The organism is Caballeronia sp. GAFFF1, from assembly GCF_023630705.1.
In the GTDB taxonomy this organism is placed as follows: Bacteria; Pseudomonadota; Gammaproteobacteria; order Burkholderiales; family Burkholderiaceae; genus Caballeronia.
Genome location: NZ_JALQEM010000006.1, coordinates 1 through 55400, shown reverse-complemented (window position 1 = coordinate 55400; position 55400 = coordinate 1). Strand labels below are relative to the sequence as shown.

General features: G+C 64.8%; 54 protein-coding genes and 1 tRNA gene (1 of these 55 running past the window's edge). 29 read left to right on the top strand and 26 right to left on the bottom strand.

The annotated features are described in order from the left end of the window. Window positions 1-893, top strand: partial view of a ParB N-terminal domain-containing protein gene (locus NCR37_RS04130; RefSeq protein ID WP_250471891.1) — the 3' portion only. The gene continues 55 nt to the left of window position 1, outside the view; the window shows 893 of its 948 coding nt (coding positions 56-948); the start codon falls outside the window, past its left edge; the stop codon is at window positions 891-893. Window positions 894-918: 25 nt separating this feature from the next. On the opposite strand, the gene NCR37_RS04125 is transcribed toward NCR37_RS04130, so the two are convergent. Both NCR37_RS04125 and NCR37_RS04120 read right to left on the bottom strand, forming a co-directional pair. Next, on the bottom strand, window positions 919-2355 hold the full coding sequence (locus NCR37_RS04125) for a site-specific integrase (protein WP_250471890.1): 1437 nt from the start codon (window positions 2353-2355) through the stop codon (window positions 919-921). Window positions 2356-2446: 91 nt separating this feature from the next. Next, window positions 2447-2521, bottom strand: a tRNA-Arg gene (locus tag NCR37_RS04120). A gap of 127 nt (window positions 2522-2648) precedes the next feature. Between NCR37_RS04120 and NCR37_RS04115 the strand changes: the two genes are divergently transcribed. Beyond that, window positions 2649-3035, top strand: coding sequence for a hypothetical protein (locus NCR37_RS04115; protein WP_250471889.1), 387 nt, complete (start codon window positions 2649-2651; stop codon window positions 3033-3035). Between the two features lie 12 nt (window positions 3036-3047). Here NCR37_RS04115 and NCR37_RS04110 read toward each other — a convergent pair whose 3' ends face one another. Together NCR37_RS04110 and NCR37_RS04105 are read right to left on the bottom strand one after the other, a co-directional pair. Then, window positions 3048-3230, bottom strand: coding sequence for a hypothetical protein (locus tag NCR37_RS04110; RefSeq protein WP_250471888.1), 183 nt, complete (start codon window positions 3228-3230; stop codon window positions 3048-3050). Between the two features lie 97 nt (window positions 3231-3327). Further along, window positions 3328-5220: a bifunctional sugar phosphate isomerase/epimerase/4-hydroxyphenylpyruvate dioxygenase family protein gene (locus NCR37_RS04105; protein ID WP_250471940.1), complete on the bottom strand. Its 1893-nt coding sequence runs from the start codon at window positions 5218-5220 to the stop codon at window positions 3328-3330. Window positions 5221-5479: 259 nt separating this feature from the next. Here NCR37_RS04105 and NCR37_RS04100 point away from each other — a divergent pair, with 259 nt between their 5' ends. Then, on the top strand, window positions 5480-6346 hold the full coding sequence (locus NCR37_RS04100; protein ID WP_250471887.1) for a shikimate dehydrogenase: 867 nt from the start codon (window positions 5480-5482) through the stop codon (window positions 6344-6346). 51 nt (window positions 6347-6397) lie between these two features. Here the strand turns inward: NCR37_RS04100 and NCR37_RS04095 are convergent, their stop codons facing one another. Beyond that, window positions 6398-7099, bottom strand: coding sequence for a TetR/AcrR family transcriptional regulator (locus NCR37_RS04095; protein ID WP_250471886.1), 702 nt, complete (start codon window positions 7097-7099; stop codon window positions 6398-6400). Window positions 7100-7368: 269 nt separating this feature from the next. On the opposite strand from NCR37_RS04095, the gene NCR37_RS04090 reads away from it, so the two are divergent. From NCR37_RS04090 to NCR37_RS04060, 7 genes are all read left to right on the top strand, one after another. Then, window positions 7369-7638 carry a hypothetical protein gene (locus NCR37_RS04090; RefSeq protein WP_250471885.1) on the top strand — a complete coding sequence of 90 codons (270 nt, stop codon included), beginning with the start codon at window positions 7369-7371 and terminating at the stop codon, window positions 7636-7638. Between the two features lie 260 nt (window positions 7639-7898). Next, window positions 7899-8402, top strand: a complete 504-nt coding sequence (locus tag NCR37_RS04085; RefSeq protein WP_175939842.1) for a YbhB/YbcL family Raf kinase inhibitor-like protein — start codon at window positions 7899-7901, stop codon at window positions 8400-8402. 111 nt (window positions 8403-8513) lie between these two features. Continuing rightward, the gene (locus NCR37_RS04080) at window positions 8514-9881 is read left to right on the top strand and encodes an MFS transporter (RefSeq protein WP_250471884.1); all 1368 of its coding nucleotides are present in this window, start codon (window positions 8514-8516) and stop codon (window positions 9879-9881) included. A 723-nt stretch (window positions 9882-10604) separates the two neighbouring features. Further along, entirely contained in the window at window positions 10605-11156 is a 552-nt protein-coding gene (locus tag NCR37_RS04075) for a type 1 glutamine amidotransferase domain-containing protein (RefSeq protein ID WP_250471883.1), read from the top strand. Between the two features lie 36 nt (window positions 11157-11192). Beyond that, window positions 11193-11756 carry a DUF4142 domain-containing protein gene (locus tag NCR37_RS04070; RefSeq protein ID WP_250471882.1) on the top strand — a complete coding sequence of 188 codons (564 nt, stop codon included), beginning with the start codon at window positions 11193-11195 and terminating at the stop codon, window positions 11754-11756. An 83-nt stretch (window positions 11757-11839) separates the two neighbouring features. Then, a complete protein-coding gene (locus NCR37_RS04065) occupies window positions 11840-12127 on the top strand; it encodes a DUF1488 family protein (protein ID WP_250471881.1) in 288 nt (95 codons plus the stop codon). Window positions 12128-12203: 76 nt separating this feature from the next. Continuing rightward, complete coding sequence (locus NCR37_RS04060; protein ID WP_250471880.1) at window positions 12204-12758, top strand: glycine zipper 2TM domain-containing protein; 555 nt, start codon at window positions 12204-12206, stop codon at window positions 12756-12758. Between the two features lie 107 nt (window positions 12759-12865). Here NCR37_RS04060 and NCR37_RS04055 read toward each other — a convergent pair whose 3' ends face one another. Continuing rightward, window positions 12866-13123 (bottom strand): hypothetical protein, encoded by a 258-nt coding sequence (locus NCR37_RS04055; protein ID WP_250471879.1) that lies wholly within the window; start codon window positions 13121-13123, stop codon window positions 12866-12868. 191 nt (window positions 13124-13314) lie between these two features. On the opposite strand from NCR37_RS04055, the gene NCR37_RS04050 reads away from it, so the two are divergent. Then, on the top strand, window positions 13315-13767 hold the full coding sequence (locus NCR37_RS04050; protein WP_250471878.1) for a PA2169 family four-helix-bundle protein: 453 nt from the start codon (window positions 13315-13317) through the stop codon (window positions 13765-13767). Window positions 13768-13868: 101 nt separating this feature from the next. Here NCR37_RS04050 and NCR37_RS04045 read toward each other — a convergent pair whose 3' ends face one another. Both NCR37_RS04045 and NCR37_RS04040 read right to left on the bottom strand, forming a co-directional pair. After that, window positions 13869-14099, bottom strand: coding sequence for a hypothetical protein (locus tag NCR37_RS04045; RefSeq protein WP_244848233.1), 231 nt, complete (start codon window positions 14097-14099; stop codon window positions 13869-13871). A gap of 287 nt (window positions 14100-14386) precedes the next feature. Beyond that, window positions 14387-14749, bottom strand: coding sequence for a BON domain-containing protein (locus tag NCR37_RS04040; protein WP_175939833.1), 363 nt, complete (start codon window positions 14747-14749; stop codon window positions 14387-14389). 495 nt (window positions 14750-15244) lie between these two features. Here NCR37_RS04040 and NCR37_RS04035 point away from each other — a divergent pair, with 495 nt between their 5' ends. Further along, window positions 15245-16732: an RNA polymerase factor sigma-54 gene (locus NCR37_RS04035; RefSeq protein ID WP_250471877.1), complete on the top strand. Its 1488-nt coding sequence runs from the start codon at window positions 15245-15247 to the stop codon at window positions 16730-16732. Window positions 16733-16857: 125 nt separating this feature from the next. Here NCR37_RS04035 and NCR37_RS04030 read toward each other — a convergent pair whose 3' ends face one another. From NCR37_RS04030 to NCR37_RS03990, 9 genes are all read right to left on the bottom strand, one after another. Then, window positions 16858-17766, bottom strand: coding sequence for a YihY/virulence factor BrkB family protein (locus NCR37_RS04030; protein WP_250471876.1), 909 nt, complete (start codon window positions 17764-17766; stop codon window positions 16858-16860). A 130-nt stretch (window positions 17767-17896) separates the two neighbouring features. Next, entirely contained in the window at window positions 17897-18259 is a 363-nt protein-coding gene (locus NCR37_RS04025; RefSeq protein WP_250471875.1) for a chemotaxis protein, read from the bottom strand. A gap of 124 nt (window positions 18260-18383) precedes the next feature. Then, the gene (gene otsA / locus NCR37_RS04020) at window positions 18384-19832 is read right to left on the bottom strand and encodes an alpha,alpha-trehalose-phosphate synthase (UDP-forming) (RefSeq protein WP_175939829.1); all 1449 of its coding nucleotides are present in this window, start codon (window positions 19830-19832) and stop codon (window positions 18384-18386) included. A gap of 187 nt (window positions 19833-20019) precedes the next feature. Next, window positions 20020-20256: a hypothetical protein gene (locus NCR37_RS04015; RefSeq protein WP_244848227.1), complete on the bottom strand. Its 237-nt coding sequence runs from the start codon at window positions 20254-20256 to the stop codon at window positions 20020-20022. 229 nt (window positions 20257-20485) lie between these two features. Beyond that, window positions 20486-20692 (bottom strand): hypothetical protein, encoded by a 207-nt coding sequence (locus tag NCR37_RS04010; protein ID WP_159835633.1) that lies wholly within the window; start codon window positions 20690-20692, stop codon window positions 20486-20488. A gap of 233 nt (window positions 20693-20925) precedes the next feature. Next, complete coding sequence (locus NCR37_RS04005) at window positions 20926-22329, bottom strand: sigma-54-dependent transcriptional regulator (protein WP_250471874.1); 1404 nt, start codon at window positions 22327-22329, stop codon at window positions 20926-20928. Window positions 22330-22685: 356 nt separating this feature from the next. Further along, window positions 22686-22883, bottom strand: coding sequence for a hypothetical protein (locus NCR37_RS04000; RefSeq protein WP_250471873.1), 198 nt, complete (start codon window positions 22881-22883; stop codon window positions 22686-22688). Window positions 22884-22954: 71 nt separating this feature from the next. Then, on the bottom strand, window positions 22955-23272 hold the full coding sequence (locus NCR37_RS03995; RefSeq protein WP_250471872.1) for an ElaB/YgaM/YqjD family protein: 318 nt from the start codon (window positions 23270-23272) through the stop codon (window positions 22955-22957). Between the two features lie 70 nt (window positions 23273-23342). Then, window positions 23343-23705 carry a hypothetical protein gene (locus tag NCR37_RS03990; RefSeq protein ID WP_250471871.1) on the bottom strand — a complete coding sequence of 121 codons (363 nt, stop codon included), beginning with the start codon at window positions 23703-23705 and terminating at the stop codon, window positions 23343-23345. Between the two features lie 581 nt (window positions 23706-24286). Between NCR37_RS03990 and NCR37_RS03985 the strand changes: the two genes are divergently transcribed. From NCR37_RS03985 to NCR37_RS03975, 3 genes are all read left to right on the top strand, one after another. Further along, window positions 24287-25351 carry a sigma-54 interaction domain-containing protein gene (locus NCR37_RS03985; protein ID WP_250471870.1) on the top strand — a complete coding sequence of 355 codons (1065 nt, stop codon included), beginning with the start codon at window positions 24287-24289 and terminating at the stop codon, window positions 25349-25351. A gap of 259 nt (window positions 25352-25610) precedes the next feature. After that, a complete protein-coding gene (locus NCR37_RS03980; protein ID WP_250471869.1) occupies window positions 25611-26165 on the top strand; it encodes a hypothetical protein in 555 nt (184 codons plus the stop codon). Then, window positions 26162-26686: a hypothetical protein gene (locus NCR37_RS03975; protein WP_175940621.1), complete on the top strand. Its 525-nt coding sequence runs from the start codon at window positions 26162-26164 to the stop codon at window positions 26684-26686. The genes NCR37_RS03980 and NCR37_RS03975 overlap by 4 nt, the downstream gene beginning before the upstream one ends. Before the next feature lie 205 nt (window positions 26687-26891). On the opposite strand, the gene NCR37_RS03970 is transcribed toward NCR37_RS03975, so the two are convergent. Further along, window positions 26892-28277, bottom strand: coding sequence for an ABC transporter ATP-binding protein (locus NCR37_RS03970; RefSeq protein ID WP_250471868.1), 1386 nt, complete (start codon window positions 28275-28277; stop codon window positions 26892-26894). A gap of 12 nt (window positions 28278-28289) precedes the next feature. Further along, a complete protein-coding gene (locus tag NCR37_RS03965) occupies window positions 28290-30041 on the bottom strand; it encodes an ABC transporter permease (RefSeq protein WP_250471867.1) in 1752 nt (583 codons plus the stop codon). A gap of 498 nt (window positions 30042-30539) precedes the next feature. On the opposite strand from NCR37_RS03965, the gene NCR37_RS03960 reads away from it, so the two are divergent. The 3 genes from NCR37_RS03960 (at window position 30540) to NCR37_RS03950 (ending at window position 32899) form a co-directional block, all read left to right on the top strand. Continuing rightward, a complete protein-coding gene (locus NCR37_RS03960) occupies window positions 30540-30836 on the top strand; it encodes a hypothetical protein (RefSeq protein ID WP_250471866.1) in 297 nt (98 codons plus the stop codon). A gap of 22 nt (window positions 30837-30858) precedes the next feature. After that, entirely contained in the window at window positions 30859-32541 is a 1683-nt protein-coding gene (locus NCR37_RS03955) for a sensor domain-containing diguanylate cyclase (protein ID WP_250471865.1), read from the top strand. A gap of 94 nt (window positions 32542-32635) precedes the next feature. After that, window positions 32636-32899, top strand: a complete 264-nt coding sequence (locus NCR37_RS03950) for a double-stranded DNA-specific endonuclease (protein ID WP_175939818.1) — start codon at window positions 32636-32638, stop codon at window positions 32897-32899. 25 nt (window positions 32900-32924) lie between these two features. Here NCR37_RS03950 and NCR37_RS03945 read toward each other — a convergent pair whose 3' ends face one another. Continuing rightward, window positions 32925-34268 (bottom strand): ATP-binding protein, encoded by a 1344-nt coding sequence (locus tag NCR37_RS03945; protein ID WP_250471864.1) that lies wholly within the window; start codon window positions 34266-34268, stop codon window positions 32925-32927. Further along, window positions 34252-34974 (bottom strand): response regulator, encoded by a 723-nt coding sequence (locus tag NCR37_RS03940; RefSeq protein ID WP_175939816.1) that lies wholly within the window; start codon window positions 34972-34974, stop codon window positions 34252-34254. Before NCR37_RS03940 ends, NCR37_RS03945 begins: the two co-directional genes overlap by 17 nt. Window positions 34975-35197: 223 nt before the next feature. Between NCR37_RS03940 and NCR37_RS03935 the strand changes: the two genes are divergently transcribed. Next, on the top strand, window positions 35198-35782 hold the full coding sequence (locus NCR37_RS03935; protein WP_250471863.1) for a Spy/CpxP family protein refolding chaperone: 585 nt from the start codon (window positions 35198-35200) through the stop codon (window positions 35780-35782). Window positions 35783-35845: 63 nt separating this feature from the next. On the opposite strand, the gene NCR37_RS03930 is transcribed toward NCR37_RS03935, so the two are convergent. Beyond that, complete coding sequence (locus NCR37_RS03930; RefSeq protein WP_250471862.1) at window positions 35846-36544, bottom strand: pirin family protein; 699 nt, start codon at window positions 36542-36544, stop codon at window positions 35846-35848. Between the two features lie 493 nt (window positions 36545-37037). Between NCR37_RS03930 and NCR37_RS03925 the strand changes: the two genes are divergently transcribed. The 5 genes from NCR37_RS03925 (at window position 37038) to NCR37_RS03905 (ending at window position 42406) form a co-directional block, all read left to right on the top strand. After that, window positions 37038-37724, top strand: a complete 687-nt coding sequence (locus NCR37_RS03925) for an ABC transporter permease (RefSeq protein WP_175939813.1) — start codon at window positions 37038-37040, stop codon at window positions 37722-37724. A gap of 54 nt (window positions 37725-37778) precedes the next feature. Then, window positions 37779-38492, top strand: coding sequence for an ABC transporter permease (locus NCR37_RS03920; protein ID WP_248321668.1), 714 nt, complete (start codon window positions 37779-37781; stop codon window positions 38490-38492). 28 nt (window positions 38493-38520) lie between these two features. Then, window positions 38521-39300 carry an ABC transporter ATP-binding protein gene (locus tag NCR37_RS03915; protein WP_250471861.1) on the top strand — a complete coding sequence of 260 codons (780 nt, stop codon included), beginning with the start codon at window positions 38521-38523 and terminating at the stop codon, window positions 39298-39300. A 529-nt stretch (window positions 39301-39829) separates the two neighbouring features. After that, a complete protein-coding gene (locus NCR37_RS03910) occupies window positions 39830-40999 on the top strand; it encodes a porin (protein WP_248321667.1) in 1170 nt (389 codons plus the stop codon). A gap of 249 nt (window positions 41000-41248) precedes the next feature. Continuing rightward, window positions 41249-42406, top strand: coding sequence for a porin (locus NCR37_RS03905; protein ID WP_250471939.1), 1158 nt, complete (start codon window positions 41249-41251; stop codon window positions 42404-42406). 122 nt (window positions 42407-42528) lie between these two features. Here the strand turns inward: NCR37_RS03905 and NCR37_RS03900 are convergent, their stop codons facing one another. The 3 genes from NCR37_RS03900 to zwf all read right to left on the bottom strand — a co-directional run bounded on the left by NCR37_RS03900 (window position 42529) and on the right by zwf (window position 46741). After that, a complete protein-coding gene (locus tag NCR37_RS03900; protein ID WP_206467803.1) occupies window positions 42529-44445 on the bottom strand; it encodes a bifunctional transcriptional regulator/glucokinase in 1917 nt (638 codons plus the stop codon). Continuing rightward, a complete protein-coding gene (gene pgl, locus NCR37_RS03895) occupies window positions 44426-45148 on the bottom strand; it encodes a 6-phosphogluconolactonase (protein WP_250471860.1) in 723 nt (240 codons plus the stop codon). The genes NCR37_RS03900 and pgl overlap by 20 nt, the downstream gene beginning before the upstream one ends. A 132-nt stretch (window positions 45149-45280) precedes the next feature. After that, on the bottom strand, window positions 45281-46741 hold the full coding sequence (gene zwf / locus NCR37_RS03890) for a glucose-6-phosphate dehydrogenase (protein WP_250471859.1): 1461 nt from the start codon (window positions 46739-46741) through the stop codon (window positions 45281-45283). A 605-nt stretch (window positions 46742-47346) separates the two neighbouring features. Between zwf and NCR37_RS03885 the strand changes: the two genes are divergently transcribed. The 5 genes from NCR37_RS03885 to NCR37_RS03865 all read left to right on the top strand — a co-directional run bounded on the left by NCR37_RS03885 (window position 47347) and on the right by NCR37_RS03865 (window position 54007). Continuing rightward, window positions 47347-48600 (top strand): ABC transporter substrate-binding protein, encoded by a 1254-nt coding sequence (locus tag NCR37_RS03885; protein ID WP_248321664.1) that lies wholly within the window; start codon window positions 47347-47349, stop codon window positions 48598-48600. A 209-nt stretch (window positions 48601-48809) separates the two neighbouring features. Continuing rightward, window positions 48810-49751: a carbohydrate ABC transporter permease gene (locus NCR37_RS03880; RefSeq protein ID WP_248321663.1), complete on the top strand. Its 942-nt coding sequence runs from the start codon at window positions 48810-48812 to the stop codon at window positions 49749-49751. Further along, the gene (locus NCR37_RS03875; RefSeq protein WP_250471858.1) at window positions 49741-50598 is read left to right on the top strand and encodes a carbohydrate ABC transporter permease; all 858 of its coding nucleotides are present in this window, start codon (window positions 49741-49743) and stop codon (window positions 50596-50598) included. The genes NCR37_RS03880 and NCR37_RS03875 overlap by 11 nt, the downstream gene beginning before the upstream one ends. Before the next feature lie 49 nt (window positions 50599-50647). After that, window positions 50648-51766 carry an ABC transporter ATP-binding protein gene (locus tag NCR37_RS03870; RefSeq protein ID WP_250471857.1) on the top strand — a complete coding sequence of 373 codons (1119 nt, stop codon included), beginning with the start codon at window positions 50648-50650 and terminating at the stop codon, window positions 51764-51766. A gap of 114 nt (window positions 51767-51880) precedes the next feature. Continuing rightward, window positions 51881-54007 (top strand): prolyl oligopeptidase family serine peptidase, encoded by a 2127-nt coding sequence (locus NCR37_RS03865; protein ID WP_250471856.1) that lies wholly within the window; start codon window positions 51881-51883, stop codon window positions 54005-54007. A 433-nt stretch (window positions 54008-54440) separates the two neighbouring features. Here NCR37_RS03865 and NCR37_RS03860 read toward each other — a convergent pair. Then, the coding region (locus NCR37_RS03860) for an MFS transporter (RefSeq protein ID WP_250471855.1) at window positions 54441-55400 on the bottom strand (960 nt) is incomplete at its 5' end.

Here is a 55400-nt window from a genome sequence, read left to right as displayed (position 1 = left end):
ACATCGAAAATTCGCAAATTCAATGGAAAAAAGGCTCATGCACGGATCTCGTCGTGCCGCTCAGGAAGGTCTTGGTTTGCCCCAAGGTGTTCCAGGTGCGCGACCTCCACACCAAGTCCAAAGCCGGGATCACGAACGGCGACCACGTCACCAAATTGGTGGAGCGCCTGGACAAAGAGACCGACCTCGACCCGATTCTTGTCCTCCCGATCAGCGCCAACCGTTTCGTGGTCGTTGACGGCACGCACCGCAGGGCCGCGTATGCCCAACGAGATCGTCAGACCATCCCCGTACGCATCTTCACCGGAACCTTATCCGAGGCGCGTATCGCGGCAGGTCGGAGCGAGAACGCAAAGCGCAAGCTGGAATGGACGCACCAGGAAAAATCACAGTACCTTTATCAACTCATCCTGGAGCGCCCCAGGCACCCCAACGGTAAGCCGTGGACGCACAAGGAATGCGCCGAGGCGGCAGACCGAAGTGAGCGGATGGCCCGCCACATGGAGCGGTTCATTCGACGCTGCAAGGACGAAGGCAAGCCGATCCCGGAGAAGTGGACCGGCGGCGCGTGGTCGTCCGACGAGGACGAGACAGAGAGCGCCGAGGAGCGCCTGGCGCGACAATTTGCCGAGAAGCTGCGAGCCGCCCTGGGACCGCTCACCTCCCCCGGGAAAGCGCGGGCGCTGGGAATCGCGCTGGGCCAGTACACCGAGCGTGCCGACCAAGTAGCTCTGGCACTCGTCGAGGCGGGAGGGCTGCGGGACGTGATCGTGGAAGGTGTCGACGAGATGATCGCGGAGCAGGCCGAGGAGCACGCGGAGGCCATGCAGGCCCAAGCAGCCACGAGGCAGTATCTGTCTGGGTTGTCCGCAGCGGTGGGCGCGGGGTTTTAGCCGTACCGCGCCGCCGTCCTATGTGCTATCCGTGTACCGGCGCGACCGCCTTGGTCATCCACTCTGCCAACTGCTCGAGCTTGTACCCTTCTCCGTAGTTCGCCCCCATTCCTGGGCTCTTGTGACCAGTGATCCGGTCTCGGACTGAGTCCGGGCAACCGACCGCCCGCAGAAGGTCTTCCATGCCATGGCGCAGGGAGTGATTGCCGAGCTTTGTCCCGACGAGTCCTTCGCGAGTCCGGACCCACTGCACCAGAGATGCACTGGCGGCGTTCGCCCTGCATTTGGTGTCGTTGGTGTACCTGGGGAACAGAAACGGCGAGTGGTCCGCGAGCCGCAGCGCGGCCTTTGCCGCCTCGAGGGCCTTTGGCGTCAACGGGACCTTCCGTGCGGACCCAAGCCCGGTCTTGAGCGACCGCCAGGGATGCTCCTTCAGGTCCAGATACGGCACGGCGGCGCGAAGGTGCACGTCAGCAGCCGCCAGGCCGACAATTTCCCCGAGCCGCGCACCGGTTTCCGCGACCAAGGTCAGGATGCAGCGCAGTTGATCCGGACCCTCCTTCGCGAAATGCCGCTCAATAGCACTGTGCAGGTAACGGTACTGGTCGACGGTGAACGTCTCGCGCTTGACCGCATCCTTACCGGCCTTTGGAATCTCCACCTGGGCGAACACGTTAGCGATGGGCAGTTCGTTCTCCCGGATCGCACGGGCGAATGCGGCCCTTACATTTGTGAGGTATCGACTGACTGTGGTTGTACTTACGGCTTTGCCGCCTTTCCCGTGCTTGCCAGCCAGCAGCCATCTAACGAACTCGTTCACGTCCGGGCGCTTCACGCTCTGTAAGTCCCGGTCTTTCCCTGGGACCGGAGAGCGACCCTCGAGAAAGGCGAACAGATAGCCGAAGACCATACGCGCATCCTTTTCGGTCTCGGGCCGCGCTGCCACGTACTGCTCGAGGCAGTCTTCCAGTGTGAACTTGACCCGCCGCTGGACCATCTGAAACGCTGCGGCCTGAACGGGCGTCAAGTAGCGGTCCAATTGCCGCCCTTCCGTGATGTCCTCGTTCTCGACCACGGACCGGGGAAGTTGATGCTCTAAGAAGGTGTGGAAGTGGTCGACCGCCTCCGGGGTGGTCTCCGGGGCCGAGGGATCGACGCCGTTCAGAAGAAGAAGCTCATGGGCTTCGCGGAGGACACCCTGCCGCGTAGGGTTCCGCAACTGCGCCCAATCCCTGTCAGTCTGCTCTACCAGTGCAGGGATTAGCTTGGACGCCACTCGAGGGTCGGTCGTCTGCAGGGAGACCACGTAATGCACTTTACCCGCGTACTTGGAGCCTGCGGGAGGGAGTGGCTTGATGTCGTCCGGAACTCGGCGCTTGAAGAACAGCAGCGAGCCCTTGGACTTCTGCCAAACGTATTTCAGCTTTACGGACACGATTGAAGAGAGCTGCAGGAATGCCATGGGGTACCCATTGTAGTACTGGATGTAGTACCCATGCTTACCCTTGAGAAGCCCGCCGGGCAAGCCTGTTAAGGCTTTGAGCGGTGCTCGATGGTCCCCCCGGCAGGAATCGAACCTGCATCTAGCGCTTAGGAGGCACTCGTTCTATCCATTGAACTACGGGGAGCGGACCGCACGTCCCGCCGAGGGCCGAATCGACCAAAGCGGGCGTCCGGCCTGGCGGGAGCGCAGAGTATAGCAAACGCATTCGACGGCCATGCGCACGCCGAACGAAAAAGCACCGGCGCAAAGGTTTGGCGACCGAACCGCGGGTTTGTCCCTATCAAGTTCCGCGCGAGCGCGCCGCCATCGGACACATGGACCCCACATCGAATATCAAGCCCCAGGGCGCGTTTTCGGCGTTGCTGGCAGACCAGGACCTCGCGCATCTTCAGAAGGTGCTGGGACGTTCGTTGTCTTGCGATTTCGGTGGTCCATTGCTGCCGCCCTCGTATTGGCGCGGGCGGCTGGCTGCCATCACACGGCAGGCACACCTGTCGCATACGCAGATTCAGGCCGTCCACCGGCTGTATCTGGTTATCGATGCGTTCGAAGCCGCGTCGGCCAAGAGCGATGCCGATGCCGATGCGAATGCCGAACGCCCCGCGCCCGACGATCCGCTCGCCGCGTCAGGCGCTTGAGCGGTGCTTCGGTCAGTGCCGGTGCCTGAGCCACCACTCGCGCAGCGAATGGCCCGGCGCGGCTGGCTGAATGGCTGCCTTTGCGCGATGCGCCCGCCTTTCGCGATATTCGTCGCGCCAGTCATGCGCGAGCAACACGAGGCCGATGGCGGCGAGCGCCGCGACGCCGATAAGTATGTCGGAGAAATCGAGCATGGCGCCCTCCTGCTTGCGGCTGCCGTCATGTTTCCATGATAGGCGGCGCGCGGCGCAAGTCGGGGTCATTCGAGGCGCTATTTGGGCCGGATGTGCCCTATGCCGCCTGGCGAGCGCGCTGCTGCTGCGCGTGCGCCGCGAGCCGCACCGCCGCGTTCGCCGCGCCGTAGCCGTCATAGCCGCCACGCCGCTCGATCACTTCGAGAAAGAAGCGCTGGTCGAGCTGCTCCGTGTAGGCGTGGAAGAACTCGCCGCCGCGCTCGTCGCGGTCGTAAAGGATGTTGTGCTCGCGCATTGCGTCGATCTGCTCGTCGGGCAGGCCGTAGCGCGCCACGAGATCGTCGTAGTAATTGCGCGGAATGCGCAGGAATTGCACGCCGTCCGCCTCCAGGCGCGGAATCGCGTCGAAAATGTCGGGCGTGCTGAACGCGACGTGATTCAACCCCGAGCCGCGATACGTCGAGAGCGACTCGGACACGGCCGTGAAGCGATCCATCGACGCGTTGAGCGCAATGCGCACCGAGCCATCGCGGCTTCGCACCGCGCGGCTGCGCACGAGCCCGTACGGATCGGGCACGAGCACGCTCGCTTCGGTCTCGAAGCCGAACGCGCTGCGGAAAAAGAGCACCCACGTATCGAGCGCCTCGGCTGGCAGCGAGAGGCACACGTGATCGATGCGCGCGAGCGGCCCGACTTCGTAGGGGCCGTCGATATCCGTCAGGACGAAATCCGATTCCCATAACGTCGGCGCGCCGGGCGCTTCATCCACGAAATAGTCGAGGCTGCCGTCCGGCGACTGCACGCCCGGCACCACGCGCTCGTTCGGTCCCACGCGGCCCGAGAACGGCTTCGAGCCGTAAGCGGCGGCGCGCTCGAACGCGCACTTCGCGTCATCGACATGAAACGCCGACGCGCACAGCGACAAGCCGTGCTGCTGAAAGAACGCGCTCGCGAAAGAATCGGCCTCCGCGTTCAGCACGATCGATCCCGCGCCGTGCCGATACAGCGTCACGTCCTTCGACCGATGCGTGCCCGCAAGCCGGAAGCCGAGCTTGCGCAGCCAGTCCGCGACGTGCTCGCGCGTCGTGTCGTCCACGGCGAATTCGAGGAACTGAAAGCCGATGTGCGCGGGCGGCGCGGGCGGATCGAAGAGTTCCGCGGGCGCGCGCTCGCCCATGAGCGCGCGCGTCTGCTCTTCGAGAAAGCGCAAGGAGCGATGCCCGTCCGCCGCGGTAATGGCGGTCGGCGCGGCGCGGAAGCCGTCGTTGAAGATTTCGAGCGAGAGCGGCCCCGTGTAGCCCGCCTCTAGCACGCGCGCGGTGAAACCGGCGACATCGAATGCGCCCTGCCCCGGAAAACAGCGATAGTGACGGCTCCATTCGAGCACGTCCATCGACAGCACGGGCGCATCGGCGATCTGCACGAAGGCGATGCGATCGCCGGGAATGGCCGCGATCTCATCGACGGAATCGGCAATGGAGAGCGTATGGAAGCTGTCGAGCACGAGCCCGAGGCTCGGATGATTCACGGCATCCACCAGCCGCCACGCGTGCTTGTATGAGTTGACGTGCCGGCCCCACGCGAGCGCCTCATAACCGACAATCACGCCGGCGTCCTCGGCGAGGCGCGCGAGCACGCCGAGCTGATCGACGATGAGCGCGTCGTCGGCGACGGTGTCCGGCGACACGTTGCTGCACGCGAGCATGCGGTCCGCGCCCAGTTCGTGCATCAAGTCGAACTTGCGTTTCGCGCGCTCGACGTTTTTAGCGAGCCGCTCGCCGCTCACGCCCTCGAAGTCGCGAAACGGCTGGAACAAATAGATGGCAAGGCCCAGGTCGTCGCAAAGACGCCGGACGTCGGCGGGCGTGCCGTCGAAGTAGAGCAGATCGTTTTCGAAGATCTCGACGCCGTCGAAGCCCGCCGCGCGAATGGCCTTCAGCTTTTCGACGAGCGTCCCGCTGATGGATACCGTCGCGATGGATGTCGGAATGGAACGCGGCATCGCTGCCTCCTCTGCATGTCGTTGCGGGGTGAACCGTTAGAGTGTAGGCGCTCTGCACGCAGTCCACGTCATTGTGTGCGAGCATAACAAACTAACTAGATGGTACAAAATACGTGAAAATACCGAAGGACAGGATGCGCGCGCACGCGCACACTGCGCTTGCAATCGCCGCACTGCACCATCGCGCCCTCTTTTACTGCTGTACGCTACGTGCGAGCGTCTAGCCTCTTCTCGCGGGAGCACTCGCATGACCAGCAAAACTTCGTATCTGATCGGACTGATCGGCTCGGGCATCGCCGGATCGCTGACGCCCGCCATGCACGAGCAGGAAGGCCGCGTGCTCGGGCTGAACTACGTGTATCGGCGCATCGACCTGCAAGCGCTGAAGCTCGAGCCGTCCGCGCTGCCCGACTTGTTGATCGCGGCCGAGCGCATGGGCTACGACGGCCTCAACATCACGTATCCGTGCAAGCAAAGCGTGATCCCATTGCTCGACGAGCTCGACTCCGACGCCCGCGCGCTCGGCGCGGTGAATACCGTCGTGCTCAGGGACGGCAAGCGCATCGGCTACAACACGGACTGGTCCGGCTTCGCGCGCGCGTTCCAGCGCGGCCTGCCGAATGCGCCGCTTGGCCGCGTCGTGCAACTGGGCGCGGGCGGCGCGGGCGCGGCGGTAGCGCATGCGGCGCTCGTCATGGGCGCAAACGCGCTCACGCTGTTCGACTCGGATGAGGCGCGCGCATCGTCGCTCGCGGCGGAACTGGCGGCGCGCTTTCCGAACCGCGAAGTGACGAGCGGCGGCGACCTGCGCGAGACATTGCGTCCGGCCAACGGCCTGATTCACGCGACGCCGACCGGCATGGCGAAGCTGCCCGGCATGCCGCTGCCCGCGGACTATTTGCACAAGGACTTGTGGGTGGCGGAGATCGTCTACTTTCCGCTCGAAACCGAGCTGCTCAAGACGGCGAAGGCGCTCGGCTGCCCCACGGTGAGCGGCGGCGGCATGGCGGTGTGTCAGGCGGTGGATGCGCTGCGCATCTTCACGGGACGCGAGCCGGACGCCGAGCGCATGTTCGCGCACTTCCAGACTTTGCTGCCCGCCGACGCGCAGTAATCGCGGCGCCCAGAATCGAACGGCGGCCTAGTAAGAGAGCCGCCGCTTGTTTTAGTCTTCGCGCCGCATGTAGCACAGCACCGCCTCGACGACCATCTCGCGATGCCGCGCCCGGGAGCGCGGCCCGGACGGATCGCGCCCGAATGCGGCGCTCCACGTATGGCGGTTCGCCACGCGATGAAAGCAGAACGAGCTGATCATCAGATGCAGGTCGAGCGGCTCGACATCATCGCGAAAACGCCCAGCCGCGACGCCTCGCGCGATGAGGTCTTCGAGTGTCTTCACGACCGTGGCGTTGCGCGATTTGAAGGTCTTCGACTGCTCGACATACTTCGCGCCGTGCACGTTCTCGATCGTCACGAGGCGCACGAAGTCGCGATGTTTGTCGTGGTAGTCGAACGTGAAGCCGATGAGCTCGCGCAGCGCCTCTTCAGGGTCCATCTCCGCGAGTTCGAGTTCCTGTTCCAGCGCGCGGATATCGCCATAGACCTGTTCAAGCACCGCCTCGTACAACCCTTCCTTGCTGCCGAAGTAGTAGTACAGCATGCGCTTGGTGGTGTTGGTGCGCTCCGCGATGGCATCGACGCGCGCGCCCGTGAGGCCCATCGCCGAAAATTCCTGCGTGGCGATGTCGAGAATATTGCGCTTTGTCTCCTCTGGATCGTACTTGCGTCGCCCCTCCGATCCGGCCGGCGTGGACGCAGCACTGGCGGCCTTGCTCACCTCGGTGGCGGCCTTGCTTGCTTTTTTCATGTTTGCGTCTGAGAACGGCATTGGGAAACGATTCTAGCATGGGGGTCATAGCGTTCCTTGCCAAGGAAAGCCCTTCTTTTCAAGGCTTCATCTATACTTTTTCGATGCCCGATTCCCTCATCCGATCTCTTTCATTCCGCACGCCGCGTCCCGCAGTTTTCGCCGCATGCTTCGCCTTCGTTTGCACGCTCTGCGCGACTGCTTCGGCGCAAACGCAGCTTCCGCCGGGGCATCCATCGCGGCCGCAACTGCTCGCGGCCGAAGGCGTGATGACGAGCGCGAACATCGCGCGCGGCGCGGCCGATATCTGCCACATCGATGCAGCGAAAGTCGCGCGCTTTAAGGACGCTGCGCGCGCCAACTTCGTGGACGCGCCCGACTTCGACGCCGAATGGACGCTCGGCTATCGCCAGGCGCAAGCGACGGTGGACCGCTTCGACAAGCTGAAGACGAGCAATCCGGCCGAATACAAGAAGGAAATCGACGAGGCGTGTCCCGCGCTCAACCGCGGTATCGACGAAGTCACGCAGCCGCAATAGCGGCAAGCGCCTGTGTCGAGCATCGGGGCCTCGCGCTTACGCGTGCGCTTCGGGATTCGGGTCATCGACGGCCATCGCCTTTCAATTCACGCATAACGACTAGAGCCAGCCGCGGAAATTCGGGGGCGGATGCTACACTCGACGCGCTCCCCCGGCGCTCGCTCCATTGCGGGCACATTCGCTGCGTGGCTTCGCGCAATCGAAGAAGCGCCACGCGCTGCGGGGCACGCTTCTATCGCTCATCAGGAGGCACGACTCTCATGGCTGATTTCCGCATCTGGTCCGACGAATTTCCAGCGAACGGTTTCATGACCCGCGCGCAGGAACTCGACATGCAAGCGTTCGGCACGTCGGGCGAGAACATCTCTCCCGCGCTCCAGTGGGAAGACCCGCCCGCCGACACGAAAAGTTTCGCGCTCACCGTGTACGACCCGGACGCGCCCACGGGCAGCGGCTTCTGGCACTGGGTCGTCGTCAACATTCCGGCCGATGCCCGCTCGCTGCCGCGCAATGCCGGCAAGGCCGACGGCAGTCTGCTTCCTGCGGGCGCGCTGCAACTGCGCAACGACTACGGCACGGTCGGCTTCGGCGGGGCCGCGCCGCCGCGCGGTGACAAGCCGCATCGCTACATTTTCCGCATTCACGCGCTGCAAGCGGAGAAGCTGCCGCTCGACCTCAACGCGACCAACGCCGTCGCGCGCTTCATGACGCATCTGAATGAAATCGATTCGGCGACCTACACGGGTCTCTACGAACTCAAGTAACGCGTGACCCACGCAGGCCGGGCCGCATGATCGAACACGCGGCCCGACGCCACAAGCGATTTGAAAACGGCGCGTCGTACAATGCGCCGCCTTGCCACTGAAAATCCGTCGATGGATTCCGATCAAGGCCTGCCCCTTCCCCAACGCTATTGGGCGATTGTCGTCGTCGCGCTCGGCATCACGCTCGCGGTGCTCGACGGCGCCATCGCCAACGTCGCGCTGCCGACCATCGCGCGCAATCTGTCGGCGACACCGGCCTCGTCCATCTGGGTCGTCAACGCGTATCAGCTCGCCGTCACCATCTCGCTCTTGCCGCTCGCCTCGCTCGGCGACCGGATCGGCTACCGGCGCGTGTATCTCGGCGGCCTCGCGCTCTTCACCCTCTCGTCGCTCGGCTGCGCGCTTTCCGGATCGCTCGTCGCGCTCACCCTCACGCGCGTCGTTCAGGGCTTCGGCGCGGCCGGGATCATGAGCGTGAACACGGCCATCGTGCGCATCATCTATCCGCAGAAGCAACTGGGGCGCGGCGTCAGCATCAACGCCACGGTGGTCGCGATCTCGTCGGTGATCGGTCCGACCGTCGCGTCGGGCGTGCTATCGGTGGCGTCGTGGCCGTGGCTCTTCGCGATCAACGTGCCGATCGGGCTCGCGGCGCTCGCCATCGGCATGAAGTCGCTGCCGCGCACACCGGGCCACCGGCAGCCGTACGATTACGTGAGCGCCGTGCTGAACGCGCTGTTCTTCGGCCTTGCGATCGTCGCGGTCGATGGACTCGGGCACGGCGAGCATCGCCCGTTCGTGATCGGCGAATTCATCGCGACCGGCGTAATCGGCACGATCTTCGTGCGGCGGCAACTGAACCAGAGCGCCCCGCTTCTGCCGGTCGATTTGCTGCGTATTCCGGTGTTCGCGCTGTCGATCGGCACGTCGGTATGTTCGTTCTGCGCGCAGATGCTTGCGTTCGTCTCGCTGCCGTTTCTGCTGCAGGACAGCTTCGGCATGAGTCAGGTCCAGACCGGCTTTCTGATGACGCCGTGGCCTTTCGTGATCGTGTTCGTCGCGCCGCTCGCGGGCGTGCTCTCCGACCGCTATCCCGCGGGATTGCTCGGCGGCATCGGGCTGGCGGTGCTGACCGTGGGACTGGTTCTGCTCGCGACCGTCGGCGGGCATCCGGGCGCGTTCGACATCAGCTGGCGCATGGCCATCTGCGGGCTCGGCTTCGGCCTCTTTCAGTCGCCGAACAATCGCCAGATGCTGTCGTCTGCGCCGCGTCACCGCAGCGGCGGCGCGAGCGGCATGCTCGGCACCGCGCGGTTGACCGGGCAGACGCTCGGAGCCGCGCTCGTCGCGCTGATTTTTGGTCTGGAGCCGCATCGCGGGCCGTTGATCGCGCTCGGCGTCGCGGCAGCGTTCTCGGCGGCGGCGGCCGTCGTCAGCGTGCTGCGGCTTGCCAGCAAGCAGAGCGTGGAAGCGGCTTGAACCGCGCCGCGCTTGTCTTTTGACTGAAACCGCATGGCGGGCCGCTGATCGCGCTCGGCGTCGCGGCGGCATTCTCGGCGGCGGCCATCATCGACAAGCTGCGTCTCGCCGGCAAGCATAGCGTCGAATCGGCGTGAACCGCGCCGCGCTCGTCTTCGACTGGAAGTGCATCGCGGGCCGTTGATCGCGCTCGGGGTCGCGGCCGCGTTTTTGGCGGCGGCGGCTGTCGTCAGCGTGCTGCGGCTCGCCAGCAAGCAGAGCGTGGAAGCGGCGTGAACCGTGCCGCGCTTGTTTTTGACTGGGGCCGCATCAAGGGTCGCTGATCGCTCGGCGTGGCAGCGGCATTCTCGGCGGCGGCGGCGGCCGTCGTCAGCATGCTGCCTCTCGGCAGCTAGCACAGCGTCGAAGCGGAGTGACGCGTGCGGCGCTCGTCTTTGACTGGAACTGCATCGCGTGCCGCTGATCGCGCTCCGCGTCGCGGCAGCATTCTCGGCGGCGCCGTCCGTCATCAACAAGCTACGTCTTGCCAGCAAGCACAGCGTCGAAGCGGCGTGACCCGCGATCCGGCGGCAGTTTGCCCGCCATCCATCACGCCGGCTTCTGCATCCATCCGATGCAATAACGCGATCATTTGGGCACAACCCTTGCTCCTGTTTCAAGCGTGAATCCGCGCGTGAATCCGCCGCGCGACCATCCGAAACGAGCAATGACAGGAGTGTGTTCATGGCGATTTCCCTCAACGGCTACAAGGTAGCGATCCTAGCGGTCGACGGCTTCGAGCAGGCCGAACTCGTCGAACCGCAGCGCGCGCTGAAGGAAGCCGGCGCGCAGGTCGACGTCATCTCGCAGAAGCCCGGCGAGATCCAGGGTTTCGAGCACGTCGACAAGGGCGACACCGTGAAGGTGGATCGCACGCTGGACGAAGCAACCGCCGCAGATTACGACGCCGTGGTGTTGCCGGGCGGCGTCGTGAATGGCGACGCCATCCGCCTCGACGCGAAAGCGCAAGCCTTCGTCAAGGAAGCCGATGCGGCGAAGAAACCGCTTGCCGTCATCTGCCACGGCGGCTGGCTGCCGATCTCGGCGGGCATCGTCGCGGGCCGCACGATGACGAGCTGGCCGAGCCTGCAGGACGACGTGCGCAACGCGGGCGGCACGTGGGTCGACCAGGAAGTGCAGATCGACGGCAATCTCATCACGAGCCGCAAGCCCGACGACCTGCCCGCCTTCAATCAGGCGCTGATCGAGGCGCTCAGCAAAGCGCGCGCTGCCTGAATGCGCCGGCTCGATCCACGAAGCGGAGCCACGCCGATGCCACGCCAGAGCCGTCTCATCGCCCGTCTCAGCGGCCTTTTGCTCGCGGCCTGCGCGACCTTCGCCCAGGCGCAGACCGAAGACACCGCGAGCGCCAGCACGCCTGCGAACGCGCCGCCATCGCAGAAGCTCTCGGCGACCGACCAGCAGTTCATCCAGGACGCAGGCACCGCGGGCGCGACCGAGATCGCGGCGAGCAAGCTCGCGCTCACGCGCTCGGGCGACAAAGACGTGAAGGAGTTCGCACAGCGAATGATCGCGGATCACGCCAAGCTCGCGCGCAACCTCGATGTCATCGCGAAGCGCCACGGCATAACGTCGCCGCCGAGCGCGGATTCGTCCGTCACCGGCAGTCTGCAAAATCTCAAGGGGGCCGAGTTCGACAAGGCCTATATTGAGAAAGTCGCGCTCGCCGCGCATCAGAAGGCGGTCGAGCTGTTCGCGAAGGAGAGCGAGAAAGGCAACGATGCCGCGTTGAAGGCGGCGGCGGCGAAGGCACTGCCGATTCTCCGTCATCACTACGCGATGGCACAGCAACTAGCCAAGGCGAAGGCGTCATGAGCGCCGGGCACCTTCTCGACCGTGCGGACGCCCTATGCGTTCGCGCGTCCGCCGGCCCTCGTCCGGCTTATGAGGACTCGACCATGCACATCACGTTTTCCGACGATCCCCCCGTCTTCAACGGCGACGATCTCGCCATCCACTTCACGGCGCTCGTCGATGGCGAAGCGGTCGTCTGCTCGATCAGCGCCGAGGCGCTGGAAGACCACTTCGGCGCGAAGTCGCCGCGCGAGGAAGACCTGCTGCCCGCATTCGAAAGCGGTTCGGCGCGCATTCGCGCGGTGTGCGCGGAAGCGCTCGACGACAACGGCGGCCAGTCGGTCGTGCTGCGCAGCGGGCTCTTTCGCGTGGCCGGCATGGAGCCGGACTGATCCCGCGCGCGTCTCTCTGAACGGCTCCGCGCTGCGCGAGCCGCATTCGACCAACCGATACTAAAAAGGAGGAAACATGTCCCTGATCATCGCGGGCCGGTTCCAGACTTTTCCTGACGCCGAAACGGCTGCCCAGCGGCTCTTCGCGAACGGCTTCGTGGAAGAGGACGTCACGCTGTTCTTCGTCACGCCGAGCGGGCAGCACGCGCGCTTTCCGATAGGCGGCGACGTCCATACGGATAGAGGCGCGAGCGCCGCGCCCAAAGGCGCCGGCAAGGGCGTGACCATTGGCGCGGTGATCGGCGCGGTCATCGGCGCGGCGATCTTCGCGGTGTTCAAGGCGCCGCTGCTTGTCTCGGTCGTCGCGGCGGGCGTCGGCGCGTATATCGGCTCGCTCGCGGGCGCCATGTCGCACACGAAGAAGAAGCCGGGCGCGCCCGCGCAGGCCGAGGAGGAGCCGACGCGTCACTCCGGCGTGCTGGTGGCCGTGCATGTGTCGCCCGAGACATATGATCGCGCCGCGAACATTCTGCGGGAGGCCGGCGGGCTGGATATCGAACGCGCGTCGGGCCGCTGGAAGCAAGGCCGCTGGAGCGACTTCGATCCGCTCAAGCCGCCGCAACCGGTTTGATCGTTACCGTCCGACAATCACACGCTACAAAAGCCGAAGCGCCCGGTTTCCGCCGGGCGCTTCTTCCTGCTTCTTCTGCTTCTTCGTCCCGCCAGCAATGCGCCGCATCAAACCCACAACCGCTCGGTTGGCGTCGGCTCCACATGCGCGCGCGCGCGGCAATCGGCGGGGCGCGGGCGCGCTCGCGCCGAGCCATGCGGCGACGGCTCGCATAGCTGCGAATAAGCCGCGCGCATCGCCGCGGAAGCCGCCGAAGCAGCGGACCGGTCGATTGCTTCTGCACGAATATGTAGCGCGATCGCCGACGCGACGATCGCAACGAATACGAAAAGCTCGCGATTCGCGAGCGCGCGGGACCATTTCATCGTTTCTCCTGTTGCCTTGTCGCTGCGCGCCTGCGTGGGACGCGCCGTGATATTTGCGGCAGACGTTGAGCAATGCCTGTGCCGCGCATTCCGACCGTCCGGGCACGCGACGTGCAACGGGTAACCGGCAAGCGCGCGCCTCGGCATCGGGGCTGCGTCGAACGCAACTTCGTCACTAAAAGGAGGTGTATATGAGCACGAACGTCGTATCGGTACTGAATGACCTTATTGAGACGTCGAAGGACGGCGAGAAGGGCTTCCTCAAGGCCGCTGAAGACACGCGTGACCCGAGCCTCAAGCTGCTGTTCCAGAACCGCGCGGAAGCCTGCGCACAAGGCGCCATCGAACTGCAGGGTCTCGTGCAGCGCCTGGGCGGCAAGCCGGAAACGGGCGGCTCGATCTCCGGCGCGCTGCATCGCGGCTGGGTGGATGTGAAGTCGGCGGTGACGAGCCAGAGCGATCACGCCGTTCTCGCCGAGTGCGAGCGCGGCGAGGACGCCGCCAAGAAGAATTACCGCCAGGCGCTCGACAAGGACCTGCCGGCCGATATCCGCGCCGTGGTCGAGCGGCAGTATCAGGGCGTCGTCGAGAACCACGACCGCATCCGCGACCTGCGCGATCAGTACGCAGCCGCGAAGTCCTAAGGCGCGAACCGCAGGCTCGGGCCATCGCCGCTTTCATGCGGCGATGCAAAAACAAAACGGCCACTCACGTGGCCGTTTTGTCGAGCGCGAACCGCGGCGGCTTAGTGCGGCTGGCCCTTGTCGTTCGTGCCGAGCGACGAAGCGGCAGCCGCCGCCGACGCGCCCTTCAGCTTGTGGCTCTTGTTCTGCTGATGCAGATACGTGCCCTTCTTCTTCGCATGCGCGCCGGAAGCCGCGTCCGTCGTCGCGGCGCTGTCCGATGCCTGCGCGAACGCCGTCGTCGTGAATGCGAGCGCCAGCGCGCCGATCAATGCCATCTTCTTCGTCTTCATCAAGAGCTCCTTTTGCCGGGGCTTCCAGCGCCGCAGTACGGCGCTTCTCGCCGCCTCTAGTGACGCCTGAACGGGCCGTCTGTTTTTAGGGTGTCAACGATGCTGCGAGGTGATGCATCTTCTGCTTCGAGCCGCGAGCGGCATGACCGCCTGATGCGCGAACCCGCGCCCGGAGCCCGGTACGCAGCCTTCTTCGGCCACATCACGGACTCCTGCGCGGGTTCGTTTGCTCGCGCCCTGACCCGCCGAGGCAGGCCGGGCATACGAACTATGCCATCACTTTCGTGTTAGTCGGCAGCAATTTTAAGATGGTTCTTCACGGATGCAACACCCGAGACTTCCTTGACAACCTGCTCGGCATTCGTCTTGTCTTCTGCCGACGGCACGGTGCCGGTCAGCGATACGACGCCGCCGCGCGTCTTCACGTGGATGTGCGTCGACTTCACGTTCTTCGCGCTGAGCAGTTCGGCCTTGACCTTGGTCGTGACCGCGCCGTCATCCACTTTCTTGCCCACCTGATCCATCTTTTGGCCGACGGACGATTCCGAGCCCGAGGAGGACGACGTCGAGTTGGTCTGGGCGCCTGCGTTGAGCGCGAACACGACGCACGCGATACCGCCGGCTGCTTTGAGGAATTGAGTCGTCTTCATAGTAATACTCCTTGTTTTCAGTTTTGGTCTTGCGCCCCGGTCTTACCCGCTCTCTTGCGGGACATGGATGGAGCGCCCCGTTTGTGTTGCTGGTCTGGTGCGTATTGCTTCCTGCGTCATCCGGCCGGCGTCGCCGCGCCGACCGGAAAGCGCTGATGCAACTCGCGTGCCGGGTCGTAGCGAAACGGGTCTGCGTTCGAGGGCGCACAAGCGCGCGGCGCTGCCGTCTGCGGGCTGCCAGCGGTTTCGACGCCCTCGCGCGCCATGCCGCCGAGGGCGCCGAAAACCTTGCGCGCCAAGCCTCGCCCGGCGCGGTGCTTTTGTCTGAGCCCGTGTAAAAACTGCGCGAAAGTGGCCTTCCGCACGCATCAATGCGGCGCTTGACGAGAGAAAAAACTCAAGCTGAGTATGACTTTAGCAATCGATGGCATAGCTGTTGCTTTAAGTGGTCGACACACACATCGACCCCGTCAAGACATCGAGGATTAGCAAGCAATGCCGCCTTCACTCGAACTCCGCACCAAGCAAAGCCTTGCGCTCACCCCGCGCTTACAGCAGTCCGTGCGCCTGCTGCAACTTTCGTCGCTCGAATTTCAGCAAGAGCTGCGTAACGCGCTGGATACCAACCCGTTTCTCGAATACGACGAGTCGCAAACCGAGGACAACGCTCTCGGCGCGGACAACGGCAACTCGATGAGCGACACCGCGCTCCCGCCCGCCGCCGACAGCCCCGCCGAGGCGCCGCTCGCCTCGGAAACCAGCATGGACGGCGATTCCGGCGCGGACAGCGGTTCGCGCGACGACGCCATCAGCGAATTCTCGTCCGACCCGTTCGGACGCAACGGATCGCGCAACAACGGCGACGGCGAAGGCTCCGATCCGGCGGACTGGGTGCGCATCGAACCGTCGCTGCACGAAACGCTGCACGACGCGCTGCGTCTCTATCAGCTCAACGAACGCGATCGCGCAGTGGCGCAGCTCATCATCGAGGCGCTCGACGACGACGGCTATCTGCGTCAGGAACTGAGCGAACTGGCCGATGTGGTCGACATCGAGCCGGCGATCAACGAGGACGAACTCAATATCGCACTGAAGCTCGTGCAGTCGCTCGACAAACCGGGCGTCGGCGCGCGCAACCTGTCCGAATGCCTGACGCTGCAACTCGACGCGATGCCCGAAGACACGCCGGGCCGCGACGTCGCGCGAGCAATCGTCGCGCATCATCTGGAGCGGCTCGCGCGCCGCGAGCAGGCCGAATTGCAGAAGAAGATCGGCTGCAGCGCCGAGGAACTGCGCATCGCGTGCGCGCTCGTGCGCCGTCTCGACCCGAAGCCGGGCGAGAACTACGGCCAGAGCGAAGACAACTACGTGGTGCCGGACGTGATCGTGCGCCAGGTCAAGAAGCAGTGGGTCGTGACGATCAACCCGGCGGTGCTGCCGCGCGCGCGCATCCATCGCATGTACGCGGAACTGTTCGCGCAGTCGGCCGGCGCGAGCCGTTCGCCGCTCGCGCAGCAGTTGCAGGAAGCGCGCTGGCTGATCCGCAACGCGCAGCAGCGCTTCACCACGATTCAGCGCGTGGCCGAATGCATCGTCTCGCATCAGAAGGCGTTCTTCGACTACGGCGAGATTGCGCTGAAGCCGCTCGTCCTGCGCGATGTCGCCGATGAGCTCGGCCTGCACGAATCCACCATTTCGCGTGCGACGGGCAACAAGTACATGTCGACGCCGCGCGGCATTTTCGAGTTCAAGCACTTCTTCCCGCGCGAACTCAGCACGGAAAGCGGCGGCACGTGTTCGGCCGCCGCCGTGCGCGCGCTACTCAAGGAAATGATCGCGAAGGAAAACTCGCGCGATCCGCTTTCGGACGTCAGTCTCGCGAAGATGCTCGCCGATCAGGGCGTGATCGTCGCGCGCCGCACGGTGGCGAAATACCGGCATCTGATGAAGGTGCCGCCTGCGGAACTGCGCAGGCAGGCTTGACGGCAGAACGCCGCAAGCAGTTTCCGCGCTCCCTGCACTCAGCGAAGACCCGGTCAAGCGAATCGCAGAGCAGCACAGCAGGAAGCGCCATGTCGGGCCGCCCACATCGGGCGGCCTTTTTTTCGTCAGCGCCAGCCGGACTCGCGATGCGTGCGCTTGCGGGCCGCCGTCGCGGAAAGCTCGGCGCCCAGCAGAAAAACCGCCGCCGAGTAGTAGAGCCATAAGAGGATGACGGCGAGCGACCCCGCCGCGCCGAACATGTTCGCCGTGCCCGCGTGTTGCACGTAGAGCGCGAAAAGCCGCTTGCCGCCTTCGAACAGAAGCGCGGCGGCGGCCGCGCCGAGGGCGGCGTCGCGCCAGCGCATGCGCGTCGTCGGCAGATATTTGAGCAGAACGGAGAACGCGAGCATCAGCATCGCCAGCGAAATGGCATGGCGCGTGAGGCTCGATAGCACGACGAACGGATTGCCGTCGCCGAGCGCCCAATGACCGAGCACTTCGACGGCGGCATCGAGCAGCAGCAGCGCGACGACGAGCAGCCCCGCGCCGACCACGAGCGCGAACGACATCAGCCGCACGCGCAACAGGCCGACGATGCTCTCGCGCGTGCTGACGAGAGGCGTGGGCCAGATCACGTTCAGCGCGCTGTGCAGCGACGAAAACGTGGCCGACGCGCCGATCAGCACGCCCGCGATGGATAGCACCGCCGTGCTGCGCGCCATGTCCGCGTGCCACGCATTGGCGACGATGGCCTCCAGCGTGTGCGCGGCGTCCGCGCCGACGATGCCGCTGATTTCATCGAACAGGCGCCCCTGCACGGCGTCCGCGCCGAAGAAGATGCTCGCCACCGCGATCACGATGACGAGCGTCGGCGCAAGCGAGAACGCAGCGAAGAACGAGATGGCCGCCGAGAACATCAGGCAGTGGTCCTGAATCCACTGCGTAACGGGATCGGCGACCCAGGAAAGCCAGCCGAAGCGCGTCGTGCGGCCTTCGGCGAGCGGTGTCATCGGGTCGGGAACGTCGCGGTTCATCGGCAAGGGCGGCGCGGGCGTGCGCTTTCGTGGTTCGACCGCCGATGTTAGCGTTCCCGGGCGATGCGCGTAAAAAAGGCGCGCACGGAAGGATCCGCGCGCGCCTCTTTCTTGCGGCCGGCCGCAACCGTCAGACGTCTTCCTCGTCGGCGTCGGGATCGACGGCTTCGTCGTCGGCCAGATCGGTGATCTCGCTTTCATCCTCCACGCCGTCGGGCAGGATGTCCGCGTTCGCGAAGAGATTGTTGTCGCCGTCAGCGGATGCGTCTTCGCCGGTGCCGGAGCGGTCGCTGTCGCTGTCGAGCTGCGCATCGGACAGGCCGAGCGCGTGGGCGTCGAGTTCGTCTTCGATGTCGCCCGGACGACGCATTTCGCCCTGCACGTCAGAGCCGGAGTCGGAAGAATCGCTCGGGCCGAGCGCGCCGGTGCCGTGCCCCTTGCCCCATTCCGTGCCGCCTTCTTCCGGCGGATTCAGTGTGCTTCCAGTCATCATCGATCTCCTTCGAGTGTGTCGCAGGTAGGAACGCAAGGACTGTTCCGCGCTTGGCATCGCCCAAGTGAAAAGCCCCGCGCTTCTCTCGATGCGCGGGGCTGGCGGCAAAGCGGCAGGCGGACGATCAGGCCCGCGCCGCCCGCTTCGCCTCGGATGCGCCTTGCTTCACCGTTTTGACCGTTTTGGCCGTCACGGACGTCGCAGTGGCGACGCTGCGCAGATCCGACAGGAAGGAATCGCGCCAGACGGAGAGGTTGTTCTTGCGCAAAGGCGCCATCATGTCGGCGTGGCGCGCCTGGCGTTCGGCGAGCGGCATCGAGAGCGCGCGCTCCAGGGCCTCAGACATCTGCGAGAGATCGAACGGATTGACGACGAGCGCGCCCGGCAATTGATCCGCCGCGCCCGCGAACTGCGAGAGCACCAGCGCGCCCGGATCTTCCGGGTCCTGCGATGCGACGTACTCCTTCGCGACCAGGTTCATGCCGTCGCGCAACGGCGTCACATAGCCGACCTGAGACAGCCGGAACAGCGCCATCAGCAGGTTGCGTTCGTATTTGCGATTGAGGTACTGAATCGGCGTCCAGTCGAGTTGCGCGAAACGCCCGTTGATGCGCCCCGCCTCGCCTTCCAGATTCTGGCGGATGCGCTGATAAGTTTGCACGTCGGCGCGCGTCGGCGGCGCGATCTGCACGAGCGACACGCGGCCGTGCCAGCCCGGCGCGTTCAGCAGAAGCCGTTCGAACGCCTGAAAGCGCTCGACGAGACCCTTCGAATAGTCCAGCCGGTCCACGCTCATGATGAGCTTGCGGCCGCGCATGGAGTCGCGCAGGCTCTTGACCTGCTTGCGCGTGGAGTACTGCTCGGCGGCTTTCGCGATCGCGTCCGGATAGATGCCGATCGGATACGCGCCCACCTTCAGCATGCGCCCGAACGCCTGCAACATGCCGTCGTCGCTAAAGTGCCCGCGGCCGCTGCGCTCGATGTAGTCGATGAACGACTGCTTGTCGCTCTCCGTCTGGAAGCCGACGACATCGAACTGGCATAGCGCCGTCATCAGTTCCTCATGCGGCGGAACCGTGCGCATGACTTCGGGCACCGGAAACGGAATGTGCAGGAAGAAGCCGATCGGGTTCGTCACGCCGATCTTGCGCAACTCCTGCGCGAACGGCAGCAGATGGTAGTCGTGGACCCAGATGATGTCGTCCGGTTGCAGCAGCGTCTTGAGCTTCGCGGCAAGCGTCGCGTTCACGCGCATGTAGCCCGCGTACTCTTCGCGGTCGAATCGCGAGAGGTCGTTGCGATAGTGGAAGGTCGGCCAGAGCGTCGCGTTGGAGAAGCCGCGGTAGTACTGGTCGTAGTCGCGCCGCGTCAGACCGACAGTGGCGTATGTCACGTTGCCGTTTTTCTCGACAACGGGCGCTGCCGCCTCGCCGACAATCTCGCCGCTCCAGCCGAACCACACGCCGCCCGTCTCCTTGAGTGCGTCCAGCACGCCGATCGCGAGCCCGCCCGCGCTGGGCTTGCCTTCCTGGACCGGCGCGACGCGATTCGATACCACGATCAATCTGCTCATTACGGCGTCACTCCATCAGTTATCGTTGCTGCTCAGTTGGCGACGAGAAACATGCAAGTCCTATGCCGTTTTGCCCCTTATGGAGTGGGAAATTCGTATCTAGATGTTACGGGCGAACCAAATCACGCGGCCAACGACAGCCGCGTAGAACTTTATGCTTGTGATGGTTGGCCCGAGCGGACGGCGCTCACGCGTCCTGTTCGGAGCCGAGGTCGCGCTGATAGTCGATGCCTTCGGAGCGCACGCCGCCCTGGTTATGTTCGCCGTCGGGCGGAACGCCAGGCGCGGGGCGGTTCTGCCCGGCCGGGTCATGATGCGCGGGCGGCGTGACCGACGCGGGCGCGGCGCCGTTTTTCGCGGCTTCGGCGCGGGCTTCGCGTTTGGACGAATGACGCGCGGAGCGTCGCAGTGCGGGATGCCTCATTGATGCCTCCAGATAGAAGGCCGTCGCGAATGGACCTCGGCGGCGTCGGACCGATGCGCTGCTGGCGTTGCTGTCGAGTGCCGGCAGTGCGGCTTCAGAAGAAACGACCGGCGATTCTAGGCGGCGCCGGTCATTCGTACTTTGTCTGTTGTAATCCCTACGCTCGGGATGGAAGATTGTTCAAGGCTTGCACGACTTCGGTGAATCGGTCCGGCGAGGCCCGCGCGCGTCAGCGGACATGCGGCGTTTCGTTCGGCCCGGGCGGCGGATCGCCAATGGGCTGCGTCGGCGGCTCGGGCGGGTCGCGCGTCGGATCCGGATTCGTATCGGGTGGAATCGGCGTCGGCGGCGGCTGATCGGGCGGCGTCACTGGCGGGTCCGGCGGCTGTGGCGTCTGCGCGCTGATCGGCGCGCGGTCGGAGGCGAAATCGGACATTGCGGGCTCCTTGCGGTCTTGTGATCGTGGTTGCATCCTCGTCCGGAGGTTGAGCTGCGGCCTCGTCGAACGCGGATGTCGCATGGATCGGCAGCAAGGGTTATGCCCCTGATTTGACCTCGGCCGACGCGTCCATTGATGTCATTATCGTTGCTGAAAGCGCGCCTGCCAACAAAAACGCCCGCGCTTTTTGCAAGCAGCGGGCGTCGTTTTCGTGTGAAGATAACCGACGTTCAGCGATTTTCGCTTTCCGACTCGCTCACGTCCCCGCCCTCGCCGACGGCCGCCTTGTTCGCATCCTCGCCGTATTCCACGAGCCGGTTGTAGAGTGTTTTCAGGCTGATGCCGAGGATTTCCGCCGCTCGCGTCTTCACGCCGCCGCATTGTTCGAGCGTCGCGAGAATGAGCTGACGATCCGCTTGCGCGAGTGAGGTCCCGAACGGAATCGTCACCGCCGTGCCCGACGAAGGCCGCGACAGCGAGATTTGCAGCGGGACCGTCGCGGTGCTGTCGGAATCGGAGCCGGACATGATGTACGCGCGTTGCACGTAGTTCTTCAGTTCGCGCACGTTCCCCGGCCAGTTGTACGACGCGAGCATCTCGCGCACTGCCGGCGGGAAGTCCTTTTTCGTGTTGTAACGGGCGTTCAGCTCGTCGAGGAACGCCTGTCCGAGCAGTTCCACGTCCTTGCCGCGTTCGCGCAGCGGCGGCAAGTTGATCGGGAACACGTTGAGCCGGTGGTACAGGTCGAGCCGCAGCTTGCCTTCGAGCACGGCCTGCTCCGGATCGCGATTCGTCGCGGCGATCAGGCGCACGTCGGTTTCGATTTCCTTCGTCGTCCCGACGCGCATGAACATGCCCGTCTCCAGCACGCGAAGCAGCTTCACCTGCAACTCGATCGGCATTTCGGTGATTTCGTCGAGGAACAGCGTGCCGCCGTTCGCACGCTCGAAATAGCCCTTGTGCTGACGATCCGCGCCCGTGAACGACCCGCGTTCGTGGCCAAACATTTCGGACTCGATCAGGTTCGGCGAAATCGCCCCGCAGTTCACCGCAATGAACGAATGCTTGCGACGCAGGCTGAGCTCGTGCAGCGTCTGGGCGGCGACTTCCTTGCCGGTGCCCGATTCGCCGATGAGCAGCACGGAGGCCGCCGTCGGCGCAACACGGCCGACCTGGTCGTAGACCGTCTGCATGGCCGGCGAATTGCCGAGCATCAGCCCGAAACGGCCCATGCGGCGCAGCTCGCCGCGCAGCGTGCCGATTTCCGCCTTCAAATCACCGGCGCGCGGCAGGCGCGACAGGATCGCCTTGACGCGCTGCATGTTAATGGGCTTGACGAGGTAATCGGCAGCGCCCATCTTGAGCGCGCTCACGGCCGATTCCACCGTCGCATGCCCGGTGATGACGATGAATTCCACGCCGGAGCGCGGATCGAGATCTTCGAACAGGTCGACGCCCGTTCCGTCGGGCAGTTTCAGATCGGTGAAAACGACGTCCGGCGTCTGCCGCACGAGCTGAATGCGCGCTTCGCGCAGATCGCTGGCGGTGGCCGTGGTCAGTCCGTCTTCGCCGATGATCGCGGCTAGCGCCTCGCGGGTACTGGGATCGTCATCGACAATCAATACGTGTGGCATTGCGTCTCGAATTCTTCCAAAGCGTTTCAGGGTCACACGCCGCGTGGCGGCGTGGTCTTCTCCGGGCGACTGGGGCCGTCCGGGCCGGTGCGTCTAGCGGGTCGGGCGCCCGTAGGGCTAAAACCCGACCGCAAAGCGCAGAAAACAGATAAATTTCCGAAAGTTCCGCACGCTTGGGTCTCAGAGCCGTAAGTTTTTCCAATTCGCAACTTATGGCAGAGGTTCAATGATTATAAGGGTTTATCAAGATAAAAACGCACGCCACGAGGGCGTGCGTTTTTATTGCGTGAGTATCGCGGAGGGCTCGGCGCATCAAGCCGATGCGCCGACCGCGTCGTGTCGACGCGAAGGCGCGATCAGCTTTTCGGGAAATGCCAGGCGTCGGGCGTCCCGCCGACGACGTACTTTCCGCCGCGCAAGCCTCCTCCTTGCCAGCGGCTGGCGCCGCTTACCGCGCGCCGCCCGTTTGCGTCCTGCGACTGCATCCATTTCCAGGCGAGCACGCTGCCAACCGCGAAAAGCGCGCCGAACACTCCAATCGATGACCGTGCCATTGTTGTTCTCTCCCGTGTCGTTGAGTTCGATGCCGCACGCCCGCCGGATACGGACGAAACGACCCGCGTGATTAGCGCGAAATCAGTGCGGCGAGCAGGAAGCCCGCAGCAGCAGCCATGCCGAGCGATTGCCAGGGATTCTCGCGCACGTACCGCTCGGTGCATTCGATGCTCGACCGATAACGGCTCTGCGCGTTCGCCTGCGCGTCTTCGAGCGCGGCGCGTGCCGTGTCGGCGTGATCGCGCAGACGCGAGCGCAGCGCCTCGACACCCTCGCCCGGCAGCGCCGACGACAGCCGCAACAACTCTTCGGAGTCGTTCAGCAGCACCTTGATGTCTTCGATGATCTTCTGCTTGCCCAACGCAAGCTGGACAGTCGTGTGACTCATGAATCGGTCCTCGCCAAGTGGGTCTCCCGCACGATTGCGGATCAAATTTACGGCTACAACAACCAGGCGACTATTGCGCCTTCGGCACCGTGACGGTCAGCGGCCGATGTGCGCCGCTCGCCGTCATGCGCGCGCGCAGCCGCCGGATGACGCCGCTCGCCGTGAGCGCGCCGCCCGCCGCGCCGAACACGAGGCTCGTCACGTTGGCGGCGCGAGCCAGCGCGGGCGTGCCGGCCGCGTAACCGAGCACCGCGCACATCAGCGCCGTCACCAGCGCGACGGCCGCCCAGTGATAGATGTCGATCGGTTCGCCCGCCGCGAGTTCCTGCCGATCGCCCGACGGCCGCGCGCCCCTGTCGCGAGCCTGCCGCGCTTGTGCCGCCGGAGGGCGGCGCTCGTCGGCGGCAACATTGAAATCGAAAATGTCTTCCATGATGTGCTCGACCTCTCCCGTTGCCCGTTTCTTCAGCTTCCCGTCTCGGGCATTCGAATAAGGATGAGTACGTTTAAGCATCTTCCGTGCCACTCGCGCGGGGCGGCGCGCGCGTGGGCGTCTGCGCAAAAGTCGTTATAGACGCGCAGCTGTCGGGTAACTCTTACGCCGTGGACTTGTAAATTCGCGGCACGCACGGAGAACCTTTCCGGATAACGCGCGTGGCACAAAACGCAATCAGACAAATTGCCATCCGACCGACGGCACGCATTGCCGCAATATCGTCGCGAATGGTTAAATAGCGTTTATGAGATAGAGTCACAGCGGCGATCATTGAGTTGCGCCGCGACTCCGGACTGACGCTTTCGAGGGAAACCGGCTCATCGCCATCGGACGCACGACAGCAGAGCGCGTCAGCACCACCGCGCCGCTGCCGGCGCGCGACGCCACGGACGCACCCGGCTGCGCCGGACATTCAGCCGAATCGAGCGACCGCGCGCGCCCACGGGCAGCGCGTCAGCCGACGGCGCCGCGCGCCGCCCGCCCATCACATTCGCAGAACTCAGGAACTATCAGGACCTATGGCGTCAACCGATCTTGACCCGCCGCTTGTCGCAGGCGAAACACCGGCGCAGAAAAAGCGCTCTGCGGGGGACGTGCCGGGTTTGAAGTCTTACGGACTACTGTACGGCTCGTCGCCCGTCATGCTGGAGCTGTACTCGCAGATCGAGCGCGTCGCCGGCACGAATGCGACCGCGCTCATCATCGGCGAGTCGGGCACCGGCAAGGAGCTCGTCGCGCGGACGATTCACGACCACAGCGCGCGCAAGGACGCGCCGTTCATCGCCGTCAACTGCGGCGCGATTCCGGACAACCTGATCGAAGCCGAACTCTTCGGCCACGAGAAAGGCAGTTTCACGGGCGCGGTGCAGGGACGCATCGGCTATTTCGAGCATGCGAACGGCGGCACGCTGTTCCTCGACGAAGTGACAGAAATGTCGCCGGTGCGTCAGGTGAAGCTGCTGCGCGCGCTGGAAACGGGCACGTTTTTTCGCGTCGGCGGCAATGATCTGATCACTTCCGACGTCCGCGTGATTGCCGCGACCAACCGGGATCCGGTCGCCGCGGTCAAGGAAAACGGGTTGCGCGAAGACCTGATGTACCGTCTCGCCGTGTTCCCGCTGCGCGCGCCGCCCCTGCGCGAGCGCGACGCCGACCGCGAGCTGCTCGCACAGCATTTCCTCTCCGAAATGAACGCGCAGGAAGGCACGAACAAGGTTTTCAGCAAGCGCGCGCTCGACGTGCTGCGCACCTATTCGTGGCCCGGCAACGTGCGCGAGTTGAAGAACACGGTCTATCGCGCGTTCATCCTCGCTGAGAAGACGGTCGAAATCGCGCATCCGCATCTGGCGTCGCGGGTGAAGAAGCCCGTCACGCAAGGCGATGCGATGAACGTGTGGGTCGGCACGCCGCTCGCCGACGCGCAGAAGCAGATCATCCTCGGCACGCTCAAGCACTGCGGCGGCGACAAGCGGCGCGCGGCCAAGGCGCTCGGCGTGAGTCTCAAGACGCTGTACAACCGCCTCGGCGCCTACGAAAACGAAGACACCGACGCAAGCGACACGCCTTCCACCAGCGAAAGCTGATCTTCGTCTCACCTGCCGCAAGAGGCCGTCGCCGCCTCTCGCGGCGTCCCTTCTCACGCGGCCGGCGTTACGAAACTCGCAACGCGTTCCCGCCGCTTGCAATTTCTTGCAATTTTCCCGAAGCGGTAAGTAGAGGCATGCTTCAAAATGCGCGAAGCCCGCGACAGGACTTGCACCTGAGTGCCTGCTCGAAGGAACGTCGGCTGCGGCCTCACCGGAGGCCGCAGCGAGAAAAAACGGCAGACGAAGGAAAAGCAATATGCAGATTGGTGTCCCCCGGCGCGGCAAGCGCGCCGCCGCGCTCGCCGCGATCACGAGCGGCGTCATTGCGTGCCTGACGCTCAGCGGATGCAATTCCCTCTATAGCGAAGGCGCGACAGCAGGCGCGGGTATCGCGGGCGCGGCCGTGGCGGCCAAAGTGACGGACAACGCCGCCGTGGCGACCGGCATCGGCTTAGGCGCGGTGGCGGCAGCGCGGGCGGGCGTGCAGTACACGCAGCGCATCGTGCATACGGATACGCAGGACAAGATCGCCGCGGTAGCCGGCCCGCTCGCCGTGGGCGCCGTGGCCCCGTGGGTCGCGACGCATTCGATCCCGCTCGAAGAAGACGAAAAAGGCCGCGTGACGGTCAGCCGCACGATCAGCAGCGGCGCGCTCGACTGCAAGGAAATCGTGTTTTCCGTCGATCGCGACGCCACCAAGGACCGCCCCGCCGACAGCGCGTTCTACGTCGCGTCGGTCTGCCGTGACGGAGCCAAGTGGAAATGGGCGTCGGCCGAACCCGCTACGCCGCGTTGGGGCTCGCTGCAATGACGGTGCGGCTCGCAGTTCATCCCGCGCTGCGCATCTCGCTTGCCGTGGCGGTCGCCGCCGCGTGTGTGACGATGAGCGGATGCGCGTCCATCGGCGCGGCCACAGGCGCGGTCGCAGGCATCGCGACCGGCGCCGTGACGACGAATCCGGCAATCGGCCTCGGCGTCGGCATCGCGGTGCAGGCCGCCACCGACGAAGCCGTGAAGCGCGTGTCGAAGTCGCTGCATACGGATCAGCAAGTGGCCATCGCGGCTGCGGCGGGCGTGTCGGCCGTCGGCGAAACGCGCCCGTGGAAGGTCAAGCACACGCTGCCGATCGAGAACGGCCACGGCGATGTCCGCGTGCTGCGCGAGTTCGACAACGCGCTCGCAAGCTGCAAGGAGTTCGCGTTCTCCGTCGCGGACGGCGACGATGCCAACGCGCACGCCGAATGGTTCGTGGCGAGCGCGTGCAAGCAGACGGAAGGCTGGAAGTGGGCGTCGGCCGAGCCAGCGGTCGAACGGTGGGGCAATCTGCAGTAAGGAATACGCCTGGCGGACGCGAAAAAGCGCGGCTTCCGTTCTCGGGAGCCGCGCTTTTTTATGCGGGCCGAAAAACGCGCAATCTGCTTGGGCGTCTACTCGCGCTCTCCGTCGTGGAGGCGACGATGCAAACGCACACGTCACAAAAAAGCGCGGTTTCCGTTTCCGGAAACCGCGCTATTTGTTTCAGCGAGAAGCCGCGCGCTCAGGCTTCGACATCCTCCAGACTGAGCATTTCCGTCTGGTCGTTATACGAGAAAATCTCGCCGTAACGTCCCCAGTCGATAACCGCATCGAGCGTCTCCTGCGCGGCTTTATCGGAGAGAAAGTCTTCGAGTTCCTGCTCGAAGCGCACGCGCGGCGCGCGATGCCCCGGCCGCTCATTGAGCACCTTCTTGATGCGCGCGGCGAGCGGCACGTGCCGCAGCAGGTGTTCGGCGAACATCATCTTGCGTTCCTGGGTGCCGAATTCGGCGAACACGCGGGCCTGCGGCGTCAGGTAGATGTCGCCTTCGCGCACGTCCGCGAAACCGAGATGTTGCAGCACTTCGGCGATCGGGAACAAGTCGTCCACTTCCAGATGCAGCGTCCGCGCGATTTCCGGCATGTCCGCGCGGCCGTGGTACGGCTCAGCGGCAAGCGTTTCGATGAGACCCGCCATCAGGTTCGTCGACACGGACGGCAGCCAGCTTCCCAACTCCAACCCCTTCTTCTTCGCGTCGTCGAGCTGGCGGGCGGTCATCTTCGCGTAGATGTCGTCCACCAGGCGCCGGAACGCCGGGTCCAGCCGGTTGCGCGGATGCTTGAACGGCACCTTGATCTCGGCCATCACGCGGCCGGGATTCGACGACAGCACGAGAATGCGGTCGCACATGAACACCGCTTCTTCGATGTTGTGCGTCACGATCAGCACGGACTTGATCGGCAGACGCCCCTGCGTCCACAAGTCGAGCAAGTCGGTGCGCAGGTTTTCGGCGGTGAGCACGTCGAGCGCGGAGAACGGCTCGTCCATCAGAAGCAGCGTCGGGTCGACGACGAGCGCCCGCGCAAAGCCCACGCGCTGCCGCATGCCGCCAGACAGTTCGCGCGGATAGGCGTTTTCGAAGCCGTCCAGACCGATCAGGTCGATAGCCGCGAGCGCCCGTTCGCGGCGCTCCCGCGCGCCCACGCCCTGCGCTTCGAGACCGGCCTCCACGTTTTGCAGCACGGTCAGCCACGGAAAGAGCGCGAAGGTCTGAAACACCATCGCGACGCCCTTGGCGGGGCCGCGCAACGGCTCGTCCAGATAGGTCACTTCGCCGTCGGTCGGCTCGATCAGTCCGGCGATGATGCGCAGAAGCGTCGACTTGCCCGAGCCCGAGCGCCCGAGCAGACCGACGATCTCGCCTTCGCGCAGCGAGAGGTTAGCGTCGTCGAGCACGAGCAGTTCGCCCTGCGTCTTGTTGAAGCCGCGGCTCACGTTCTGCACGCGCAGAATCTCCGCGCCGGGGCGCGGCGGCTTCTGCGACGCCGACGCCGGCGCGCCGGCGGGCGTGCCGGGGGTGCGCGCCGCCTGCTGGGCGGGCGTCTGGGTATTCTTAAGGTTCTGCATCGGAACTCGTCCTCAATCCAGTCGAAGCCGCGCTTCGGCGTAGGCGTACAGCGGGCGCCACAACAGGCGGTTGAACAGCGTCACGAAGAGCGACATCACCGCGATGCCGAGAATGATCTCCGGGTAGTCGCCATCGGCTGTGTTCTGCGCGATATAGGCGCCCAGTCCGTGCGCGACGACGCTGGTTTTGCCCCACGACACGGCTTCCGCCACGATGCTCGCGTTCCACGCGCCGCCCGAAGCGGTGATCGCGCCGGTGATGTAGTACGGGAAAATGCCCGGCAGCATGGCCTTCTTCCACCACTGCCAGCCGCGAATCTGAAAGTTCGTCGCGGCTTCGCGGTAATCGTTCGGATAGGCCGAAGCGCCCGCGATCACGTTGAAAAGGATATACCACTGCGTCCCGAGCACGATGAGCGGCGACAGCCAGATATCCGGGTTCAGATGCCAGCGCACGATCACGACGACGAACACCGGAAACAGCAGATTTGCCGGAAACGCCGCGAGGAACTGCGCGAGCGGCTGGAACTTCTCGGCGAGCGCCGGGCGCAGGCCGATGAGCACGCCGATCGGCACCCAGATCACCGAGGCAATCGCAATCAGCACCACCACGCGCAGCAGCGTGATGAAGCCGAGCACGAACACGTGCCCGACTTCGCCCCAGGTGACGCCCGTCGCGACGAAAGACACCACCTTCCAGACGACGTACGCGGTAATGACGAGCACCGCCGCACCCCACGCGATATCGCCGGCCCGCGTCGAAGACACCGGCGCGCGCAACGGCAGCTTCACGCCTTGCAGCGACGGCAGCCGAATCGGCACGCGCGCCGCTTTGGCAAGAATCCATCCCGCCGGCACGAGCAGGCGGTGAATCAGGCGCGTGCGGCGAATCAGGTCGAGCAGCCACGACTCCGGCGCGTTGCCCGAGCTCGTGTTCTCCATGCGGAACTTGTCCGCCCACGCGACGAGGGGGCGGAACATCAATTGGTCGTAGGCGAGAATCACGACGGTCATCGCGAGAATCACCCAGCCGATCGCACCGAGGTTGCGCTCGCCGATGGCCGCCGCGAGATACGCGCCGATGCCCGGCAGCACGATGCTGCGATTGCCGACTGTGATCGCTTCGGACGCGACGACGAAGAACCAGCCGCCCGACATCGACATCATCATGTTCCAGATGAGGCCGGGCATCGAGAACGGCACTTCGAGCTTCCAGAAGCGTTGCCAGTTGGTCAGGTGAAAGCCGCGCGAGACTTCGTCCAGGTCGCGCGGCACCGTGCGCAGCGACTGGTAGAAGCTGAACGTCATGTTCCACGCCTGGCTCGTGAAGATCGCGAAGATGGCCGCGCACTCCGCGCCGATCACGCGCCCCGGGAAAAGCGCGAGAAAGAACGTGACGGTGAAGGAGATGTAGCCGAGCACCGGCACCGACTGGAGGATGTCGAGAATCGGCACCAGCACGAGCGACGCGCGCCGGCTCTTCGCCGCGAGCGTGCCGTAGGCGAGCGTGAAGACGAGCGACGCGACCATCGCGGCCAGCATGCGCAAAGTCGTGCGCAACGCGTACTCGGGAAGATTCGCGGGGTCGAGCGAGATCGCCTGCGTCTGCAACGTGGAGATGGGCGCGAGCGTCTCATGGAAGCCGACAGCGGCGAGCGCGATGATGCAGATGATCATCGGGAACGCCACGAAGTCCCAGCGGTTGGGCAGGAGCCGCCAGGCGGACGCGTTCGCCGTGCGATTCAGATTGAAACCAAATTCCATTCAAGGCCCTCCCCGTAAGGCTGTGTTACGACCGCGCAAGGCGCGGATGATGCTCGAGACGGCCAGTGCCGTCGTCCGGGCGAGCCCCCTCCTTCGTTGCCGCGACGGCGCGCGATGGCGCGCAATGCGTTCAACGCGTTCAACGCGTCCGGCCGCCCGTCGGACGACACGCGCTCGCGCTGAACCGAGCGACACTACACCACTCGCGATGACAGGCACAACCTTCGCGCCGAACTTTGGCTCGCGGCGCGCAGCTTCTGTTGCTCATCGGCACGGCCGAGCCGAACTGAAGGGCCGGCGCAGACCGGCGCGCGCCGTTTCGTCCTTGCAGCGCGCTTTCGGCCCGCCATCGCGCCGAATGCACGCACAAGCGAGCCGCCGCGGCAAGCGAACCGCGTGGTTGCGAAGCAATGTGTTGGGCGAACGCCGTTCGCAGTAATAAGGCGCTTGATAGACGACGAAAAACATCGTCCAATCTGGGCTTATCACAAACAATAAATGAGCGCCGATGCAATGCGAGACGCCAAGATCGAGTCGGAAGGCCGTCCGACGGACGCGAGACACCTTTCTGGCCGCACGCCCGAAGCTCGCGCGCATGCACAGACCGCCGCCGCCGCGCCTGACAGACGCAATGAACGCGCCCGGGCAAGCCGGCTGACCGCCCGCCTCAGGGCGGCGATTATCGCGTTTTTGGCCCGTGACGGCGAGTCCCCGCGCGAATCGGCTACCCCCGGCGCGCAGCTTTTCGCGGCCGCGTCGCGAGCACGCGCCGAATACCCGATGACCGCGGCGTGACGCCGTGACACGGGCCCGACCGATGAACAAGCTCCTCCTGCACCGTGCCATCGCGACGCTTTGCCTCGCGCTGCTCGCGCTCGGGTGCTGGGTTGCCGCCGGCCTGCTGTCGGACCGGATGGTACAGCAGGAGATGACCGCGACCGTGCGCACCGAACGGCAGATGGCGGGCTCCATCGTCGACAACATGGCGCAGATCATCGCGAGCGACCTCGCCATGTCCCGCGCCATTCCCGCGACGCTCGCGCAGATGGACGTCACGCAGCGCGCGCTGTTGGAGTCGCGGCGTTATGCGTCGAGCGTGAAGGCGACGGAAACCGTCCGGCGCCAGCAATGGATGGCCCGGCCTGGACTGGACAAGGTGAACCGCTTTCTGCACGACGCGCAGGGCTTCTCCGGACTCGACTCCCTGTGGCTCGTGAACGAACAGGGCTACTGCATTGCGTCGAGCAACGCGGGCGAAGACGACAGCTTCATCGGCTACGACATGAGCGGCCGCGCCTATGTCGTGCGGGCGCTGCTCGGCGGTTTCGTCGAAATGTACGGCGTCGGCCGGCTGTCGGGCGAACCGGGCATCTTCATCGCGGCGCCCGTGTACCAGGACGGGCTCTTGGTCGGCGCGGTGATCGCAAAGGTGAGCATCGACCGGTTGCGGCACTGGGTTTCGCGCCCCGGCACCTTTGTCACCGACGAAAACGGCGTCGTGGTGATGGCGCACGACGGCCGGCTCGAATATCAGGCGATGCCGGATGCGGCCATTGCACGCATGACGGCCCGCGAGCGCCTCGAACACTATCGACGCGACGCGTTTGCGCCGCTGCGCATGGAAAACGTCGGCGAGCGCATGCGGCAGTCGGCGCCCTGGCTCGCGCCCGCGCTCGCGAAGGACTTTTTTGCCGTTAACGGCGACACCGTGCCCTCGCTGTACGACGAGCGCACCGGCCTCAACTCGGGGTTGTCGGCGCATATCGTCCACCCGCTCACCAGCTGGACCGAAATCACGCGCAACCATAGCCGCGACCGCCTGCTCGTGTTCCTCACGATGCTCGGCGTCGTGACGCTCGCCGTGGTGATCGCCACCTCGTATTCGCGCGAGCGCAGGCTGCATCGCGCAACGCGTGATCTGGCGGAGCAGTTGCAATCGGCCAATACGCTCTTGTCGGCGGAAGCGCGCCACGACGCGCTCACGGGCGCCCTGTCGCGCCGCTATTTCCTCGACACGCTGCGGCAAGAGGTCGAACTGGCGCGCTCGACCGGCACGCCGCTGTCGGTCGCCATCGCCGATCTCGACCATTTCAAGCAGATCAACGACCGCTACGGGCACGCGTCGGGCGACCGCGCGCTCGAGCATTTCGCGGAAGTCTGCCGCGAGCAGCTTCGTCCGAGCGACGCAATCGGGCGGCTGGGTGGCGAGGAATTCGGCATTCTGCTGCCGCAGACGTCGCTCGCCGACGCGCAAGCCGTGCTCGAACGGCTGCGCAAGCGCTTTCATCATGAGCATTGCGCGCATTTGCCGGACGATGCGGTGCTCTCGGTCAGCATCGGCATCACCGAACAGGCGAGCGACGACGCGCTCGAATGGATGCTCTCGCGCGCCGATCTCGCGCTCTACGAGGCGAAATCGCGCGGGCGCGACCGCAGCGAAGTGCGCCCCGCCGACCCGCCGCCCACGCGCCACACGGAAGACTCGCTCGCCGGCAAGTAGCGCCGCCGGCATATCCCTCGTCGCCACGCGGACATGTTCGCGCAGGTATCATCGGTCCTGGGTATCGACTGCGTGGCTGTTATCGGAGGATTGCATGAAGGGAAATCTGGTCATCGTGTGCCGCGATCAGGACGCTGAAACGTTCGACCAACTGCTCGCGGAGTACGGGTCGTTCCAGACGCGGCTGTCGTCCACCGCGTGGTATCTGAAGATCGACCTCGCGCCCGAAGTGATTCAGGAGGAAATCCTGTCGCGCCTCGGCAAGTACACGACGCACTACATCTTCGAGGCGTCCACCGTGACGTACAACACGGTAGATAGCGAGGCGGCCTCGGCGCTTCAGACGCTGTTCGACTGAGCCTCGCGAAAGTACGCGCGCGTTGTCAGAACGCGCGCTCCTCGTGCGGCGATCCGGCGCGGCGCGCCGTGACCGTCCGCGCGGCGGGATCGAACGGGAAGGTCATCGCGACCTGCAAGCCGCCATCGACCTGATTGCCGATCTCGCACTCGCCGCCCGCGCGCCGCGCGAGCCGCTCCACAATGGCGAGCCCGAGGCCGCTATGCCCGCTGCCGCCGCGCGCCGGATCCAGCCGCACGAACGGGCGGCTCGCCTTGATGAGATCGTCGGGCGCAATGCCCTTGCCGTGGTCCGACACGGACAGCACCCAGCCTTTCGCCTCGCGCCGCGTCTCGATGACGATGGGCGGCGCGCCATAAGCGTGTGCGTTGTCCAGCAGGTTCGAAAGCAGGCGGTCGAGCGTCGCGGCCGGCAACACGAAGTCCGGACCTGCTTCGAGCTTCAGGCGCACGGTATCCGCGCCCGGCGCGACCGCGCGATACGCCCGCGCGACGCGCTCGCACTGCTGATCCACCGCGACCGGCTCGCTGCCGTCCGGGCGGTCGTGCGCGAAGACCAGAAACTGATCGACGATATGTGCCATGGAATCGACGTCGCGCACCACGCCGTCGCGCGTTTTTTCGTCGTCCATCATTTCGGCGCGCAGGCGCAGGCGCGCAAGCGGCGTCTTCAGATCGTGCGCGACGCCCGCGAGCATCACGGCGCGGTCGTTCTCGCTTTGCGACACTTCGCGCACCATCTGATTGAAGCCGTGCGTGAGCTGGCGCAGCTCGCGCGGGCCGCGCTCCGGCACCGGCGGCGTGGGCTGCCCGCGTCCGAAACGCGCGACCGCCTGCGCGAGCGAGCGCAGCGGCGATTGCAACTGCCACGCGGCAAAAAGCGCCGCCAGCACGGCCGTCGAAAAGATGATGGCAAGCCACACGAGCATGCGGTCGCGCGAGCGCGGCGGACGCAGCGGCTGCACCGGCACGACGATCCAGCCCGCGTCCTTCGCGCCGTGGACCCAGACGCTCGGCGGCGCGCCGGGCGGGCCGGGTCGCACGTCGGTGCCGTCGGGCAAGCGGTCCTTCATGTCCTCGATGAAACGCGAGAGCGGACGCGGAAGCTCGTCGCCGCTCGCGGGCTGCGGCACATCCGCGTCTTGCAACGGCACGATACGCACGCGCGAGGGCAACGGCTGCTCCGGATTGTTCGCGATGTGCTGCCGCACCGCTTCGACGAGGAACGCCGCTTCCTCGACGGCATAGCGCGTTTGCGAGTAGTCGCGCTCGACGCGGATGACGGCGAACCACGCGAGGTGCGAGAGCACCAGCACGCCGATGACCAGAACGACCAGCCGGCCGAACAGCGAATCAATGGGCCGGCGCATTTTGCTCGCCGTCGGGCACGAACACGTAGCCGCGTCCCCGCACCGTCTGGATGAAGCGCGGCGCGGAAGGATCGCTCTCCAGAATGCGCCTCAGGCGCCACACCTGCACGTCGATGCCGCGGTCGGTGCCGTCATATTCCGGACCGTGCAGCAGTTCGAGCAGGCGCTCGCGCGTGAGCGTGCGCATCGGGTGGTTCACGAAAATCTTGAGGAGCGCGAATTCGCTGCCGGACAACGTGATTGGTTTCTCGTCGTGTTGCAGGGTGCGCGACTGGAAGTCCAGGCGGAAGCGGCCGAACGAATACGGCTCGCGCTGCTCCGGCGCGGCGGACGGAATGGTGCGGCGGCGGCGCAGCACCGCCTGCACGCGCGCGAGCAACTCGCGCGGGTTGAACGGCTTGCCGAGGTAATCGTCCGCGCCGAGTTCCAGACCGACGATGCGGTCCACGTCGTCCGCGCGCGCGGTCAGCATGATGACGGGAATGTCGTCACCCGATGCGCGCAGTTTGCGCAGCGCCGTCAGACCGTCGACGCCCGGCATCATCAGATCGAGAACGATCAGATCGGGCCGCTCGCGCTCGATACGGCGTTCGAGCGAACCGGCGTCGTGCAGCACCGATACTTCGATGCCCTGCCGGACCAGATAGTCGCGCAAAAGGTCGCGCAGTTCGGCGTCGTCGTCGACGACAAGGATTTGTGTAGTCATGAGAGGGAGTTTAGCGCGTGAGTCCCGGTCAGTCGGCGGCCTCTCGCGCCGCAAAGGGTTACGGGGTGTTACCGCGAAAGCGGCGCGTAAACGAGCGTAATACGAAACGCCGCCCCGGTAACACGCCCGACGGCACGAGCCACTACGCTGTGTCTCACCGACCAGGCGCGGTCCTTTATGAAATCCGCGCATTCGGCTCCGTCATCAATCAGGGAGTCTCACGATGAATAAGCAATATCGCATCCTCGCCGCCGCTGCTACCGCACTCGCGCTGACCTTCGGCGCGGCCCACGCCGCCACCAACGACGCGCCGAACGCGCCGCCGCCCGGCGCTCCGGGCGTGATGGGCGGGCCCGCCGGTCATCACATGGAAATGCGCATGCAGAAGCAGCTGGACCAGTTGCACGGCCAGCTGAAGCTCAATGCGGATCAGGAGAAGCTGTGGCAGACGGCCATCGACACGATGAAGCAGAATCACGCCGCCATGCGGGCGAGCCATCGCCAGATGCACGAGCAGTTCGAGTCGATGCAGAACCAGCCGATTCTGGACCTGAACGCGATGCACGCGGCGCATCAGAAGCTCGAGCAACAGCAAATGCAGTTGCACGAGCAGACGGCGACCGCATGGCTCAACTTCTATAACTCGCTCAACGACCAGCAAAAGACGACCGTGAGCACAGCGCTCAAGCAGCACTTCGCCCGCATGCGCGAGCACCAGCAGAAGATGCACGAGCGCTGGGGCAAGCATCGCGGCGGGCCGGACGCCGCTCAGGGCGCACCGGGCGCATCCGCGACTGCGAAACCGTAAGCGGTTCTCGCAGGCGAAAAAAAACCGCGGGCGCGAGCCCGCGGTTTCCACATCGACAGCCGATCACGCCAGATCGAACAACAGCACTTCCGCCTGTTCGCCGCCGTCGATCGTGACTTTGGCGACATCCTCGATCTTCGCGGCATCACCCGCGCCGAGCGCCTCGCCGTTCACCGACACCTTGCCGCGCGCCACATGCACATACACGCGGCGGCCCGCCGGCACGTCGAAGTCGGCGCGCTCTTCGCCATCGAACAGGCCCGCGAAAATCCGCGCGTCGGCGCCGATCTTCACCGAGCCGTCCGTGCCGTCGGGTGAAGCGATCACGCGCAGGCGGCCACGCTTTTCCTCATCGGTGAAACGCTTTTCCTCGTAGCCCGGCGCGCCGCCCGGCGCATCCGGAATGATCCAGATTTGCAGGAAGTGCGCCGTTTCGGTCGGCGAGCCGTTGAACTCGCTATGCCGCACGCCGGTTCCGGCGCTCATGCGCTGCACGTCACCGGGGCGGATGGTCGATCCGTTGCCCATGCTGTCGCGATGCGCGAGCGCGCCTTCCAGCACGTAGCTCACGATCTCCATGTCGCGATGACCGTGCGTGCCGAAGCCCTGTCCGCCCGCGACGCGGTCTTCGTTGATCACGCGCAGCGCGCCGAAGTGGACGTGCTCCGGATCGAAATAATCAGCGAACGAGAAGGTGTGATACGAGTCCAGCCAGCCGTGGTTGGCGTGACCGCGTTCGTTGCTGCGGCGAATCTCGAACATGTTGTGCTCCCGGTGTAGACGTTGAACTGCGATGGAGACAATGTAAGGGCGGCCGCCTGCCGGAACAACGAGCGCAATGGCACTACACCGTCCCGCCGATGGAGGTAATCGGACTTGTCCGGCTATCGCCGCGCGCACGCCGGGTTCGGGTAAAATACCGCGCTTTTCGGGTGGCGGCGTCGCGGCAGCGCCTTCGGAAACACGGGCGGCGGGGCATTCGGGGCATTTGGGGCATTTCGGGGCATCCACGACATTCGCGGCGTTTGCGTTTTGGGCGTGCTCGCCAATTTTGGCCACCTAGAATACGGACCGCCGGCTTCCGCACCATGACGGCGCCGCAAAGAAACGAGACCATCCGCGTCGGGGCTCCATCGAGGTAACGGCGCGAGCCGCGCGTAGGCGGTCAACTTCGGCGGCCAATTTCGGCGACGAATCGCGGCGGCGAGCCGCTTCGTGCGCGCGTGGAATGGGCGCACCTTATCAAGGAATCACCATGTTGCAAGGCTACGGTCCGCTGATCCTCGCGGGCACCTGGCAGACCGTCAAGCTCGCGGTGCTGTCGCTGGCGTTCGCCTTCGTGATCGGCCTCATCGGCGCGGCGGCGAAGCTCTCCAAGAGCCGTATCGCGTCGGGCATCGGCACGGTCTATACGACGCTGATTCGCGGCGTACCCGATCTCGTGCTGATGCTGCTGCTCTTCTACAGCATCCAGATCTGGCTGAACCTGCTCACCGACCAGCTCGGCTGGGACCAGATCGATATCGACCCGTTCCTCGCGGGCATTCTTGTGCTCGGCTTCATCTACGGCGCGTATTTCACGGAGACGTTCCGGGGCGCGTTCCTTTCGGTGCCGCGCGGCCAGCTCGAAGCGGGCGCGGCCTACGGCATGACGCCGTGGCAGACCTTCTCTCGCATCATGTTTCCTCAGATGATGCGCTTCGCGCTGCCGGGCATCGGCAACAACTGGCAGGTGATGGTGAAGGCGACCGCGCTGGTGTCGATAATCGGCCTCGCGGACGTGGTGAAGGCGGCGCAGGACGCCGGCAAAGGCACGCAGCGGTTCTTCTTCTTCACGCTGCTCGCCGGCGTCGTCTATCTCGCCATCACCACCATCTCGAACTTCGTGCTGATCTGGCTGGAGCGGCGCTATTCCATCGGCGTGCGCAAGGCGGACCTGTAATCAGCGGTATTCGGATATCCAGCCTTATTCCAGTATCAAAGAGCGGCGGACTTCATGATCGAAATCATCCAGGAATTCTGGAAGAACTACCTTTTCACCGACGGCTACCGCATTACCGGTCTCGCCATCACGATGTGGCTGCTCGTCGTGTCCATCGGACTCGGGTTCTGCCTCTCCGTGCCGCTCGCCGTGGCGCGGGTCTCGAAGAACAAGCTGCTCTCGCGCAGCGTCTGGCTGTACACGTACGTCTTTCGCGGCACGCCGCTCTACGTGCAACTGCTGCTCTGCTATACGGGCCTTTACAGCCTGCAGGTCGTGCGCGATCACATGCTGCTTTCCGAGTTCTTCCGCAGCGGCATGAACTGCACGCTGCTCGCCTTCACGCTCAACACCTGCGCGTACACGACGGAAATCTTCGCCGGCGCGATCAAGGCGACGCCCTATGGCGAGATAGAAGCGGCGCGCGCATACGGCATGTCGAGCTTCACGCTGTATCGCCGCGTGATTCTGCCGTCGGCGCTGCGCCGCGCGCTGCCTTACTACAGCAACGAAGTCATTCTGATGCTGCACGCGACCACCGTCGCGTTCACGGCGACGGTGCCGGACATCCTGAAGATTGCGCGCGACGTGAACTCCGCGACGTATCAGTCGTTCCAGGCGTTCGGCATTGCCGCCCTGCTCTACCTCGTCATTTCGTTCGCGCTCGTGTGGCTGTTCCGCCGCGCCGAACATCGCTGGCTCGCGTACCTGCGGCCGCAAGGCAAATAAGTCAGGCAATCGGGCTACAGGACCGCACATGAATTCCCAGAAGCACAAGCTTTTCGTCGACGACATTCACAAGCAGTACGGCAGCAACGAAGTCCTGAAAGGCGTCTCGCTGAAGGCGAACGCCGGCGACGTGATCAGCATCATCGGGTCGTCGGGATCCGGCAAGAGCACGATGCTGCGCTGTATCAACTTTCTCGAACAGCCGAATCGCGGGCGCATCTTCGTCGACGGCGCCGAAGTGCGCACGATGATGGACAAGACCGGCGCGTTGAGAGTCGCGGACGCGAAGCAACTGCGGCAGGTCCGCTCGAAGCTCTCGATGGTCTTCCAGCACTTCAACCTCTGGTCGCACATGAACGTGCTGGAGAACGTGACGGAAGCACCCGTCAACGTGCTGGGCCTGCCGAAAAAGGAAGCCGAGGATCGCGCCCGCACGTATCTGGAGAAGGTCGGGCTCGCGCCGCGGCTGGAGAAGCAATATCCGTCGCACTTGTCGGGCGGCCAGCAGCAGCGCGTGGCGATTGCCCGCGCGCTCGCCATGCACCCGGACGTCATGCTCTTTGACGAACCCACGTCCGCGCTCGATCCGGAACTCGTGGGCGAAGTACTGAAGGTGATGCAGACGCTCGCCGAGGAAGGCCGCACGATGATCGTCGTCACGCACGAAATGGCGTTCGCGCGCAATGTGTCGAACCACGTCGTGTTTCTGCATCAGGGGCGCATCGAAGAGGAAGGCCGCCCCAACGAGGTGTTCGCTCAACCGAAGAGTGAGCGGCTCAGGCAGTTTCTTTCGGGTAGTCTCAAGTAGCTGCCGCAGACTCTTCGAGAAAAAGCGCCCGCAAGGCGCTTTTTTTTCGCCCCTCGCGCCCCGCCCGACGGCCTTTCCAACCCGTTTCCGCCCCTAGCGCCGACACGTCCGCGCGTCAATAGGCGTGAAACCTGACCCCGAAACTTACCCAAGCTCAGAGCCTTGCTGCATAAGGCTTTGCGAGCCGTTTCCCATGCTTTGGGTCGCGTGCGCGCCACAATGGCTTTGCGTTTTTGACACACCGCATCGGTGAGCGTCAAATTCCTTTGGCGAGTGTGACGTAATTTGTTAAATTGGTAACTAAAGTACCAAAACGAAGTGCACAAAAAGTAGTTTTACTTCAAAACAAAGTGAGGAAACGCCAGTCGACGGACCGGCGTCAGATTCGCGCCCACGACGCGCGAGTCGTCACGAGCACTGTCGTTACGCGTGTGTCGTTCCTCGAAAAACAATTTCCGGTTGGATGCGCCCGCATCGAACCGCACACGGCAGCACTTGGTTCTATTTCTTGACAGGGTTGGAGGAGATGATGAAGAAAGCTTTGCTCGCGGCAGCAGCACTGCTGACGTTCAGCGCAGTGGCTCAGGCTCAAAGCAGCGTAACGCTGTATGGCCGCCTGGACGCCGGACTGGAGTACATGAACGGCGTGCCGACCGGCGTCGGCGCCAACGGCGCGGCCACCGGCTCCTCGCACCGCTTCCGTGCGGAAAGCGGCGACTGGGGTACGAGCCTCTGGGGCATGAAGGGCGTCGAAGATCTGGGCGGCGGCTATCGCGCCGTGTTCCAGTTGGAAGGCAGCTTCAACACCATGACGGGTCAGGGCCCGGGCGGCGGCGGCCTCTTCAATCGTTGGGCGACGGTCGGTGTCGCGAACAACAACTTCGGTACGCTGCTGTTGGGTCGCGAACTCTTCATCGCTAACGGCGTGTGGGACTTCGATCCGTTCGGTCAGTCGAACTGGTCTTCGGCTTCGCTGGTGCGTGGGCGCAACTGGCCGCAATCGAGCAACAACATTTCGTACCAGTCGCCGAAGTTCGCGGGCTTCGACTTCTACGGCCAGTACGCACTGTCCAACGCGACGAACTGGAACGGCAACGGCACGACGCCGCAAGGCCGCGAAGGTGGCGCGTACATCACGTACACCACGCCGCTCTTCCAGATTCGCGGCATGTACGACGAAATTCGCAACCCGGCCAACGGTACGCTCGGCGGCGCCTACAACGCGCTCAACGGCGGGACGACCGGCGCGAACAACGCGAACGGCAACGGCGTCTACGCGTACTCGCGCGAGTACACGGCGATGTTCAACCTGTTCCTCGGCCAGTTCAAGGTCCAGGGCGCTTACCAGGCGATCCGCTCGTCCGGCATGGTGGGCCAGCTGCCCGGCCAGCCGACCACGCTCGACCACGAATGGGGCGGCGTGACGTGGCAAGCGACGCCGGCGGCGGCACTGATCGGCGCGGTCTACCACGTGAACGGCAACAACGGCGCGGGTAACGCGACCATCTACACGGTCGGCGGCTCGTACAACCTGTCGAAGCGCACCCTGTTCGACCTGCAAGTCGCGACGGTGCAAAACAGCAAGACCGCCAACTACGGCCTGAACGCCAACAACTTCGGCACGGCCGCCGCGACGGACAACCCGTTCGCCGGCCACAGCCAGACGGGCGTCTATGCCGGCATTCAGCACTCGTTCTAAGCAGCGAGTCTGAACCAAGAATAGTTCTATAAGGTTTTCACGCTGCTGCGAGAGGCGCGTATCGGTGCGGTGCCCGAAAGGGTGTCGCACCGTTTTTTATTGGCGGCTCGTCTGACGCATGCATGCGGCGGCCTGTTGCCGCGTTTGTCAAATTGAATCAAAAGTACAAAGCCGACCCTCCGAAAATGTAGTTCTCCTTCAAAATTCCAACGGCAGTTGGTTCACTTTTGACAGGAGCTGGAGGAGATGATGAAGAAGGCTTTGCTTGCAGCGGCAGCGCTGCTGACGTTCGGCGCGGCGGCGCATGCCCAGAGCAGCGTGACGCTGTATGGCCGCCTGGACGCGGGACTCGAATACATGAACGGCGTGCCGACCGGTGCGGCGAAGAATGTCACGGGGAGCCGTATCCGCGCCGAAAGCGGCGACTGGGGCACGAGCCTCTGGGGCTTGAAGGGCGCCGAAGATCTGGGCGGCGGCAATCGTGCCGTGTTCCAGCTGGAAGGCAGCTTCAACACCATGACGGGCCAGGGCCCGGGCGGCGGCGGCCTCTTCAATCGCTGGGCGACGGTGGGTATCGCCAATAACAGCTTCGGCACCGTGCTGCTTGGCCGCGAACTGTTTGTGTCCAACGGCGTATGGGACTTCGATCCGTTCGGTCAGTCGAACTGGTCGTCGGCTTCGCTGGTGCGTGGACGTAACTGGCCGCAATCGAGCAACAACATCTCGTACCAGTCGCCGAAGTTCGCGGGCTTCGACTTCTACGGCCAATACGCGCTTTCGAACGCGACGAACTGGAACGGCAACGGAAGCACGAAGCAAGGCCGCGAAGCAGGCGCGTACGTGACCTATACGTCGCCCTACTTCCAGATTCGCGGCATGTACGACGAAATCCGCAATCCGGCCAACGGCATGCTCGGCGGCGCGTATAACGCACTCAATGGCGGCATCACCGGCGCGGACAACGCGAACGGCAACGGCGTCTATGCCTATTCGCGCGAATACTCCGCCATGGCCAACGTGTTCCTCGGCCAGTTCAAGATTCAGGCGGGTTACCAGGCGATTCGTTCTTCGGGCATGACCGGCCAGTTGCCGGGCGAACCGACCACGCTCGACCACGAATGGGGCGGCGTGACGTGGCAAGCGTCGCCGGCTGCGGCGCTGACCGCTGCCGTCTATCACGTCAACGGCAACAACGGCGCAGGCAACGCGACGATGTACACCGTCGGCGGTTCGTACAACCTGTCGAAGCGCACGTTGTTCGATCTGCAAGTCGCCACCGTTCAGAACAGCAAGACGGCGAACTACGGCCTCAACGCCAACAACTTCGGCACCGCCGCGTCGACGGACAATCCGTTCCCCGGCCGCAGCCAGACGGGCGTGTACGCAGGCATTCAGCACTCGTTCTAAGCAGCGCGTCTGACGCACTAAGCGGCGCGGCCCCCGCAAGGAGCCGCGCCGTTGTCTTGTGCGCCAAAGAAAAGGGCCGCCGATTCGCATCGGCGGCCCTTTTCGTTCGAACTGCTCAGGCGCTATTCCTTCGCCATGCCCGACGCACCGTGACTCAGCCAGTCGAGCACGGCGGCGGCTTCGTCGTCGCTGGACTCGCGGGCTTGCGCGACCGTCTCGCTGATCTTCGCGCCCGGCTGCGGCGCCGCGCGGCGAATGGCCACGCCGACCGCGAGGATGTCGATGATCACGAGATGCAGAATGCGCGAGATCATCGACAACTGGGACTCGCGAATCTCGATGTGATCCGTCTCCAGCGCCACCGTCGCACGCTTGGCGAGCGGCGTGTTGCTCGACGTGATCGCGATGACCGTCGCACCTTGCTGCATCGCCACTTCCAGCACGCGCAGCAGTTCCGGCGCGCGACCGGACTTCGACACGGCCACGATCACATCACCCTTGCCGAGCAGCGCCGCCGACGCCGCCTGCATGTACAGATCGCCGTACGCAATCGTCGGGATGCCGAAGCGGAAGAACTTGTAGTGCGCGTCCTGCGCGACGATGTTCGAATTCCCGAGGCCATAGAACTCGATGCGCCGCGCGCCGTTCAGAATGTCGATCGCGCGCTCGACGTTCTCGAAGTTCAGATGCTCGCGCAGCTGAAGGATGGCCGACACGGTGTTGTCCAGCACCTTCGCGCCGAAATCGGTGGCCGTATCCCCAAGATGCACCTGACTGTGGCTCACCGGAATCGTGCCGGTGAGCCCCGTCGCGAGCTTCAGCTTGAAGTCGGAGAGGCCCTGACAGCCGAGCGAGCGGCAGAAGCGAATCACCGTCGGCTGGCTCACGTCGGCCTTGCGCGCAATGTCGATGATCGGATCGTTGATGATCGAGCGCGGATGATTCAGCGCAAGATCGGCCACGCGCCGTTCGGCGGGCGTGAGGGCATCGCGCATCTGGCGAATGCGCTCGAACACCGCCGACGATCCGCTGTTCGCGCGGTTCGACAACTGCTCGGCCAGAATCGCGGACACGCCGAGAAACGCCGGGTATTCCGCGGTGATGACGTAAGTCGGAATGCCGGACAAATACTGCTGGAAGCGCCCTTTCGACTCGAACCGCTCGCGAAACGGCGACTTGTGGAACAGCTCGCCCAGCTTCAGCACGATGCCGCCGCCGATATAAATGCCGCCCAGCGCGCCGAGCGTCACCGCGATATTGCCCGCAAACGTGCCGAGGATCGCGCAGAAGCAGTTCACCGTTTCGAGCGCGAGCGCCTCGCCTTGATGCGCGCGCGTGGTGACGTCGGCGGCGGTGAAGGTGTCGGCGACCGCGACGTTGTCGCGCTCCGCGAATGCGCGGTAGATCAGCTCCAGCCCCTGCCCCGCGCACACGCGTTCGAACGACACGTGCGGGAACTTGCGGCGCGCATAGCGCGTGACGAGGTCTTCGCTTTCATCGAACGGCGAGAAGGTTGCATGTCCGCCTTCGCTGCCGAGCGCGATCCAGCGATCGTCCGCGGGGATCAGACCCGACACGCCGAGGCCCGTGCCCGGACCCAGGAGGCCGATCACGCTGTTCTGCCGGCGCGCGCCGCCGCCCACCTGCACGCGCTGCGCATCGGTGAGGCCGGGCAGCGCCATCGCGAGCGCGGTGAAGTCGTTGACGACCAGCAGCGTGTCGAAGCCGAGCGCGCGGCGCGTCGCTTCGATCGAAAAGCTCCAGTCGTGGTTCGTCATTTTCACGTGATCGCCGTCCACCGGATTGGCGATCGCGATCGCAGCGTGATTCACGCGGCCGACTTTCGTGTCCTTCAGATACTGCTGCATGACTTCGGCGATGCCGGGGTAATCGGCGCCCGGATACACGCGAATCTGCCCGATTTCGCCGGGCGCCGTCTCCAGCGCGAAGCGCGCGTTGGTGCCGCCGATGTCGGCGAGCAGCCTCGGTCCATCGGCGTGGCTCGCCGCCGGCGCGGCCTTATGCACACCAGTAGACATCGAGCTTCACTCCTTCATCGTTGGCCAGGGTCGAGATGGCATTCTTTTGGCGCGCGGCGAGCGCCGCGTTCAGCACGTCCAGTTTCTTCTGGCCGGAGATGAAGAGGAAAAGCTGCTTCACCTGCTTGAGAGCGGACATCGACAGGCTCACGCGCGCATGCGGCGCGCTGCCCGGATGCACGGCGACAAAGCGGTCCTGCGTGGAAACGGCGAAGTCCCATTCGGGCGCGTCCGCGAAGATGGATGCCGTGTGGCCGTCCTCGCCCATGCCGAGCACGGCGACGTCCGGCAGACGGCGGCGCGCGTCGGCGTTCAGCGCGGCGACGTGCGCTTCGAGCGTGGCGGACGTATCGACGAGCGGCAGGAAGTAGGCGGCCGCGCCCGCGTCTTGCAGAAGCGTCTCGCGCACGAGGCGCGCGTTGCTCGCGGAATCGGTTTCAGGCACCCAGCGGTCGTCGACGAGCGTCACGTCGATGTGCGCCCACCCGAGCGGCTCGTGCGAGAGCGTCTGCAAGAACGGACGCGGGCTCGTGCCGCCGGACACGGCGAGCGTGGCATGAGCGGACTGTCCTGATGCGGCTGCGCCGGCATCGGCCGATGCGGCGCCCCTGGCCGCGAGCGACGCGGCAAGCGCGCCGCTGACGGCCCTCGCCAGCGCGTCCGAGTGGGCGCGCGGGTCGTCGAAAGTGCGAAGCTCGATCACTGCTCCTCCATCCTGCTTGTCTTGGTTTATCGACCCGCCTTATGCCGCGAAGCCGCGAACGGCCCGCGAAGCGGTCTTGTGTGCTGGCGTCCGCGCGGCGTCTCTCTGAACGGAGCCGTCAGCGCGACGCCCTCAATTCTCTTCTTCCAGCCAGCACGTGCCATGCTGCGCGAGCATGGCGCTCGACGCCGCCGGCCCCCACGTGCCCGCCGCGTACGGCTTGGGCTTGTTCGTGGACGCGGCCCACGCGTTCAGAATCGGCTCGACCCAGCGCCACGCGGCTTCCTGCTCGTCGCGACGCACGAAGAGCGCAAGCCGCCCGTGGATCACGTCCAGCAACAGCCGCTGGTACGCCTCCATCTGCCCTTCCTTGAAGAACTGGTCGAACGCGAGGTCCAGATGGACGCTTGCGAGATTCATGCCCTCGCCCGGCTGCTTCGCGAGGCAGTAGAGGCGAATGGTCTCGTTCGGCTGCAAGCGGATCACGAGCCGGTTCGCGCCCGCGCGCAGCGCATTCGCGCCGAGCGCGGAATGCGGCACGGGCCGGAAATTCACGACGATCTCCGCGACGCGGTCGGCGAGCCGCTTGCCGGTGCGCAGGAAGAACGGCACGCCGGCCCAGCGCCAGTTTTCGATTTCGACTTTCAGCGCGACGAAGGTTTCCGTGTTGCTGTCGGGGCGCACGCCGGCTTCCGTCGCGTAGGCCGGCACCGATGCGCCGCGGATCACGCCCGCGTGATACTGCCCGCGCACGGCGACGCGGCTGATATCGCGCTCGTCGATTGGCTTCAGCGCGCGCAGCACGCGCAGCTTTTCGTCGCGCACGGAGTCGGAATCCATCGAATGCGGCGGCTCCATCGTCACGATGGAAAGCAGTTGCAGCAAATGGTTCTGGACCATGTCGCGCAACGCGCCGGTGTTGTCGTAGAAGTCGCCGCGCGCTTCCACGCCGAGTTCTTCCGCAATGGTGATCTGGATGCTCTCGACCCATTCGCGCCGCCACAGCGGCTCGAAGAGCGCATTGCCGAAGCGCAGCGCCAGGAGGTTTTGCACCGGCTCCTTGCCGAGGTAATGGTCGATCCGGTAGATCTGTTCTTCCTGAAAGATTTCGCCGACCGCGTCGTTGATGGCGTTGGACGATTCCAGGTCGTAGCCGAGCGGCTTTTCCAGCACGATGCGCGCGTTCTGGTTCAGACCGACTTCCGACAGCGCGCGGCAAATAGGCACGAAGAGCGACGGCCCCGTCGCGAGATAGAAGACGCGCGTGCCGTCGTATTTGGCGAGCGCGTCGCGCAGCACCACGAAGTCTTCCGCGCGACCCAGATCGAGCTGCACATATTCGATGCGCTCCAGAAAGCTGCGCCACGCGGCTTCGTCGAGGCCCTGCTTCGACACGTGAGGCTTCACGTGTTCCTCGACCCACGCGAGGTATTCGCCGGGAGCCTGCGCGCCGCGCGCCACCGCGACGATCTTGCCCGACGCGGCCAGCATGCCCGCCCGGTGCGCTTCGAACAGCGCCGGAAGAATCTTGCGCATCGACAAGTCGCCGGTCCCGCCGAAGAGCACGAAGATGAAATTCGAGTCGCTTTGCATGGGTTTTGAGGCCGCCTGTGAAGTCGGTGGGACGTCGAACGAAAGGGTACCGTAGTTCGACAAAATTTTTTTTGACACTGAATTGTAGTTTAACTACAATCCAAATCAAGAGGAAATGTCACCCGGGAAAAAAATGGCTTGTCAATCAGAAGCTGAGTGTTTTCCCTAAGGCGACCGCGTACTCATGTTAGCGAAGACCGGAAATCGCTGCTTCCATGCACCGGCTGCGTTTCACACGTGTACCGCCTCGCGCCTGCGCCCTCTCGTTTCGCGTTGCATTCGCGGCTCGTGTGCGCGGGTAAAAATCAAAAGCAATCACTAGCATGGGCCGGCACAGGCATGACGCCATCGGCTCGCAGAGGAGACAGTCGTTGCGATTTGACCTACTCATCTCTTGAGAGCCGAGCGGCCGACTATCGGATATCGGACTGCCGGCTTCGCACGCGCGCATGCATCGCCCGCGTGGCGCGCTTCTCCGCCGACACACCCGACACCCGAGTCCCGGCCACCCAAGCATTGCCGTTGTGTAACCACCGTTTTTTCAACGCTTCCTGGCGACATCAGGGGCCACTCGTTACTTGTTCAGGTGCTGGAGGAGATAAACAATGAAAGTCCGTAAGCTCATGGGCGCGCTGTGCGCCGCAGGTCTTCTGTGCGGCGCGACGGCGTCGGCGGTGCAGGCTGCCGAGGCTGTTTCCGTGCTGCACTGGTGGACCTCGGGCGGCGAATCGAAAGCGGTCGGCGTGCTCAAGGACGACATGACCAAGCAGGGCTATCAGTGGAAGGACTTCGCGGTCGCGGGCGGCGCTGGCGCTGCCGCCATGACCGCGCTGAAGACCCAGGTGATTTCGGGCAACGCGCCGTCGGCGGCCCAGATCAAGGGTCCGCTGATCCAGGAATGGTCGGAGCAAGGCGTGCTGGTGCCGATCGACTCCGTCGCCGGCGACTGGAAGAAGAACCTGCCGCCGGAAATCGACAAAATCATCCACGCTGACGGCCACTACGTCGCCGCGCCGTTCTCGGTGCACCGCGTGAACTGGCTGTACATCAACAAGGCGGCGCTCGACAAGGCAGGCGGCAAGGTCCCGACGACGTGGGCCGAGTTCTTCCAGGTGGCCGACAAGATGAAGGCCGCCGGCATCATGCCGATCGCGATGGGCGGCCAGCCGTGGCAAGACCTGACGCTGTGGGAAGACGTCGTGCTGTCGCAGGGCGCGGACTTCTACAAGAAGGCCATCGTCGATCTCGACCAGAAGACGCTGACCTCCGACAAGATGGTCTCGGTGTTCGACACCGTCCGCAAGATCCAGGGCTACTTCGATAGCGGCCGCACCGGCCGCGACTGGAACCTCGCCACGGCCATGGTCATCAACGGCAAGGCCGGCATGCAGTTCATGGGCGACTGGGCGAAGGGCGAATTCGCCGGCGCGAACAAGAAGGCGGGCACGGACTACGTCTGCGCCGCCGTGCCGGGCACCGAGAAGGCGTACACGTTCAACGTCGACTCGTTCGTGTTCTTCCAGCAGAAGGGCCAGAAGACGGCCACGCCGGGCCAGCTCGCGCTCGCGAAGACCATCATGTCGCCGGACTTCCAGGAACAGTTCAGCCTGAACAAGGGCTCGATCCCGGTGCGTCTTGGCGTGAAGATGGACAAATTCGACGACTGCGCGAAGAAGTCCTACGCTGATGAACAGACGGCGATCAAGTCGGGCGGCTATGTTCCGTCGCTCGCACACGGCATGGCTCAGGGCGACGCTGTCGCGGGCGCCATGACCGACGTCGTGACGAAGTTCATGAATTCGTCGCAGGATTCGAAGAGCGCGGTTCAGGCGCTCGCGAACGCCGCCAAGACGAAATAAGGACGTAGCAGCGTGACGGGCGGCAGGCGGCGCAGCACGGCCGCCCGCCGCCCGAGCCACAGAAGCGTCACATAACGTCGTACCAAGCGCCGGTCGTGCCGAAGTCAGCCGATCCGAAAGCACACCTTCGCACCGCGCGCGCAAGTCAGCGTCATTCAAGCGCGTCATGGCGCCATTCAAGCGCCGGCGCATCTTCCAGGAGTCGAGTTGTGACTGCCTCCCTCAGCGGTACCGCGGAAAAGAGTCCGCACCAGCCTCGCCGCGCTTCGCCCACGGCGGCGCTCGCCGATCGCTGGATTCCCAAGCTGGTGCTCGCTCCCAGCATCGTGATCGCGCTCGTCTTCGTCTACGGCTTCATCGCCGTGACAGGCTATCTGTCGCTGTCCGAATCGCGACTGATGCCGCGCTACGAGTTCGCCGGTTTCGACCGATACCGGCAGCTTTTCGCCAACGACGTCTGGTGGACCTCCGCCGCCAACCTCGGCTGGTTCGGCATTCCGTTCATCGCCATCTGCGTCGCCCTCGGCCTCTTCCTCGCGATCCTGCTCGACCAGAAAATTCGCAACGAAGGCGCGCTGCGCGCGGTCTTTCTCTATCCGATGGCGCTGTCGTTCATCGTGACGGGCACCGCGTGGCAATGGATTCTGAACCCCGGCCTCGGCATCGAAAAGGTGTTCCACGACTGGGGCTGGACGAGCTTCACCTTCAACTGGCTCGGCGACCCGGACAAGGCGATCTTCTGCGTCGTGATCGCGGCGGTCTGGCAATCGAGCGGCTTCGTGATGGCGCTTTTCCTCGCGGGCCTGCGCGGCGTGGACAGCGAAATCTTCAAGGCCGCACAAGTGGACGGCGCAACGCTGCCGACCATCTACCGCAAGATCGTGATTCCGAGCATGCGTCCGGTGTTCTTCTCCGTGCTGCTGATTCTCTGCCACATCACGATCAAGACCTTCGACCTCGTCGTCGCGTTGACTGCGGGCGGACCGGGCACGTCGTCGTCGCTGCCGGCCATCTTCATGTACACGTTCTCGTTCAACCGGGGACAACTGGGCGTCGGCGCCGCTTCGTCGATGATGATGCTCGCCACGGTCGTCGCGGTTCTCGTGCCGCTCATGTATCTGGAATCGAGGAGCACTCGCAATGCAGCCTAAGATGACGATCAGCCGCGCCGTCATTTACGCGGTGCTGATTCTTTTCGCGCTTTACTTCCTGTTCCCGATCTACGTGATGCTGTCCACGTCGTTCAAGGACCTCGACCAGCTTCGCACCGGCAACCTGCTCACCCCGCCCACGCACTTCACGCTCGCGCCGTGGGTGAAGGCGTGGCAGGAAGCGTGTACCGGCGTGCGCTGCGACGGCATGGAGCCGTTCTTCATGAACTCCGTGCGCATGGTGATTCCCGCCGTGCTGATCTCGTCGATCATCGGCGCGTTCAACGGCTACGTGCTCACGCACTGGCGCTTCCGCGGCGCGGACGCGTTCTTCACGATGCTGCTCGTCGGCTGCTTCATTCCGTTTCAGGCCATTCTTCTGCCAATGGCGCGGCTGCAAGGCTTCCTCGGACTGTCGAACACGACGAGCGGCCTCGTGCTGGTGCACGTGATCTACGGCATCGCGTTCACGACCATGTTCTTCCGCAACTTTTACGTGAGCATTCCGGCTGAACTCGTGAAGGCGGCGCGCATCGACGGCGCGGGCTTCTTCATGATCTTCACGAAGATCCTGCTGCCCGTCTCGCTGCCGATCTTCATGGTCTGCCTGATCTGGCAGTTCACGCAGATCTGGAACGACTTCCTGTTCGGTATCGTGTTCTCCGGCGTGGATTCCATGCCGATCACGGTGGCGCTGAACAACCTCGTCAATACGTCGACGGGCGTGAAGGAATACAACGTGGACATGGCGGGCGCGATCATCGCGGCTTTGCCGACGATTCTCGTCTACATGATCGCAGGACGTTACTTCGTGCGCGGCCTGACGGCGGGCGCGGTGAAGGGTTGAGCGCAACGAACGCGCTTCCCGCTGAAGAGACAACATAGAGGATTCAAGCATGGCAAGCCTTTCCATCCGTGACGTGTACAAGACCTACCCGAACGGGGTGCCGGTTCTCAAGGGCGTCAATATCGACATCGAGGACGGACAGTTTCTGATCCTCGTCGGCGGCTCGGGCTGCGGCAAGTCCACGCTGCTCAACATGATCGCGGGGCTCGAGACGGTCACGCGCGGCGACATCATGATCGACGGCAAGACGGTCAACAACCTCTCGCCGAAGGACCGCGATATCGCGATGGTGTTCCAGTCCTACGCGCTCTACCCTTCCATGAGCGTGCGCGACAACATTTCGTTCGGCCTCAACATCCGCAAGGTGCCGAAGGACGAGCAGAAGAAGATCGTCGATCGCGTGTCGGAAACGCTGCAGATCGGCCACCTGCTCGACCGCAAGCCGGGGCAACTGTCGGGCGGTCAGCGTCAGCGCGTCGCCATGGGCCGCGCGCTCGCGCGTGATCCGGTGATGTTCCTCTTCGACGAGCCGCTCTCGAACCTCGACGCCAAGCTGCGTATCGAGATGCGCTCGGAAATCAAGCTGCTGCATCAGCGCCTCGGCACGACGATCGTCTACGTGACGCACGATCAGATCGAAGCGATGACGCTCGGCGACCGCATCGCGGTGATGAAAGACGGCATCGTGCAGCAGTTCGGCGCGCCGCAGGAAATCTACGATTCGCCGTCGAACCTGTTCGTCGCGGGCTTCATCGGCGCGCCGCCGATGAACTTCATTAGCGGCAAGCTGGTCGAGGCCGGCGCGGGCGTCGGACTGGAACTGGACACGGGCGTCGCGCGCAATGTGCTGAAGCTGCCGTTCGATGCCGCGAAGCTGCGCGGCAGGATCGGCCAGGACGTGGTGCTCGGCCTGCGCCCGGAGCGCATCACGGACGCGCGCAGCGCGCACGACGTCGCAGACGCGAGCCTGCAACCGATGGACGTGCGCGTCGACGTGATCGAGCCGACCGGCCCGGACACGCTCGTGTTCGCGCAGGTCAACGGCAAGCGCATCGTGTCGCGCGTGCACCCGGCGAGCAATCCGCAGCCGTTGTCGAACATGACGCTGCTGTTCGATGTGTCGAAGGCGGTGCTGTTCGATCCGAAGACGGAAGAGCGGCTGGCCTGAGCGCCGTCGTCGCTAATTAGCTTCCAAGCCGCGCCTCGTGCGCGGCTTTTTCTTTAATGGCGCGCTCGCGCCGATGCGGCACAATCAGCGTTTCGCTTTCGAATGCGCCGCGTTATGCCCCCTCTCTCCGATCACCCCGCGCTCCTCTGGCCGCAAGCCGACAACCCTGATCCCTTCATCGGCCTCGAATCGCTCGACGACGCCTGCGTGCAAACCTGGGTCGATGCGCAGAATCGCCGCACCGAAGCCGCGTTCGGCGACACGCCCGACGCGCGCGCGCTCGCCGCGCGGCTGGAGAAGGCGTACACGTCGCAGGATCGCATCGTCACCTGCTCGCGCTACGGCGACTGGGCCTACAACACGTGGCAAGACGACGCGCATCCGCTCGGCATCGTGCGCCGCGCGCCGTGGAGCGCGTGGCTCGCCGGAACGCCCGAATGGGACATCGTGCTCGATGTCGACGCGCTCGACCTCAACACGAACGAGCACGACGACACGCGCTGGGCGCTCGCCGACTTCGACATGCTCTACCCCGGCTACGACCGCGCGCTGGTCTCGCTGTCGCCGGGCGGATCGGATGCATGCATCGTGCGCGAGTTCGATATCGGGCAACGCCGCTTCGTCGAAGACGGCTTCGCGCTGCCGGACGTCGGCAAGCACGACATTTCGTGGATCGACCGCGATACGGTCTATGTCGGCTGGGACGACAGCAAGACGAGCGCGCGGCCCGCGCTCACGACGTCGGGCTTTCCGCGTCAGGCGCGGCGCTGGAAGCGCGGCACGCCGCTCGCGGATGCGCCCGTCGTGTTCGAAGGCGCGCGCCGCGACGTATCGGCGGGCGCGGACTACGATCCGCTCGAAAAGCTGCATCTGGCGTCTCGCGCCGTGACGTTCTACGACACGCTGCACTTCTGGCTCGACGAAACCGCGAACGAATGGCGTCAGTACGACCTGCCTCAGCATGTCGAGATCGAGCACTGGAACGGCTGGCTTTTCGTCACGCCGCGCAAGCAATGGAACGTGGGCGGCCGGCGTCACGCGGCAGGCTCGCTCACCGTGATCCGGCGCGACGCGTTTCTCGACGGCTCGCGCCATTTCACTGCCCTCTTTGCGCCCGCCGAGCGGCGCGTGCTGGCGAGCATCGACTTCACGAAACATTGGCTGATCGTCTCGCAAATGGACGACGGCACGCCGCGCGTCACGCTCTGGCGTCCGCCCGCGGATGACGACGGCGCGTGGCAATCGCGCGAGTTTGCGTTGCCCCAGGCGAGCCAGAGCTATGTCGATTCCGTCGATAGCGAACGCGACGATACGGTGCTCATCCACGTCGAGCACTTTCTGATGCCGCCGTCGCTCTATCACGCCGATCTTGCCAGCGACGCCCCGTGGACCTTGCTCGCGCGCCTGCCCGCGCAGTTCGACGCGAGCGGGCTCACCGCCGTGCGCCGTCACGCGATCGCGCCCGACGGCGAGCGCATTCCGTACTGGCTGATCGGCCGCGATGTCGAGGTACCCGCGCCACAGCAAGCGCGGCCCTGCCTGCTCTACGGCTATGGCGGCTTCGAAGTCGCGCTCGACCCGCATTACGATGCGACGACCGGCATTGCGTGGCTGGAGCGCGGCGGTCTCTACGCGGTGGCCAACATTCGCGGCGGCGGCGAGTTCGGTCCGCAATGGCATCAGGCGGCGCTGCGCGAGAACCGGCAAGTCTCGTTCGACGATTTCGTCGCGGTCGCGCAGGCGCTCGTCGAAAGCGGCGTCACCACGGCGAAGCAGCTCGCCATTCGCGGCGCGAGCAACGGCGGCCTGCTCACCGCCGTGTGCATGGTGCAGCGGCCGGAGTGCTTCGGCGCGGTGCTGTCCGAAGTGCCGCTCGTCGACATGGCGCGGTTTCATACGCTCTTGCAAGGCGCATCCTGGATCGACGAGTACGGCGATCCGGACGACGCCGCCGATCTCCCGCATCTGATGGCCTATTCGCCGTATCAGAACGTCGAAGCGGATGCCGTCTATCCGCCGGCGCTCTTCACGTCATCGACGAGCGACGACCGCGTGCATCCGGGCCACGCCCGCAAGATGGTCGCGAAAATGCAGGCGCAAGGCCACGACAACGTCTGGTATCAGGAAACGGGTGAAGGCGGGCACGGCGCGGGCGTCGAGCCGGAAGCGGTGGCGCAGGCCGAAGCGGCGGCGTTCACGTTCCTCGCGTCGGTTGTCGGGCCGCTGCCGCCACAGCCCTGATCCGCTCACGGAGCAACGGCGCGTTTCGGTGAAAAAGCGTCGCTCTCTTACGATTCGAATTCGTTCGATATAGCGCAGCTTACGGCGCGCCTATAGTTCAACCATTCCTTGTTGATCCGGCGAAACGCCTTCCTCGACAGAAGGTTCGCGGCAACGGGAATGGCTTGACTGACTTTTCGACCGAAACGAACCGATCGGGAACACCTTTGACCCAGGCACCCGATTCTCGACAGGAGGAGACGCCTATCGCCCAGACCGAATCGAGCGAGTATTCACCTTTGACCCGGACGAATACTGCCCACTGAAAACCGCCCGACCGCGCCGCCTTCTGACCCAGGGCAGCATGAGTCGAGTTGGAAGCACCTTTGACCCAGGATTGACCTCGCCATCGCGCGAGGTTTTTTTTGCCCGCGCGCCGCGCGACTGCCTGATCTCAGACGCGCACGGGCGACGCGTGCGAGCGCATGACGAGCGTGCGACCGGCGAACGTCAGTACGCCGCACGTGCCGATAACGATGCCCATGCCGTGCGGCGAGACGTCGTGAAAGAAGCCGACGGCGAGACTCGCGAGCGCGCCGAGCGCAAGCTGCATCGCGCCGAAGACGGCGGCCGCCGCGCCTGCGTTGCGCGGATAACGGTGCATGAGTTCGGTCGTGCAATTGGCGGACAGAAGTCCGACCACGCCGACGACGAAGAACAGGCTTGCGACGATCGACCACAAGCCGCCCCATCCCGTCAGCGCGACGAACGCCACCACGATGGCCGCCACGACGCTGACGAACGCCGCAGCCGAGATCATCTTCATCGCGCCCACGCGCCCGACGAGCTTCGTGTTGAGCACGTTCCCGCCGATGATCCCGACGATATTGAGCCCGAACAGCAGCCCGTAATGCTGCGGCTTGACGTGGAAATAGTCGATGTAGACGAACGGCGTCGCGGTGATATACGCGAACATCGACGCGAACGCCATGCCGCCGCACAGCACGTGGCCCCACGTGACGGTATCGGTCAGGAGATGCCCGTATGCCGCGAACGACGGGCCGAGCGCCGCGCCCGCGCGCTTCTCCTTCGGCCACGTTTCGGGCACGCGCAGGAACGCGGTCACCGCGCACAGCGTGCCGAAGAGCGTGAGCGCAACGAACACGACGCGCCAGCCGCCGAGCAGCAGCAATTGCCCGCCAATCAGCGGCGCGAGCAGCGGGCCGATGGACGTGACGATGGACAGCATCGACAGGACGCGGGCGGCGTCGGGGGGGGGGGGGGGGGGGGGGGGGGGGGGGGGGGGGGGGGGGGGGGGGGGGGGGGGGGGGGGGGGGGGGGGGGGAGGAGTCTGAGTTGTCTCCGTATGGGCGGAGGAAGCGCGAGCGCAAGAGCGAGAAGAGAGAGTGTGTGC

Excerpts from the sequence above, each read along its gene's own strand:
- NCR37_RS04125 (WP_250471890.1), bottom strand. The coding sequence starts at position 2,355 with ATGGCATTCCTGCAGCTCTCTTCAATCGTGTCCGTAAAGCTGAAATAC.
- NCR37_RS04110 (WP_250471888.1), bottom strand. The coding sequence starts at position 3,230 with ATGCTCGATTTCTCCGACATACTTATCGGCGTCGCGGCGCTCGCCGCC.
- NCR37_RS04100 (WP_250471887.1), top strand. The coding sequence starts at position 5,480 with ATGACCAGCAAAACTTCGTATCTGATCGGACTGATCGGCTCGGGCATC.
- NCR37_RS04095 (WP_250471886.1), bottom strand. The coding sequence starts at position 7,099 with ATGAAAAAAGCAAGCAAGGCCGCCACCGAGGTGAGCAAGGCCGCCAGT.
- NCR37_RS04090 (WP_250471885.1), top strand. The coding sequence starts at position 7,369 with ATGACGAGCGCGAACATCGCGCGCGGCGCGGCCGATATCTGCCACATC.
- NCR37_RS04085 (WP_175939842.1), top strand. The coding sequence starts at position 7,899 with ATGGCTGATTTCCGCATCTGGTCCGACGAATTTCCAGCGAACGGTTTC.
- NCR37_RS04080 (WP_250471884.1), top strand. The coding sequence starts at position 8,514 with ATGGATTCCGATCAAGGCCTGCCCCTTCCCCAACGCTATTGGGCGATT.
- NCR37_RS04075 (WP_250471883.1), top strand. The coding sequence starts at position 10,605 with ATGGCGATTTCCCTCAACGGCTACAAGGTAGCGATCCTAGCGGTCGAC.
- NCR37_RS04070 (WP_250471882.1), top strand. The coding sequence starts at position 11,193 with ATGCCACGCCAGAGCCGTCTCATCGCCCGTCTCAGCGGCCTTTTGCTC.
- NCR37_RS04065 (WP_250471881.1), top strand. The coding sequence starts at position 11,840 with ATGCACATCACGTTTTCCGACGATCCCCCCGTCTTCAACGGCGACGAT.
- NCR37_RS04060 (WP_250471880.1), top strand. The coding sequence starts at position 12,204 with ATGTCCCTGATCATCGCGGGCCGGTTCCAGACTTTTCCTGACGCCGAA.
- NCR37_RS04055 (WP_250471879.1), bottom strand. The coding sequence starts at position 13,123 with ATGAAATGGTCCCGCGCGCTCGCGAATCGCGAGCTTTTCGTATTCGTT.
- NCR37_RS04050 (WP_250471878.1), top strand. The coding sequence starts at position 13,315 with ATGAGCACGAACGTCGTATCGGTACTGAATGACCTTATTGAGACGTCG.
- NCR37_RS04045 (WP_244848233.1), bottom strand. The coding sequence starts at position 14,099 with ATGAAGACGAAGAAGATGGCATTGATCGGCGCGCTGGCGCTCGCATTC.
- NCR37_RS04040 (WP_175939833.1), bottom strand. The coding sequence starts at position 14,749 with ATGAAGACGACTCAATTCCTCAAAGCAGCCGGCGGTATCGCGTGCGTC.
- NCR37_RS04035 (WP_250471877.1), top strand. The coding sequence starts at position 15,245 with ATGCCGCCTTCACTCGAACTCCGCACCAAGCAAAGCCTTGCGCTCACC.
- NCR37_RS04030 (WP_250471876.1), bottom strand. The coding sequence starts at position 17,766 with ATGAACCGCGACGTTCCCGACCCGATGACACCGCTCGCCGAAGGCCGC.
- NCR37_RS04025 (WP_250471875.1), bottom strand. The coding sequence starts at position 18,259 with ATGATGACTGGAAGCACACTGAATCCGCCGGAAGAAGGCGGCACGGAA.
- otsA (WP_175939829.1), bottom strand. The coding sequence starts at position 19,832 with ATGAGCAGATTGATCGTGGTATCGAATCGCGTCGCGCCGGTCCAGGAA.
- NCR37_RS04015 (WP_244848227.1), bottom strand. The coding sequence starts at position 20,256 with ATGAGGCATCCCGCACTGCGACGCTCCGCGCGTCATTCGTCCAAACGC.
- NCR37_RS04010 (WP_159835633.1), bottom strand. The coding sequence starts at position 20,692 with ATGTCCGATTTCGCCTCCGACCGCGCGCCGATCAGCGCGCAGACGCCA.
- NCR37_RS04005 (WP_250471874.1), bottom strand. The coding sequence starts at position 22,329 with ATGCCACACGTATTGATTGTCGATGACGATCCCAGTACCCGCGAGGCG.
- NCR37_RS04000 (WP_250471873.1), bottom strand. The coding sequence starts at position 22,883 with ATGGCACGGTCATCGATTGGAGTGTTCGGCGCGCTTTTCGCGGTTGGC.
- NCR37_RS03995 (WP_250471872.1), bottom strand. The coding sequence starts at position 23,272 with ATGAGTCACACGACTGTCCAGCTTGCGTTGGGCAAGCAGAAGATCATC.
- NCR37_RS03990 (WP_250471871.1), bottom strand. The coding sequence starts at position 23,705 with ATGGAAGACATTTTCGATTTCAATGTTGCCGCCGACGAGCGCCGCCCT.
- NCR37_RS03985 (WP_250471870.1), top strand. The coding sequence starts at position 24,287 with ATGGCGTCAACCGATCTTGACCCGCCGCTTGTCGCAGGCGAAACACCG.
- NCR37_RS03980 (WP_250471869.1), top strand. The coding sequence starts at position 25,611 with ATGCAGATTGGTGTCCCCCGGCGCGGCAAGCGCGCCGCCGCGCTCGCC.
- NCR37_RS03975 (WP_175940621.1), top strand. The coding sequence starts at position 26,162 with ATGACGGTGCGGCTCGCAGTTCATCCCGCGCTGCGCATCTCGCTTGCC.
- NCR37_RS03970 (WP_250471868.1), bottom strand. The coding sequence starts at position 28,277 with ATGCAGAACCTTAAGAATACCCAGACGCCCGCCCAGCAGGCGGCGCGC.
- NCR37_RS03965 (WP_250471867.1), bottom strand. The coding sequence starts at position 30,041 with ATGGAATTTGGTTTCAATCTGAATCGCACGGCGAACGCGTCCGCCTGG.
- NCR37_RS03960 (WP_250471866.1), top strand. The coding sequence starts at position 30,540 with ATGAGCGCCGATGCAATGCGAGACGCCAAGATCGAGTCGGAAGGCCGT.
- NCR37_RS03955 (WP_250471865.1), top strand. The coding sequence starts at position 30,859 with ATGAACAAGCTCCTCCTGCACCGTGCCATCGCGACGCTTTGCCTCGCG.
- NCR37_RS03950 (WP_175939818.1), top strand. The coding sequence starts at position 32,636 with ATGAAGGGAAATCTGGTCATCGTGTGCCGCGATCAGGACGCTGAAACG.
- NCR37_RS03945 (WP_250471864.1), bottom strand. The coding sequence starts at position 34,268 with ATGCGCCGGCCCATTGATTCGCTGTTCGGCCGGCTGGTCGTTCTGGTC.
- NCR37_RS03940 (WP_175939816.1), bottom strand. The coding sequence starts at position 34,974 with ATGACTACACAAATCCTTGTCGTCGACGACGACGCCGAACTGCGCGAC.
- NCR37_RS03935 (WP_250471863.1), top strand. The coding sequence starts at position 35,198 with ATGAATAAGCAATATCGCATCCTCGCCGCCGCTGCTACCGCACTCGCG.
- NCR37_RS03930 (WP_250471862.1), bottom strand. The coding sequence starts at position 36,544 with ATGTTCGAGATTCGCCGCAGCAACGAACGCGGTCACGCCAACCACGGC.
- NCR37_RS03925 (WP_175939813.1), top strand. The coding sequence starts at position 37,038 with ATGTTGCAAGGCTACGGTCCGCTGATCCTCGCGGGCACCTGGCAGACC.
- NCR37_RS03920 (WP_248321668.1), top strand. The coding sequence starts at position 37,779 with ATGATCGAAATCATCCAGGAATTCTGGAAGAACTACCTTTTCACCGAC.
- NCR37_RS03915 (WP_250471861.1), top strand. The coding sequence starts at position 38,521 with ATGAATTCCCAGAAGCACAAGCTTTTCGTCGACGACATTCACAAGCAG.
- NCR37_RS03910 (WP_248321667.1), top strand. The coding sequence starts at position 39,830 with ATGAAGAAAGCTTTGCTCGCGGCAGCAGCACTGCTGACGTTCAGCGCA.
- NCR37_RS03905 (WP_250471939.1), top strand. The coding sequence starts at position 41,249 with ATGAAGAAGGCTTTGCTTGCAGCGGCAGCGCTGCTGACGTTCGGCGCG.
- NCR37_RS03900 (WP_206467803.1), bottom strand. The coding sequence starts at position 44,445 with ATGTCTACTGGTGTGCATAAGGCCGCGCCGGCGGCGAGCCACGCCGAT.
- zwf (WP_250471859.1), bottom strand. The coding sequence starts at position 46,741 with ATGCAAAGCGACTCGAATTTCATCTTCGTGCTCTTCGGCGGGACCGGC.
- NCR37_RS03885 (WP_248321664.1), top strand. The coding sequence starts at position 47,347 with ATGAAAGTCCGTAAGCTCATGGGCGCGCTGTGCGCCGCAGGTCTTCTG.
- NCR37_RS03875 (WP_250471858.1), top strand. The coding sequence starts at position 49,741 with ATGCAGCCTAAGATGACGATCAGCCGCGCCGTCATTTACGCGGTGCTG.
- NCR37_RS03870 (WP_250471857.1), top strand. The coding sequence starts at position 50,648 with ATGGCAAGCCTTTCCATCCGTGACGTGTACAAGACCTACCCGAACGGG.
- NCR37_RS03865 (WP_250471856.1), top strand. The coding sequence starts at position 51,881 with ATGCCCCCTCTCTCCGATCACCCCGCGCTCCTCTGGCCGCAAGCCGAC.